Annotated in this window: 49 protein-coding genes and 1 pseudogene; 21 read left to right on the top strand and 29 right to left on the bottom strand. The window is 72.0% G+C overall.

All coding sequences use genetic code 11. The features are described 5' to 3' along the window. Nucleotides 1-192: 192 nt before the first annotated feature. On the bottom strand, nucleotides 193-1278 hold the full coding sequence (locus AB0D04_RS26615) for an aminotransferase class V-fold PLP-dependent enzyme (RefSeq protein ID WP_362707997.1): 1086 nt from the start codon (nucleotides 1276-1278) through the stop codon (nucleotides 193-195). 52 nt (nucleotides 1279-1330) lie between these two features. Further along, the gene (locus AB0D04_RS26610; protein ID WP_362707995.1) at nucleotides 1331-2044 is read right to left on the bottom strand and encodes a DsbA family oxidoreductase; all 714 of its coding nucleotides are present in this window, start codon (nucleotides 2042-2044) and stop codon (nucleotides 1331-1333) included. A 114-nt stretch (nucleotides 2045-2158) separates the two neighbouring features. On the opposite strand from AB0D04_RS26610, the gene AB0D04_RS26605 reads away from it, so the two are divergent. Next, a complete protein-coding gene (locus tag AB0D04_RS26605; RefSeq protein WP_362707993.1) occupies nucleotides 2159-2830 on the top strand; it encodes a class I SAM-dependent methyltransferase in 672 nt (223 codons plus the stop codon). Here AB0D04_RS26605 and AB0D04_RS26600 read toward each other — a convergent pair. Both AB0D04_RS26600 and AB0D04_RS26595 read right to left on the bottom strand, forming a co-directional pair. Next, nucleotides 2790-3320: a GNAT family N-acetyltransferase gene (locus tag AB0D04_RS26600; RefSeq protein ID WP_362707991.1), complete on the bottom strand. Its 531-nt coding sequence runs from the start codon at nucleotides 3318-3320 to the stop codon at nucleotides 2790-2792. The genes AB0D04_RS26605 and AB0D04_RS26600 overlap by 41 nt on opposite strands. Nucleotides 3321-3325: 5 nt before the next feature. Further along, the gene (locus AB0D04_RS26595) at nucleotides 3326-4876 is read right to left on the bottom strand and encodes an aldehyde dehydrogenase (NADP(+)) (RefSeq protein WP_362707989.1); all 1551 of its coding nucleotides are present in this window, start codon (nucleotides 4874-4876) and stop codon (nucleotides 3326-3328) included. Nucleotides 4877-4996: 120 nt separating this feature from the next. On the opposite strand from AB0D04_RS26595, the gene AB0D04_RS26590 reads away from it, so the two are divergent. The 5 genes from AB0D04_RS26590 (at nucleotide 4997) to AB0D04_RS26570 (ending at nucleotide 9458) form a co-directional block, all read left to right on the top strand. After that, a complete protein-coding gene (locus AB0D04_RS26590; protein ID WP_362707987.1) occupies nucleotides 4997-5767 on the top strand; it encodes an IclR family transcriptional regulator in 771 nt (256 codons plus the stop codon). A gap of 87 nt (nucleotides 5768-5854) precedes the next feature. After that, nucleotides 5855-6835: a hypothetical protein gene (locus tag AB0D04_RS26585; RefSeq protein ID WP_362707984.1), complete on the top strand. Its 981-nt coding sequence runs from the start codon at nucleotides 5855-5857 to the stop codon at nucleotides 6833-6835. Between the two features lie 38 nt (nucleotides 6836-6873). Further along, on the top strand, nucleotides 6874-8049 hold the full coding sequence (locus AB0D04_RS26580) for a histidine kinase (protein WP_362708004.1): 1176 nt from the start codon (nucleotides 6874-6876) through the stop codon (nucleotides 8047-8049). Beyond that, nucleotides 8046-8726, top strand: a complete 681-nt coding sequence (locus AB0D04_RS26575; RefSeq protein WP_362707982.1) for a response regulator transcription factor — start codon at nucleotides 8046-8048, stop codon at nucleotides 8724-8726. The genes AB0D04_RS26580 and AB0D04_RS26575 overlap by 4 nt, the downstream gene beginning before the upstream one ends. 171 nt (nucleotides 8727-8897) lie before the next feature. Continuing rightward, complete coding sequence (locus tag AB0D04_RS26570) at nucleotides 8898-9458, top strand: hypothetical protein (protein ID WP_362707979.1); 561 nt, start codon at nucleotides 8898-8900, stop codon at nucleotides 9456-9458. A 76-nt stretch (nucleotides 9459-9534) separates the two neighbouring features. Here the strand turns inward: AB0D04_RS26570 and AB0D04_RS26565 are convergent, their stop codons facing one another. The 3 genes and pseudogenes from AB0D04_RS26565 to AB0D04_RS26555 all read right to left on the bottom strand — a co-directional run. Beyond that, nucleotides 9535-10749, bottom strand: coding sequence for a hypothetical protein (locus AB0D04_RS26565; protein ID WP_362708002.1), 1215 nt, complete (start codon nucleotides 10747-10749; stop codon nucleotides 9535-9537). Then, complete coding sequence (locus AB0D04_RS26560; RefSeq protein WP_362707976.1) at nucleotides 10749-11693, bottom strand: 5-dehydro-4-deoxyglucarate dehydratase; 945 nt, start codon at nucleotides 11691-11693, stop codon at nucleotides 10749-10751. The genes AB0D04_RS26565 and AB0D04_RS26560 overlap by 1 nt, the downstream gene beginning before the upstream one ends. Nucleotides 11694-12008: 315 nt before the next feature. Continuing rightward, nucleotides 12009-12317 (bottom strand): annotated as a pseudogene (locus AB0D04_RS26555) (zinc ribbon domain-containing protein); the annotation flags it as partial. Nucleotides 12318-12510: 193 nt separating this feature from the next. On the opposite strand from AB0D04_RS26555, the gene AB0D04_RS26550 reads away from it, so the two are divergent. The 4 genes from AB0D04_RS26550 (at nucleotide 12511) to AB0D04_RS26535 (ending at nucleotide 16188) form a co-directional block, all read left to right on the top strand. Further along, the gene (locus AB0D04_RS26550; protein WP_362707973.1) at nucleotides 12511-13320 is read left to right on the top strand and encodes an NAD(P)-dependent oxidoreductase; all 810 of its coding nucleotides are present in this window, start codon (nucleotides 12511-12513) and stop codon (nucleotides 13318-13320) included. A 91-nt stretch (nucleotides 13321-13411) separates the two neighbouring features. After that, on the top strand, nucleotides 13412-13684 hold the full coding sequence (locus tag AB0D04_RS26545; RefSeq protein WP_362707971.1) for a GlsB/YeaQ/YmgE family stress response membrane protein: 273 nt from the start codon (nucleotides 13412-13414) through the stop codon (nucleotides 13682-13684). 85 nt (nucleotides 13685-13769) lie between these two features. Continuing rightward, nucleotides 13770-14984: a TerD family protein gene (locus tag AB0D04_RS26540; RefSeq protein WP_362707969.1), complete on the top strand. Its 1215-nt coding sequence runs from the start codon at nucleotides 13770-13772 to the stop codon at nucleotides 14982-14984. Nucleotides 14985-15267: 283 nt separating this feature from the next. Continuing rightward, nucleotides 15268-16188, top strand: a complete 921-nt coding sequence (locus AB0D04_RS26535; RefSeq protein ID WP_362707966.1) for a class I SAM-dependent methyltransferase — start codon at nucleotides 15268-15270, stop codon at nucleotides 16186-16188. Here the strand turns inward: AB0D04_RS26535 and AB0D04_RS26530 are convergent. Both AB0D04_RS26530 and AB0D04_RS26525 read right to left on the bottom strand, forming a co-directional pair. Beyond that, nucleotides 16151-17602 (bottom strand): alkaline phosphatase PhoX, encoded by a 1452-nt coding sequence (locus AB0D04_RS26530; protein WP_362707964.1) that lies wholly within the window; start codon nucleotides 17600-17602, stop codon nucleotides 16151-16153. The genes AB0D04_RS26535 and AB0D04_RS26530 overlap by 38 nt on opposite strands. A gap of 174 nt (nucleotides 17603-17776) precedes the next feature. After that, the gene (locus AB0D04_RS26525; RefSeq protein WP_362707962.1) at nucleotides 17777-19258 is read right to left on the bottom strand and encodes a hypothetical protein; all 1482 of its coding nucleotides are present in this window, start codon (nucleotides 19256-19258) and stop codon (nucleotides 17777-17779) included. Between the two features lie 231 nt (nucleotides 19259-19489). Between AB0D04_RS26525 and AB0D04_RS26520 the strand changes: the two genes are divergently transcribed. Both AB0D04_RS26520 and AB0D04_RS26515 read left to right on the top strand, forming a co-directional pair. Next, entirely contained in the window at nucleotides 19490-21328 is a 1839-nt protein-coding gene (locus tag AB0D04_RS26520; RefSeq protein WP_362707959.1) for an endonuclease/exonuclease/phosphatase family protein, read from the top strand. Nucleotides 21329-21470: 142 nt separating this feature from the next. Further along, nucleotides 21471-21611 carry a hypothetical protein gene (locus AB0D04_RS26515; protein WP_362707956.1) on the top strand — a complete coding sequence of 47 codons (141 nt, stop codon included), beginning with the start codon at nucleotides 21471-21473 and terminating at the stop codon, nucleotides 21609-21611. A gap of 80 nt (nucleotides 21612-21691) precedes the next feature. Here AB0D04_RS26515 and AB0D04_RS26510 read toward each other — a convergent pair whose 3' ends face one another. The 15 genes from AB0D04_RS26510 to AB0D04_RS26440 all read right to left on the bottom strand — a co-directional run bounded on the left by AB0D04_RS26510 (nucleotide 21692) and on the right by AB0D04_RS26440 (nucleotide 33044). Next, nucleotides 21692-22660 carry an EI24 domain-containing protein gene (locus tag AB0D04_RS26510; RefSeq protein WP_362707954.1) on the bottom strand — a complete coding sequence of 323 codons (969 nt, stop codon included), beginning with the start codon at nucleotides 22658-22660 and terminating at the stop codon, nucleotides 21692-21694. A gap of 97 nt (nucleotides 22661-22757) precedes the next feature. Beyond that, a complete protein-coding gene (locus AB0D04_RS26505; protein ID WP_362707951.1) occupies nucleotides 22758-23432 on the bottom strand; it encodes a hypothetical protein in 675 nt (224 codons plus the stop codon). Next, nucleotides 23429-23611 (bottom strand): hypothetical protein, encoded by a 183-nt coding sequence (locus AB0D04_RS26500; protein WP_362707949.1) that lies wholly within the window; start codon nucleotides 23609-23611, stop codon nucleotides 23429-23431. Before AB0D04_RS26500 ends, AB0D04_RS26505 begins: the two co-directional genes overlap by 4 nt. A gap of 237 nt (nucleotides 23612-23848) precedes the next feature. Then, entirely contained in the window at nucleotides 23849-24859 is a 1011-nt protein-coding gene (gene dapD / locus AB0D04_RS26495; protein ID WP_362707946.1) for a 2,3,4,5-tetrahydropyridine-2,6-dicarboxylate N-succinyltransferase, read from the bottom strand. A gap of 111 nt (nucleotides 24860-24970) precedes the next feature. Further along, nucleotides 24971-25510 carry a TetR family transcriptional regulator gene (locus AB0D04_RS26490; RefSeq protein ID WP_362707944.1) on the bottom strand — a complete coding sequence of 180 codons (540 nt, stop codon included), beginning with the start codon at nucleotides 25508-25510 and terminating at the stop codon, nucleotides 24971-24973. Then, complete coding sequence (locus AB0D04_RS26485) at nucleotides 25510-25830, bottom strand: multidrug efflux SMR transporter (RefSeq protein ID WP_362707942.1); 321 nt, start codon at nucleotides 25828-25830, stop codon at nucleotides 25510-25512. The genes AB0D04_RS26490 and AB0D04_RS26485 overlap by 1 nt, the downstream gene beginning before the upstream one ends. 69 nt (nucleotides 25831-25899) lie before the next feature. Then, nucleotides 25900-26265: a VOC family protein gene (locus AB0D04_RS26480; protein ID WP_362707940.1), complete on the bottom strand. Its 366-nt coding sequence runs from the start codon at nucleotides 26263-26265 to the stop codon at nucleotides 25900-25902. 73 nt (nucleotides 26266-26338) lie between these two features. Then, nucleotides 26339-26668, bottom strand: coding sequence for a metal-sulfur cluster assembly factor (locus tag AB0D04_RS26475; protein ID WP_030069228.1), 330 nt, complete (start codon nucleotides 26666-26668; stop codon nucleotides 26339-26341). Continuing rightward, nucleotides 26665-27123 (bottom strand): Fe-S cluster assembly sulfur transfer protein SufU, encoded by a 459-nt coding sequence (gene sufU / locus AB0D04_RS26470; protein WP_362707937.1) that lies wholly within the window; start codon nucleotides 27121-27123, stop codon nucleotides 26665-26667. The genes AB0D04_RS26475 and sufU overlap by 4 nt, the downstream gene beginning before the upstream one ends. Nucleotides 27124-27178: 55 nt before the next feature. Next, on the bottom strand, nucleotides 27179-28435 hold the full coding sequence (locus AB0D04_RS26465) for a cysteine desulfurase (RefSeq protein ID WP_362707934.1): 1257 nt from the start codon (nucleotides 28433-28435) through the stop codon (nucleotides 27179-27181). Further along, the gene (sufC, locus tag AB0D04_RS26460; RefSeq protein WP_362707931.1) at nucleotides 28432-29196 is read right to left on the bottom strand and encodes a Fe-S cluster assembly ATPase SufC; all 765 of its coding nucleotides are present in this window, start codon (nucleotides 29194-29196) and stop codon (nucleotides 28432-28434) included. Before sufC ends, AB0D04_RS26465 begins: the two co-directional genes overlap by 4 nt. Nucleotides 29197-29203: 7 nt before the next feature. Continuing rightward, nucleotides 29204-29521 carry a non-heme iron oxygenase ferredoxin subunit gene (locus AB0D04_RS26455; RefSeq protein WP_362707928.1) on the bottom strand — a complete coding sequence of 106 codons (318 nt, stop codon included), beginning with the start codon at nucleotides 29519-29521 and terminating at the stop codon, nucleotides 29204-29206. Continuing rightward, nucleotides 29518-30702: a Fe-S cluster assembly protein SufD gene (sufD, locus tag AB0D04_RS26450; RefSeq protein ID WP_362707926.1), complete on the bottom strand. Its 1185-nt coding sequence runs from the start codon at nucleotides 30700-30702 to the stop codon at nucleotides 29518-29520. Before sufD ends, AB0D04_RS26455 begins: the two co-directional genes overlap by 4 nt. Before the next feature lie 63 nt (nucleotides 30703-30765). After that, nucleotides 30766-32187 (bottom strand): Fe-S cluster assembly protein SufB, encoded by a 1422-nt coding sequence (sufB, locus tag AB0D04_RS26445; RefSeq protein WP_127150287.1) that lies wholly within the window; start codon nucleotides 32185-32187, stop codon nucleotides 30766-30768. Continuing rightward, entirely contained in the window at nucleotides 32184-33044 is an 861-nt protein-coding gene (locus tag AB0D04_RS26440; RefSeq protein ID WP_362707924.1) for an ArsR family transcriptional regulator, read from the bottom strand. The genes sufB and AB0D04_RS26440 overlap by 4 nt, the downstream gene beginning before the upstream one ends. Before the next feature lie 182 nt (nucleotides 33045-33226). Here AB0D04_RS26440 and AB0D04_RS26435 point away from each other — a divergent pair, with 182 nt between their 5' ends. From AB0D04_RS26435 to AB0D04_RS26420, 4 genes are all read left to right on the top strand, one after another. Beyond that, a complete protein-coding gene (locus tag AB0D04_RS26435) occupies nucleotides 33227-34153 on the top strand; it encodes an ABC transporter ATP-binding protein (protein ID WP_362707922.1) in 927 nt (308 codons plus the stop codon). After that, on the top strand, nucleotides 34150-34956 hold the full coding sequence (locus tag AB0D04_RS26430; protein WP_362707920.1) for an ABC transporter permease: 807 nt from the start codon (nucleotides 34150-34152) through the stop codon (nucleotides 34954-34956). The genes AB0D04_RS26435 and AB0D04_RS26430 overlap by 4 nt, the downstream gene beginning before the upstream one ends. A gap of 150 nt (nucleotides 34957-35106) precedes the next feature. Beyond that, entirely contained in the window at nucleotides 35107-35988 is an 882-nt protein-coding gene (locus AB0D04_RS26425) for an MBL fold metallo-hydrolase (RefSeq protein ID WP_362707918.1), read from the top strand. 73 nt (nucleotides 35989-36061) lie between these two features. After that, nucleotides 36062-37066: a COX15/CtaA family protein gene (locus AB0D04_RS26420; protein WP_362707916.1), complete on the top strand. Its 1005-nt coding sequence runs from the start codon at nucleotides 36062-36064 to the stop codon at nucleotides 37064-37066. Here the strand turns inward: AB0D04_RS26420 and AB0D04_RS26415 are convergent. From AB0D04_RS26415 to AB0D04_RS26405, 3 genes are all read right to left on the bottom strand, one after another. Beyond that, nucleotides 37039-38103 carry an amidohydrolase gene (locus AB0D04_RS26415; protein ID WP_362707914.1) on the bottom strand — a complete coding sequence of 355 codons (1065 nt, stop codon included), beginning with the start codon at nucleotides 38101-38103 and terminating at the stop codon, nucleotides 37039-37041. The genes AB0D04_RS26420 and AB0D04_RS26415 overlap by 28 nt on opposite strands. 132 nt (nucleotides 38104-38235) lie before the next feature. Beyond that, complete coding sequence (locus AB0D04_RS26410) at nucleotides 38236-38616, bottom strand: hypothetical protein (RefSeq protein ID WP_362707911.1); 381 nt, start codon at nucleotides 38614-38616, stop codon at nucleotides 38236-38238. Nucleotides 38617-38665: 49 nt separating this feature from the next. Further along, a complete protein-coding gene (locus AB0D04_RS26405) occupies nucleotides 38666-39616 on the bottom strand; it encodes a heme o synthase (protein ID WP_362707909.1) in 951 nt (316 codons plus the stop codon). Nucleotides 39617-40103: 487 nt separating this feature from the next. Between AB0D04_RS26405 and tkt the strand changes: the two genes are divergently transcribed. From tkt to pgl, 5 genes are read left to right on the top strand one after another with little or no spacing between them, the layout of a single operon-like run. Next, a complete protein-coding gene (gene tkt, locus AB0D04_RS26400; protein ID WP_362707907.1) occupies nucleotides 40104-42191 on the top strand; it encodes a transketolase in 2088 nt (695 codons plus the stop codon). Nucleotides 42192-42225: 34 nt separating this feature from the next. Further along, complete coding sequence (tal, locus tag AB0D04_RS26395) at nucleotides 42226-43344, top strand: transaldolase (protein WP_362707905.1); 1119 nt, start codon at nucleotides 42226-42228, stop codon at nucleotides 43342-43344. Between the two features lie 6 nt (nucleotides 43345-43350). Continuing rightward, on the top strand, nucleotides 43351-44883 hold the full coding sequence (gene zwf, locus AB0D04_RS26390; protein WP_362707903.1) for a glucose-6-phosphate dehydrogenase: 1533 nt from the start codon (nucleotides 43351-43353) through the stop codon (nucleotides 44881-44883). Beyond that, the gene (gene opcA, locus AB0D04_RS26385; RefSeq protein WP_362707901.1) at nucleotides 44880-45905 is read left to right on the top strand and encodes a glucose-6-phosphate dehydrogenase assembly protein OpcA; all 1026 of its coding nucleotides are present in this window, start codon (nucleotides 44880-44882) and stop codon (nucleotides 45903-45905) included. The genes zwf and opcA overlap by 4 nt, the downstream gene beginning before the upstream one ends. After that, nucleotides 45902-46684: a 6-phosphogluconolactonase gene (pgl, locus tag AB0D04_RS26380; protein ID WP_362707899.1), complete on the top strand. Its 783-nt coding sequence runs from the start codon at nucleotides 45902-45904 to the stop codon at nucleotides 46682-46684. Before opcA ends, pgl begins: the two co-directional genes overlap by 4 nt. A gap of 94 nt (nucleotides 46685-46778) precedes the next feature. On the opposite strand, the gene AB0D04_RS26375 is transcribed toward pgl, so the two are convergent. Beyond that, entirely contained in the window at nucleotides 46779-47555 is a 777-nt protein-coding gene (locus AB0D04_RS26375; RefSeq protein ID WP_362707897.1) for a hypothetical protein, read from the bottom strand. A 36-nt stretch (nucleotides 47556-47591) separates the two neighbouring features. Beyond that, the coding region (gene pgi / locus AB0D04_RS26370; RefSeq protein ID WP_362707895.1) for a glucose-6-phosphate isomerase at nucleotides 47592-48693 on the bottom strand (1102 nt) is incomplete at its 5' end.

Raw genomic sequence — 48693 nt, 5'->3', positions numbered from 1 at the left:
ACGGGGCACGGGGCACGGGGCACGGGGCACGGGGCACGGGGCACGGGGCACGGGCCACGATCATCGGGCATGACCGTCGGCTCTTGCGTCAGCACCCCGGCCGGCCCCGGCATTCCCGCCCGGAACCCTGAGTTCGGCCCTGGGTTCGGCCCTGATGCCGCCCCTGGGTCCGCCCCTGCCCCACCCCCCACCTCAGCGCCGGTCCCGCCCCTCCCCGATCAGCTCCAGCAGCCGCTCCACGTCATCCGTCGAGTTGTAGAGATGGAAGGCCGCGCGCAGCAGCCCCCCGCGCACCGCGACCCGTACGCCCGCCGCGGTCAGCCGATGCTCCGCGTCCGCGAGACCCGGTGTGGCGACGATCGCCGAGCCGGGGGCGGCGCGGGGCGCCAGGCCCCGTTCGGCCAGCCCCGCGCGGTAGTGGTCGGCGAGCGCGGTGTTGTGGGCGTGGACGGCGGGCACCCCCAGCTCCTCGAGGAGCGCCAGCGACCGCTCGGCACCGACGTACGAGAAGTGGGCATGCGGTTCGTCGAACCGGCGGGCGGTGGCAGCCGGCCGCAGTACCGGGCCGTAGTTGGACTCGTTGAGGTCCTCGCCGGCCACCCAGCCCGCGTGCAGCGCCTCGGGCCAGTCCGCGCCGCCCGGCGCGCCGTCGCCGCCGAACGTCATGAACGTCGTACCGCGCGGGCACAGCAGCCACTTGAAGGCGCCGCAGACCAGGAAGTCGTAGTCGGCGGCGCGCAGCGGCAGCCAGCCGGCCGCCTGGGTGGCATCGAGGTAGGTGCGCGCCCCGTGCGTCCGCGCCGCCTCCCGTACGGCTGCCAGGTCCGCGATCCGTCCGTCCAGCGACTGCACCGCGCTGAACGCGACCAGCGCGGTCCCCGGCCGTACCTCATCGGCCAGCGCATCCAGGGGTACGGTGCGCAGCGTGCGGCCGGGGCGGGCGGCGAGCGGGTTGACCAGGGAGCTGAAGTCGCCCTCGGGGACCAGCACTTCGGACCCCGGCGGCAGAGAGGCAGCGACGAACGCGGACTGGACGGCGACCGAGCTGCCGATCGCGACGCGCTCCTCGGGGATGTCCAGCAGCCGGGCGAAGGCGGCCCGGGAGGCGGCCGCCGGCCCGAAGTAGTCGCGGCCCATGGTGCCGTAGGACGCCGACTCGTCGAGGGCCGCGCGCAGGGCATCGGCGCTGCGGCGCGGGAGCAGACCGGCGGAGGCGGTGTTCAGATACGTCGTCTCGGGCGCGAATTCCGCCCTGCCCAGTGGCGTATGTCGCTGCATGTGCCCACTCTGGTCGACGGCCCGCGCCCCGTCCATCACCCGCCCGCGCCGTTCACGCCCCGGGTACGGCGCACCCCTCGTCGCCGCAGACCTCCGCCTCACCGGCCGCCAGGACCCGCACGGCACCGTCCGCGTGGGCCCGCTCCAGCGCCTGCCGGAAGACCTCGGCGGGCTGTCCGCCGGAGATCCCGTACTTCCGGTCGATGACGAAGAACGGCACGCCGGTGGCGCCCAGCTCCGCCGCGGCCCGTTCGTCGGCGCGCACCTCCTGGGCGTAGGCGCCGGGGTCGGCCAGCACCCGGGCCACCTCATCGGCGGGCAGCCCCGCCGCGACCGCGATCCCGGTCAGCACCGCGGGATCGGCGAGCGGACGGGCCTCGGCGAAGTTGGCGCGGTAGAAGGCGCCGAGCAGCGCGTCCTGGACGACGTGCGCCTTGGCGAGGTGCAGCAGCCGGTGCAGGTCGAAGGTGTTGCCGTGGATGCGGTCGGAGCGGTAGTCCAGCCCCTCCCCCGCCGCCGCGTCCGCGACCCGGGCCTCCATGGCCTCGGCCTGCGTGCGGCTGACGCCGTACTTCGCGGACAGCATGTCGAGCACGGGGAGGTCCGTGGCGGCCGGTGCCTTCGGGTCCAGCTCGAAGGACCGGTGCACCACCTCGACGTCGTGGTTGCCGTTCCGCTGCGCAAACGCGGCGAGCCCGGCCTCGAAGCGGGCCTTGCCGATGTAGCACCAGGGGCAGGCGATGTCGGACCAGATGTCGACGCGCATGGTGAGCTTGCTTTCCTCGTTCGGTCCCCGTCGGGGGTGGACGCCGCCGCCTTGTGGGCGGACGCCGGTACAACCTGCGCGGGCGCCGGGCCATTCCCTGGGTACGGTCCGGACATGACCACCCCACAGGACGCGGGCGGATTCTGGGAGACCACCGGGGCCGCCAAGACATTCACCCACCCGCTCGATGCGGCGCTGCTGGCCGAGTTCGTGCCCCGTACCGCACGGGTGCTGGACTACGGCTGCGGCTACGGACGGCTGACCGCCGAACTGGCCGGGCTCGGGTACCGGTCGGTGCGCGGGGTGGATTTCTCGGCGGCGCTGGTCGAGCGGGGGCGGCGGGAGCATCCCGGGCTGGATCTGCTGCGGTGGGCGGGGTTCCCGCTGCCGTTCGAGGACGGGGCGTTCGATGCGGCGCTGCTGTTCGCGGTGCTGACGTGCGTGACCGAGGACGCGGACCAGGCGGAGATCGTCGGGGAGCTGGGGCGTGTGGTGCGGCCCGGCGGGGTGCTGTATCTGAGCGATGTGCCGTTGCAGAGCGATCCGCTCAACCGGGAGCGGTACGAGCACTTCGCCGGGCGGTACGGCACCTACGGGGTCTTCGAGACGCCCGACGGCGGGGTGTTCCGGCACCATCCTCCGGAGCGGCTGCGGGGGCTGGTGCGCGACGCGGGGTTCGCGGTGGTGCGCGAGCGGGAGGACCGGGTGGGCACCCTGGACGGCCGGATCGCCGGGCGGCTGCAGCTCATCGCGCGGCGGGAGGCGGCAGGGCGAGCACCAGGCTGAGGTGGGTGGCGTCGGGGGCGGGGCGGCGGCCGGGGTCCGGCTGCCAGCCGAGGCCGGTGTAGAAGGCGCGGGCCCGGTGGTTGTGCCAGAGCACGTCGAGGACCGCGCGGGTAGAGCCCGCCGCGCGCCAGGCGTGCAGGCAGGCGGCGTGCAGGGCGCGGCCGACGCCGGTGCCCCAGTGGCCGGGGTCGACGTGCAGCTGGTGGAGTTCGACCGTGCCGGGGCGGTCGGCGCGGTGGCGGCAGGCGGCGGCACCGACGACCGTGTCCCGGCGTACGGCGCACAGTGCGGGGGTGTCGTCGCGGCCGAGGACGCGGCTCCAGTCGGCGTGCCGGCGGGCGTGTTCGGCCGGGGTGTCGAAGGGCGCGCCGGGGAAGCGGCTGTGGTGGTAGGCGGCGTGGGCGGCGGCATGCAGGCGGGCGATCGCCTCGAGGTCCGCCGGGGCCGCCGCGCGGACCTGGAGGGCCGTCCCGTCCCGGGCGTCGAGCACGGCGGCTACCCGCCCTCGGGGCGGCCGTCGAGGCGGCGCGGCAGGCCGAGCGGGTTGTCGTCGTGCAACTCGGGCGGGAGCAGCGCGGGCGGGGTGTCCTGGTAGGCGACCGGGCGCAGCCAGCGTTCGATGGCGGTGCCGCCGACGGAGGTGGACGTGGACGTGGTGGCCGGGTAGGGGCCGCCGTGGTGCTGGGCGGGCGCGACCGCGACGCCGGTCGGCCAGCCGTTGACGACGACGCGGCCGGCGAGCGGGGTGACCTCGGCGAGCAGCCGGGCGCCGCGCCCGGCCCGGTCGCTGCCGGCGCTCTCGGCGTCGCTGAGCTGGAGGGTGGCGGAGAGGTTGCCGGGGAGCCGGGCGAGGACGGCGCCGATCTCGGTCTCGTCGGCGTAGCGGGCGACGACGGTGACCGGGCCGAAGCACTCCTCCAGCAGGAGGTCGTGCGGCCCTTCGGTGGCGAGCCGGGCCGCGGGGACGGCGAGGAAGCCCGCGCCGACCGTGTGCGCGCCGCCCGCGCCGGGGGTCACCGGCGCCTGGACGTCCGGGAGCTCTGCTCGGCTGCGGACGCCGTCGATGAACGCCGCCCGCATCCGGTGGTCGAGCAGCACCCCCGCCTCGGTGTCGCTGACCGCCGCGGTCAGCGCCGTGAGCAGCCGGTCGCCGCCCTCGCCCTCCGGCGCCAGGACCAGGCCGGGCTTGACGCAGAACTGGCCGGTGCCGAGCGTCATGGCGCCGGCCAGCCCCGCGCCGATCTGCTCGGCGCGCTCCTCGGCGGCGGCCTCGGTGATCACCACGGGGTTGAGGCTGCCCAGCTCGCCGTGGAAGGGGATGGGCTGCGGGCGGGCCGCGGCCGCGTCGTACAGGGCGCGCCCGCCGCGTACCGAGCCGGTGAAGCCCGCGGCGCAGATCAGCGGATGGCGCACCAGGTCGAGGCCGGCCTGGAAGCCGTGCACCAGGCCCACCACGCCCGCCGGCAGCCCGACGTCGACGGCGGCGCGGCGCAGCAGCGCGGCGCACAGCTCGGAGGTGGCGGGGTGGTCGGGGTGCGCCTTGACGACGACGGGGCAGCCGGCCGCGAGGGCGCTGGCGGTGTCGCCGCCGGGGACGGAGAAGGCGAGCGGGAAGTTGGAGGCCGAGTAGACCGCCACGGGGCCCAGCGGGATCTTGTAGCGGCGCAGGTCGGGCCGTGGCGGGGTGAGGGCGGGGTCGGGGCGGTCGATCCGTACGTCGAGGAAGGCGCCCTCGTCCACGGTGTCCGCGAACGCCCGCAGCTGGTAGGTGGTCCGGCCCAGTTCGCCGGTGAGCCGGCCGGGGCCCAGCGCGGTCTCCGCGTCGGCGGCCTCGATGACCGCGTCGCCCGCCTCGTCGAGCAGATCGGCGGCGCGGCGCAGCAGCGCGGCGCGCACCTCGCGGCCGGCGAGCGCGCCGCGGGCCGTGTGTGCCTCGCGTACGGCCTGGTCCACCTCGGCCGCTGTGGCTTCCACCGCAACCTGTTCGCGCTGCTTCCCGGTTCGGGGGTCGACACTCCAGACTGGTGCTGCTGCCGCTGTTGCCACCGTGCATTCCTCCCGGGCGAAGTCTTGCCCCACCCTGGACAGCGTTCGATATGCTGAACATCGTCCCAGATGGTGAATATCCGGGACTCTATGGCTGTCCGAACAGAGGGGTCAAGGGCGATGTCAGCTGCCGATACCGGAGGATCGCAGGTCAAATCCGCGGTGCGGACGGTGGAGTTGCTGGAGCACTTCGCGGGCCGCCCCGGTATGCACAGCCTGGCCGCCGTCCAGGAGGCCGTCGGCTACCCCAAGTCCAGCCTCTACATGCTGCTGCGCACCCTCGTCGACCTGGGCTGGGTCGAGACCGATGCGACGGGCACCCGGTACGGCATCGGCGTCCGCGCCCTGCTGGTCGGCACGTCGTACATCGACGGAGACGAGGTGGTGGCCGCCGCCCGCCCGACCCTGGACCGGCTCTCGGACGACACCACCGAGACCATCCACCTCGCCCGCCTGGACGGCACCAACGTCGTCTATCTGGCCACCCGCCAGTCGCAGCACTATCTGCGCCCCTTCACCCGGGTCGGCCGCCGGCTGCCCGCGCACTCCACCTCGCTGGGCAAGGCGCTGCTCGCCACCTACACCGACGACCAGGTGCGGGGGATGCTGCCGCCGGCCCTCGCGGCGCTGACCGAGCACACCATCACCGACCGCGAGGCGCTGATCGAGGAGCTGCACGCGGTACGCGAACAGGGCTATGCGGTCGACCGCGAGGAGAACACCCTCGGCCTGCGCTGCTTCGGCCTCGCGATCCCCTACCGCACCCCGGCGCGGGACGCGGTCAGCTGCTCGGTGCCGGTGGCCCGGCTGACCCCCGACCACGAGCAGATGATCAAGGACATGCTGTTCGACGCCCGCGACCGGCTCACGCTGGCCACCCGCCGCCTCTGAGGTACCGGGCCCGCCTCCCCCGTACGGCGGAGGCGGATCGCCCGCGGGGCCGAGGCGGGCGGGGCGGGGCGCCGGAAGGCTGGCGGCATGACCTCGCAGCGCACCCGTTCCGTTCTGCGGGCGACCACCCTCGTCGCCTGCATCCCGTATCTCTCCCTCAAGATCGCCTGGATCGGGGGCGGCCGCATCGGCATCCCCGAGGGGAGCGCGCTGCGCCGGGACGGCAACTCCCTGATGGCGCTGAACGCGCTCACCCTGCTGATGGACGCCGCGGTGGTCGTGCTGGCGTTTACGCTGACCCGGCCGTGGGGGCGGCGGGTGCCGGCCTGGCTGCTGGCACTGCCCATGTGGTGCGCGACCGGCCTGCTCGCGCCGATCGTCGCGGTCTTCCCCGTCCAGACGCTGGCCTCGGTGGTGCGCGGCAACGGCGTCGGCGGTCTCCTCGGCAACGACGTGCCCGGCGGCAGCGCGGCCGAACTGCTCGACCCCTGGGTGTGGAGCGTCGTCTACACCGGCTTCATCGTGCAGGCACTGGCCCTGGGCGCCCTGTTCCTGCGCTACGCCAGGGAGCGCTGGGGTGATCTGTGGCGCGGCCGCGTCGGTGCGCTCCCCGACAGCCCCACCCGCCCCGCACGCCGGCTGACCGCGGCCGCGGTGGCCGTACTGGCCGTGCTGCCCGCCGCGATGCATCTGCTGTGGGCGGCCGGCGGCACCGTCGGCCTGAGCCCCGAACGGGTCGCGACGGCCGACCTCAACTCCCGTCTGAACGACGCCGGTTACGTCCTGTTCGCGCTGCTCACCGTCGCCGGGACGCTGATGCTCGGCCACCGGCGGGGCCGCCGCGTCCCGCTGCTGCTGCCGCTGGCGGCCGCCTGGATCGGCTCGGGGGCGCTGGCCTGCTGGGGCGGCTGGATGATGCTGACCACGGTCACGGTCGTCGCCGGCGATCCGAAGCTGCCCACCCCCCTGATGAGCCTGACTTACGCTGTGCAGGTGATCGTCGGGATGCTTGTGGCCGTCGCCGGTGCCCACTTCTTCGCCGAGCGCGAGGGCGCGCGGTGCGCATAAGGGCGGGCGCCTTCGGCCGGCGCTGGGCCCATCTGGTCATGGGCGGCGCGATGTTGATGCCGTATTTCCTGGTGACGTCGATCATCGTGTCCGTTGTCATGGGCCTCGACCCGTACCGCGATCCCCTGTCCCAGTTCATCGCGTTCGGTGCCGCCCTGCCGCCCGCCGGACTGGCCGCGCTGCTCTTCCCGCCGGCGCGGCCGATGGGGGCGGGCGCCGTCAAGTCGCTGTGCGGTGTGCCGGGGGAGCTGCTGGCCGACGAGCCGGGGTATACGTGGGCGGCCCGGTGGCGCACCGGACTGTGGTTCATGACGCACAGCGCGGTCGGCGCGATCGTGAGCGGGATGTCGCTGGCCGCGCCGCCGGCCGCGATCGGGCTGATGGTGCTGCCGTTCTCGGCGTCGCTGCAGCGCGCCTGGCCGGGGTGGCATCGGGCCGCCCCCGGTGCGCTCGGCCCGCTCGCCGGGCCGGCGCTCCTGGCCCTGGTGGTCGCCACCGCCTGGGGGGCCGGGAAGCTGCTGGCCCGTCTGGCGCCGGTCCTGCTCGGCCCGACGCCCGCCGACCGGCTGGCCGCGGCCGAGCGCCGGGCCGCCGTTCTGGCCTCCCGCAACCGGCTGGCGCGCGAGCTGCACGACGCGGTGGGGCATGCGCTGAGCGCGGTCACCCTCCAGGCGAGCGCGGCCCGCCGGGTGCTGGACGCGGACCCGGAGTTCGCCCGCCAGGCGCTGACCGCCATCGAGGAGACCACCCGCGATGCGGTCGCCGAACTGGACACCGTACTGGGGCTGTTGCGCGAGGACGGCGCCGTTCCCACCGCACCCGCGCCCGCCCTGGACGGCCTGGACGCCCTCCTGGCCCGCACCCGCACGGCGGGCCTGGGCATCGAGGCGACGGTCGAGGGAACCTGCACGGGCCTGCCCCCGGTGGTCTCCCGGGAGGCATACCGGATCGTGCAGGAGGGGCTGAGCAATGTGCTGCGGCACGCCGGGCCGGTGCCCGTAAAGCTGCGACTGTGCGTGGGCAAGGGGGAGTTGAGGCTGACGATGGAGAATCCGGTGGATGCGGCACTGCCCGCGGACCGTTCGGAGGGCGGCCGCGGGCTGCGCGGGATCGGCGAGCGGGCCCGGCTGCTGGGCGGCGATGCGACGGCCGGGGAACACGACGGCCTATGGCGCCTGACGGCCGCCCTCCCGATAGCGGGAGCGGCGCGGTGAGCGGGGACGACGGCACGGCCCCGCTGCGCATCTTCCTCGCCGACGACGAGCGGATGGTGCGTACGGCGCTGCGCGCGATCCTCGGCTTTGAGGACGACATGGAGGTCGTCGGGGAGGCCACGACCGGCGCGGAGGCGGTACCGCTGATCCGGGAGCTGCGGCCGGACATCGTGCTGATGGATGTCCGGATGCCCGAGATCGACGGGATCCGGGCGACCGAGCAGGTGCTGGACCGGATGCCGCAGCCGCCGCGCATCATCGTCGTCACGACCTTCGAGAACGACGCCTGTGTGTATGACGCGCTGCGGGCGGGGGCCAGCGGGTTCCTGCTCAAGCGGTCCCGGGCGGAGGAGCTGGTGCGGGCCGTGCGGATGGTGGCGCGCAGCGATTCGCTGCTGTTCCCGGCGGCGGTCCGCGCGCTGGCCGCCCGCCATGCCGGGCAGCGGGCGGCCGACGACGGGGCGCGGGCGCTGCGGGACCGGCTGTCCGAGCGCGAGCGGGCGGTGCTGCGGCTGATGACGGCGGGGCTGACGAACGCCGAGATAGCGGACCGCCTGGGCGTCGGCCCGGCCACTGTGAAGACGCATGTCGCGGGGGTGCTGGCCAAGCTCGGCGTACGGGACCGGACCCAGGCGGTGATCGCGGCGTACGAGTGCGGTTTCGTACGGCCCGGCTGACCCCGCAGGGCCAGGCCCGTTGCTCCCCCCGGTGACGCCATTCACCCGTTCGTCCCGGCCGGGCAGGCCCGCCCGCGGTCGTACCGATTAGCTCGGAGACCAGGAGCGCGGCCTTCCGCTCCCGGTGGCACAACGGCGTGCCACGGGCCGCGCTTCGTGGAGGTCCGTGCCATGCGCTCCCTGCGATCCCCCCGGCTGCTCTCCGGCACCGCATTCGCCGCCGTCGCCGTCGCCCTCGGCCTCGCCGCCTCCGCGGCGTACGCCGGCGACTTCGGCGAGGTCGAGGCCTCGCCGCACCCGGCCAGGGCGGGCTCCAGCGTGTCGCTGGCCACCAGGGACTGCGGGCACAGCCGGTCGGCGACCGTCGACGCCAGCACGCTGGGCGGGGGCATCATCACGCTGCGGCCGGGCAAGGGCGCGCTGGTGGGCGAGCTCAGGGTCCGGCCGGACACCCTGCCGGGCAATTACGGCATCGGCGGCAAGTGCGCCGACGGCAAGGACATCACCGGCACGGTCAGCGCCGGCCGGGGCGACCGGGGCGATCTCACCGGCGCCGACCGGGCCGCCGCGAGCCCCGGCCCCAAACCCAGGGGCGGGGTGAAGACCGGCGCCGGCGTCCCGGACGAGCGCCCCGGCACCGCCGAGATCCTCACCGGCGCGTGCCTGATGCTGGCCGCTGCCGCCGGGGGGAGCTGGGTGCTGCGGCGGCGGCACGGGGGTGGCAGGGGCTGACGGGGCGGTGGTGCTCAGCTCCGGAGCCGCCGAACGGGAATGCCCAGCCGGTCGTGCCAGGCTTGGCCGACGGCCTTCAGGGCGGCGCATCCCGTAGGGACGCCAGCGCCTCCCGCACGGACGCCAGATCGCGGTCGCTCGCCAGGCCCGCGTGGTAGAGCCGCAGTTCCGTGGCGCCGAGCGAGGCGGCATGGACGGCGTCGGCGGCGAGGGTGCCGGGGCGGCCGCCCAGGCCGGAGACGACGGTGAGGTTGGCGGCGACAGTGGCGGCCGCCGGGCGGTTCGCGAAGGGGGCGAGGACGTCGGCGCGGGTGCGGTCGTCGCCGGTGCACGGCAGGACCACGCCGTCCGTGTGGGCGAGGACGTCCGCCGGGTCCACCCCGGCGTTGGCGCCGCAGCGGTGTGCGGCCGGGTCGGCGTGCAGCAGCACCCGGAACGGCCCCGTCGCCGCATCCCGTACGGCCGCCACCGCCGCCCGCTGGAACGTCCGCGCCACCCGGTCGCGCCGGCTCCGCACCACCCCCGCCAGCTCCCCGCCGAGCAGCGCCTCGACCGCCGCCCACTCCCCCGCCCGGTCGCCGTCCGCACCGGCCCCGCCGTCCCCGCCGGCCCACACGGGCTCCAGGGCCCGCTGCACAGCAGCCCTCAACCCCCCTGCAGGAAGGCCGAGTTCGGCGTACCCGTCCGCGCAGACCGTACAGAAGCACAGCGACATCAGATACTGCGCGGCGCCGGAGAGCGGCACACCGCCCGTCTTGTCGTGGGCGTGCAGATGGGCCAGTCCGTACCAGCCGCAGGACTCCAGCTCGGTGCCGCGGGCGCCGGGCCGCAGGGCTGCCTCGGCGGCGAGGGCGACCAGGTGGTCGCGGACCTCGGGGCGGGCGATACAGGGTGCCCAGGGGTACGGGTCGCCATAGGCGTTGCGTACGACGGCGGACGGATGCTCCGCGCCCAGGCGGGAGTTGTGGGCCAGAACGACCCAGCTGTGCACCTCGAGCCCCGCTGCCGTCAGCGCCCGCGCGGCCTCGCCGAAGGGGTCCGCGCCGGACATCCAGTCCTGGGGGTACGGGCGCAGCGCGCGGCGCGCCCAGCGCGCGGGGTCCGTCGGGTAGAGGACGGCGGCGTGCCGGGCGGTGACGATGCGGTGGCGGGGGTGGCGCGGGGTGAGGGCGCGGGTGGAGTGATAGGCGGCGGCCAGCGTGACCTGCTGGACGCCGAGGGCGGCGAGACGCTCGGCGGCCTGCGGGTCGCCGACCACGTCCCAGGGGTAGAGGAAGGCGGCGCTGCGCATCATGCCCCCGGCGCGGCCGCGGCCAGGGCCAGCCCGCGGTCGATCAGCTCGGCGAGCCGCTCGACATGCGCCGGGGCCGGTTCGCTCAGCGGCGGCCGGACCTCACCGACGTCCGCGCCGCGCAGCCGTACACCGGCCTTGACCAGCGAAACGGCATAGCCGCGGCCCTGGTTGCGCAGTTCGACCAGCGGCCGGTAGAAGCCGTCCAGCAGCCGGTCGACGGTGCCCTGGTCGCCGTCGGCCAGCGCCCGGTGGAAGGCGAGGGCGATCTCGGGGGCGAAGGCGAAGACGGCGGAGGAGTAGAGGTGCACGCCCAGGCCCCGGTAGGCGGGGCCGGTGAGTTCGGCGGTGGGCAGGCCGTTGAAGTAGAGGAAGTCCTCGCCGGGGGCCTCGGTGCGGACGGCGCTGATGATGCGCTGGAGGAGGTCGAGGTCGCCGAGGCCGTCCTTGAGGCCGATGATGCCCGCGGTGCGGGCCAGGGCGACGACGGTGGCGGGCTCGAAGACGGCGTTGTCGCGCTGGTAGACGATGACGGGCAGAGGCGTGGCGGCGGCGAGTTCGGTGTAGTGGCGCAGCAGTCCCTCCTGTCCGGCGACGACGAGGTAGGGCGGCATGGCGAGCAGCCCGTCGGCGCCCGCCTCCTGGGCCAGGCGGGCGAACTGGACGGCGAGGGCGGTGCCATAGCCCGTTCCGGCGATCACCGGGACGCGGCCCGCGGCCTCCTGGACCGCGGCGGCGACGCACTCGGCGAATTCGCCGGGGGTCAGCGCGGGGAATTCGCCGGTGCCGCAGCAGGCGAAGACGGCGGCCGCGCCCGCCTCGATCCCGCCGCGCACATGGGCGCGGAACGCCTCCAGGCCCACGGTGCCGTCCGGTGCGTACGCGGTCACCGGGAAGAACAGCAGTCCGTCGAGACGGCCGGCGAGCGGAGGGTGTGCGGTCACGGGCTCTCCCTGCCAAGGCCGTGCACGTTCTTGGCTGTACGTACACGTCCCTGATTGACGTACATATGCATGAACATGATTACGTTAGAGGGGCCCTTCCGCACCGGTCAAGACCCCACAACCGCCGCCCCGCAAGCCGATTTCGCCATTGCGTCAAGCGCCTTGACCGGCTCGGAACCGGCTCCCTAGCGTGCCCACACACAGGAAGACCGTTCCGTCATACGTCCCGACGCCGCACGACGACACACGACACCCGGCCCCTGAAGGAGTTCCTTCCTTGGCTCCTCCCCCTCATAAACGAGGGGGATTCCTGGCTCACTTCGCCTGACACCCAGCAGGTGGCAGGGCTGACAAGATCAGCACTAGCCGGGTGGAAGACCAGCCCGGACCTGGGGGCACCTCGCAGCGGTAGCTGGGGGACATCACGCGAGCGGAGTTCTTGTCTCGTGGTGAGACGGCTCCGCACGCGGTGCAGGCATATGTCCTTTCGGAGAGGGGGAGTGCGTGCTTGGTTCTCGCTCCGCACTGTGCGCAGTCCATGGTGGTGTGCGCGGGGTGGACAAGGTGCACGATGCGCCCGTGCGGCTTGAAGTCCTCAACGGCCGGGGCGTCATGGTCGCGGACCCCGCTCGGCTTGCCGTCGGCCCGAGGAACACCCCGCTGTCATCTCCGTGATCAGCGACCGAAGCGCACATCTCCATCAGCAGCCAGGGCGCCCCGGAGAGCCGGACGGCCACTCCTGGTCAGCCACTGAAGGCAAGACCTCACAAGCCACATCCGGCCCTCCCGGGCCGCCTGACAACTTACGGAGAACCCGATGACCGCACCCCGCACCGTCCTGCTCACCGGCGCCGCCGGCGGCCTCGGCACCCTGATGCGCGAGCTGCTGCCCCCGTACGGCTACACCCTCCGCCTCTTCGACCAGCGGCCCGTCGAGGGCGCACCGGACGCCATCACCGCCGATCTGGCCGACAAGGAGGCGCTGCGCGAGGCCGTACGGGGCGTCGATGCGATCGTCCATCTCGCCGGCATCTCCCTGGAGGCCCCGTTCGAGCACATCCTGCGGGCCAACATCGAGGGCACCTACCACCTCTACGAGGCGGCGCGCGAGGCGGGCGTACGGCGTATCGTCTTCGCCTCCTCCAACCACGCCGTCGGCTTCACCCCCCGCCCGCCGGACGGTTCCGGCGCGATCCCCGTCGACACCCCGCGCCGCCCCGACACCTACTACGGCCTGTCCAAGGGCTTCGGCGAGGACCTCGCGTCCCTCTACCAGGACCTGCACGGCATCGAGACCGTCTCGATCCGCATCGGCTCCTGCTACGCCAGGCCGACATCCGTGCGGATGCTGTCGATCTGGCTGAGCCCGGCCGACTGTGCCCGTCTGCTGCACGCCTCGCTCACCGCGCCGGACGTCGGCCACACCGTCGTTTACGGTTCCTCCGCCAACACCCGGCTGTGGTGGGATCTGTCCTCCGCCCGCGCCCTCGGCTACGCGCCGGAGGACGACTCCGAGCCGTACGCCGCCGAGCTGATCGCCGCCCAGGGCGAACTCGACCCCCACAACCCCGGACACGCACACCTCGGCGGCGCCTTCTGCACCGACCCGCCCCGCTGGCCGCACTGAGCGTGGCCCGTGCCACGCCAGGGAACCCGCACCGGCCACACTGCGTCCTCATCTGTGTACCAACCCTCCCGGCGAGAACGAGGAATGCACCATGGGCATCGTCACCTGGCTCGTACTGGGCCTGATCGCGGGCGTCATCGCCAAGGTCCTGCTGCCCGGACGGGACCCGGGCGGCCTGGTCGGCACCACACTGATCGGCATCGCCGGCGCCTTCATCGGCGGCTGGCTGTCCACCAAGATCCTGCACCGCCCGATCCCGAAGGACATCGGCGAACCCTCCATGTGGATCGCCTCGATCGCCGGGGCCCTGGTCCTGCTGATCGCCTACCGGCTGCTGTTCGGCAACTCCCGCGAGCGGCGCTGAGGAGGAATCTGGCCCCGGTAGCGCAGTTCACGCCGGGTAATGGAACCGCAAAAGCCGGCCGATCGTTACCTTTGACATGACCGCTATGACTCCTGGCTCGAACCTCCCTCTCACCGCCGCGCGGGTGGCGGTGGATGTCACCGCCCCCGCGCAGTTGGATGTGTCGGGCCTGCTGCTCACCGCCAACGGCAAGGTGCGCTCCGACGACGACTTCGTCTTCTACAACCAGCCCAACGGACCCGGCGTGACCCACACCGCGGCGGCCGCCGGACAGGGCGACACCATCACGGTGGACACCGCCGCGGTGCCCGAGGGCATCGAGAAGATCGTGGTCACCGCGAGCCTGGACGCGCCCGGCGCGACCTTCGCCGGCACCGAACCGACCGGCACAGTCCGCAACGCCGACGACGGCAGCGTGATCGCCTCCTTCACCCCGCCGCAGCTGGGCACCGAGACCGCGCTGGTGGTCGTCGAGATCTACCGCCGCAACGGCGCCTGGAAGGTCCGCGCGGTCGGCCAGGGCTACGCCAATGGACTCGCCGGCATCGCCACCGACTTCGGCGTCAGCGTGGAGGAGCCGGCCACCCCGGCCGCCGCCCCGCAGGCACCGCCCGCGCCGCCCGCTCCCCCGGCGCCCCCGGCCGCCCCCGCCCCGGCGCAGGCCGCCGCGCCCCCGGCACCGCCCGCTCCGCCGGCGCCGGAACCGGCGGCCCCCGGCACCGGCAAGATCAACCTCGACAAGGGCCGGGTCAGCCTCCAGAAGAACCAGACCGTCTCCCTGGTCAAGGGCGGCCGGCCGCTGCTCAGCACCGTCACCATGGGCCTCGGCTGGGAGCCCGCCTTCCAAGGCAAGAGCGTCGACCTGGACGCCTCCGTCATCGCCTACGGCCCGGACCGCAAGAAGGTCGACAACTGCTTCTTCGGCAAGCTGATGATCCTCAACGGCACGATCCAGCACTCCGGCGACAACCTCACCGGCGACGGCTCCGGCGACGACGAGGTCATCACCGTCCACCTGGGCGGCCTTCCCCCGGAGGTCACCGGCCTGGTCTTCACCGTGAACTCGTTCTCCGGCCAGAAATTCTCCGACGTGGCCAAGGCCTACTGCCGCCTGAGCGACGCCGCCACCGGCGAGGAACTGGTCCGCTTCGACCTCACCGGCTCCGAACAGCTCACCGGCGTCCTGATGGCGAAGCTCATCCGCCAGTTCTCCGGCGAATGGGAAATGACGGCCATGGGCGAATTCGTGGACGCCCGCACGGTGCGCGGCATGGTCAAGCCGGGGGCCGCGGCCCTCTGAGCGCCCGCCGCACGACAGCGGCACACCACGGTCACCCCCACCGACCGTCTTTTCCCCACCCCCGACGGGAGGTGCCGGGCCGTAGCGGCGAAGCCGTCCAGGCCCGGCACCGCACCCGAACAGCCCCGCGTGGGGGTACCTCCCAGCGTTGGCCGGGGGAGGCAACCGCCCGCCGCAGGCACGACAGCGAGAAAGTCCGGCACGTCGGCCGGGGCAAAGCGCAGCGAACCGGCTCCAGGACCGACAATGGCCCCGTCCGTACCGCACGCACGAGGAGCGACCGATGGCGCAGCAGTCGCAACCGGAACCGCAACCGCTCCCCACCGGCGAAGCCAACGAGCTCCCCGACCGGGTCGCGACGGTCTACGGCGACCACGACCTGAGCACCGTGGCCGCCTTCGCCGGCGGCTACATCAACTTCGGCTACTGGGCCTGGCTGCCCCATCTCGCGAACGGACCGCTGAGCGAGGCCGACCGGATCCGCAGCGAGCAGGATCTCTACCGCCTGGTGCTGGGCGCTCTCGAGCGGACCGAGGGCCGCAGCGCCCTGGAGGTCGGCTGCGGCCGCGGCCTGGGCTGCGCCCTGGCGCTGCAGGAGTTCGGGCTGGGCCCGGTGACCGGCCTGGATGTGCACCCGGACCAGATCGCCCGCGCCCGGGAGGCGAACGCGACGCTGCTCGCCGGGCCCGCGCAACTGGAGTTCATCGAGGGCAGCGCGCAGCGCATCCCGCTGCCCGCCGCGAGCGTCGACTGTCTCTACTCCGTCGAGGCGGCCCAGCACTTCCGCGATCTGACCGGCTTCGCCCAGGAGGCGGCACGGGTGCTGCGCCCGGACGGCCGGCTGGCGCTGACGACGTTCTTCGCCCGCATCCAGGAGGCCGCCCGCGCGCTGCCGGAGCTGCTGCCCCCGTACGCCGACGGCCTGGACGTCCCGTATGTGATCGACGACGTGGCCGGCACGCTGGCCGCGGCCGGGCTGCGGGACGTCCGGGTGCAGGCGATCGGCGAGGGGGTCTGGGAGCCGTACGACCGCTATATGGCCCAGCGGCGGGAGCTGCGCGACGGGTGGCCCCGCCGCTACCTGACGACATATCAGACGGGCCTGCTGGACTACTACGTCATCACGGCCGCGGCCCCCGGCGCCGCCCCCGGCCCCTCCGCCGCTGCTACTTCTGCCGACGGATCCGCTTCCACGGCCCCGTGATCGCCAGCATGATCCCCGGTTCCTGGATGTTGGCGAACAGCGTCCGCCCGTCGGGCGAGAACACCGGGCCGGTGAACTCGCTGAACTCCGGCTCGTCGGCGGTGCCGATGTTCAGCTCATTGCGCGCGACGGGGTACGTACGGCCGTCCTCGGTGGCACCGAACAGATGCTGGATGCCCTCGCCGTCCTCCGCGATGATCAGCCCCCCGTACGGCGAGACGCTGATGTTGTCCGGGCCGTCGAGCGCGCCGTCCTTCCCGGGGTCCGGGTTGACGCCGAACCGCACCTTCAGCGTCAGCGTCCGGCGCCGCGGGTCGTAGAACCACACCTGGCCGTCGTGCCGGACCGGGCTCTCCTCACGGGCGTACGACGACACCACGTACACCCCGCCGTCCGCCCACCACATGCCCTCCAGCTTGCGGGCGCGGGTGATCTCCCCCGCGGCGAACTGCTTGCGCACCGAGGCCGTGCGGGCGTCGCGGTCGGGGACCTCGATCCAGTCGACGCCGTAGACCGTGCCGGGCTTGGTGGCGCGCGAGAGGTCGTCGACGTAGCGGCCTCCGGAGTCGAAGCACTTGGCGGCCGCGAGCACACCGGCGTCGTCGGCCAGCGTCCGCAGCTGCCCGCGGCCGTGCGCGAAGCCGTGCGGCGGGGTCCAGCGGTAGAGGAGGCCGTTGGGCTCCGAGGCGTCCTCGGTCAGGAAGAGGTGGCCGCGCCCGGGGTCGACGACCACGGCCTCGTGGGCGTAACGCCCCAGCGCCTTGAGGGGCTTGGGATCGCGGCCGGCCCTGACGTCGTGCGGGTCGACCTCGAAGACATGGCCGTGGTCCTTGGTCATGCCGTGCTCGCCGGCCTTGTCCTCGTTCTCCTCGCAGGTCAGCCAGGTGCCCCAAGGAGTGGTCCCGCCCGCGCAGTTGGTGGACGTACCGGCGATACCGACCCACTCGCCGACCGGCGTGCCGTCCTGGGCGACCTCGACGACGGTGCAGCCGCCGGCCGCCGCCGGGTCGTAGACGAGTCCCTCGGTGAGCGGCACCGGGTGCGGCCAGTCGGCGCGCGGGCCCTTGAGCTCGTGGTTGTTGACGAGCAGGGTGGTGCCCCGGCGGCCGGCGAAGGTGCCGGTGCCGTCGTGGTTCGAGGGGGTGGACTCGCCGCTCTCGAGCTTGGTCACACCGGTCCGGGTGATGATCCGGTACGAGAATCCGGCGGGCAGCGCGAGGATGCCGTCCGGGTCCGGGAGCAGCGGGCCGTAGCCGAAGGCTCCCTCGTCCGCGGTGCCGTCGGGAGCGGTGTCCGGAGCCTCCTCGCCGATGGCGCCGGGCGCGGTGGCCAGCACGCCTACGCTGCCGGCCAGCGCCACCGAGGCGCCGGTGAGGGCGGAACGCTTGGCGAACTTTCTCCGGGTGAGCGGCATTGTCATCTCCTGGATGGCCGGTTTCTTCCCCTGTGCCTGCGCCGCACACGGTCTCCTACGCCGTCGAACTCCAGTTGAACGCCGCCCTACGCCCAGGAAGCGGTTGCCCCTCACGCACGACAGCGGGTGGCCGGCCCGGCCACCCGCTGTAGCTGTATGTGTGCCGGGCCCGTCTCAGCCCGTCTGCCGCGACCGCGCCTTGAACGCGGCCTTACGGGCCTCCTTGGCGGCCTTCTTGTCCGGGTGGAGGCGCCCCATGGCCTCCAGGACGTCGGCGGTGGCCGGGTGGTCGACCCGCCAGGCGGTGTCGAAGAACCCGCTGTGCTGCTCGGTCAGGCTCTGGACGAGGTCGCGCAGCTCGGCCGCCGCCTCGTCGTCCGCGCTGTCCAGCTGCGCCGCGATGGTGTCCACCGTCAGCCAGAAGATCATCTCCTGGGACGGCTCGGGGATGCCCGGCAGCGCCCGCTCGGCGAGCCAGACCCGCGCCAGCCCGCCCAGCTGCCGGTCGTCGAGCACCTCACGCAGCGCGGCCTCGGCGTCCGGCGGGACCAGGGAGAGGGTCTGCTGGGCGGCGAGCCGGCGCAGCGGGGCGCGCTCGTCGTCGCCGCGGGCGGCGCCCAGCAGATCGCGGGAGGCGTCGAGGGGGCCGCGGGCGGCGAGCCACAGCTCGGACTCGGCCTGGGCGAGCGCCTCGGGGTATTCGGGCAGCGCGTCCAGGAGGACATCGGCGCCCTTGTCGGTGAGGTCACCGACGGCCGGGGCGTGCACCCCGGCGTCCAGCATCCGGGCGCGGACGGCCCATACGCCGAGCGGGGTGAGCCGGACCATGCCGTAGCGGGAGACGTCCTCGTCGGTGAGCGGCTCGGCGGACCGCACCGTCTCGCCCTGCTCGTCCAGCTCCTCGATCAGCGCCTCGTCGACCGGCCGGTACGCGACCAGCCCGATCGGCTCCAGCACCCGGAACTGGTCGTCCAGCCGCATCATCGCCTCGGAGACCTCTTCGAGGACGTCGTCGGTGGGCTCGTCCATATCGTCCGGGACGATCATGGACGCGGCCAGCGCGGGCAGCGGAATGTCCTGGCCGGGGCCCTCGTGCAGCGCGGTGAGCAGGTAGAGGTTGCCGAGGATGCCGTCCAGCAGCTCGGCCTCCTCCTCCGGGTTCCAGTCGATGGCGTCCAGGTCCAGTTCGCCGCCCTCGGCGATCTGGTCGGCGATGTCGGAGAGGTCGGGGGCGGCCGCGTCCGCGAGCACCGTCTCCATGCCCTCGAGCCAGATGTCGAGGATGTCGTGCGGGCTGCCGGAGGTGAGCAGGCCCAGCTCGTCGCCGGGGGTGGCGGTGCCGAGCGCCGCGTCCTCGGCGCCGTCGTCCCCCTCGGGGGTCTCGTCGATCTGCACCAGTCCGGTGTCCACCGCCAGCTGCCAGGCCTCGGCGGTGTACCCGGGCCCGTCCTCGTCGCCCGCCAGGCCCAGGTGCTCGGTGGCGGCGCCCAGCGCCTCGTGGAGGATCTCGCCGCCGGCGCCGACCGGCACGCCCCGCTCCGCCCAGCGGGCCAGCTTGGCGGCACGGGCCATCAGCGGGGCGCTCAGCGCGTCCCGGGCCAGCTCCGCTTCGGAGTGCAGCCGCACCGGCGGCAGGGTGGGGCGGTCTGCGGACATCTGGGGCTCAGCTCCTAGGACGGACTACGGGCTCGTGCGACGCCCAAGCGTAGACGGAATTCGCCGTATCTCGGACGGTTCACCCCCTCGTACGCTCCCGGTCACCGGGAGAACCTTGACAACTCCCTTGCCCAGACCGGAGATTGACGCGCGTAGCGCGCGCCGGTCCCGCTCCGTACGCACGTTGCCCCTACCCCCACGTTCACCCCCCATTTTCTTCCGGAGGCAAGCATGCCGTCCCGTCGTTCGCTCCGTAGACCGGCCGCCGTCAGCGCGGTCGTCGCGGCCGCCCTCGCCGGCGGACTGATCCTCGCCACCCAGTCCGCCTCCGCGGCCGGCACCCGGATCCACGACATCCAGGGCAGCACCCGAATATCCCCGCTCGCCGGGAAGCAGGTCGAGGAGGTGCCGGGCACGGTCACCGCCGTCCGCTCCTTCGGCTCGGCGCGGGGTTTTTGGGTGCAGGACCCCCACCCGGACAAGGACGACGCGACCAGCGAGGCCGTCTTCGTCTTCACCGGCAAGGAGACCCCGAAGGTCGACGTCGGCAACGCCGTCACCGTCAGCGGTACGGTCAGCGAGTACTACCCCGGCGGCAAGGACGCCGGCCTCCAGTCCGTCACCGAGATCACCGACGCCACCTGGAAGGTCACCGCCGCCAAGGCCCCGCTGCCGGCCGCCTTCACGCTCAACCCGGCCTCGGTGCCGGACCGTTACGCCCCCGACGCGGGCGGCAAAACCATCGAATCGCTGAAGCTGAGGCCCGCCTCGTACGCGCTGGACCGCTACGAGTCCCTCGAGGGCATGCGGGTCTCGGTCCGCAATTCCCCGGTGGTCGGCGCCACCAGCACCTACAACGACCTGTGGGTGACCGCCGAGCCGGGCCACCACCGAACCGCCCGCGGCGGCACGTTCTACGGCTCGTACGCAGACCCCAACGGCGGCCGGGTCAAGGTGCAGTCGCTGATCCCCTTCTCCCAGCGCCCGTTCCCGAAGGCCGATGTCGGCGACGAGCTGACCGGCACCACCGCCGGGCCGCTGGACTACGACAACTTCGGCGGCTACACCCTCCAGGCCACCGAGCTGGGGAAGGCCACCGGCCACGGACCGGCCGCGGAGACCACCCGCAAGCAGAAGCCCGACGAGCTGGCCGTGGCCACGTACAACGTCGAGAACCTCTCCCCCGCCACCCCGCAGGCCAAGTTCGACCGGCTGGCGAAGGCGCTGGTGACCAACCTGTCGGCGCCCGACGTGGTCGCGCTGGAGGAGGTCCAGGACGACAACGGCCCCACCGACGACGGTACGGTCACCGCCGGGGCGACCCTGAAGAAGCTCACCGACGCGATCAAGGCGGCGGGCGGCCCGGCGTACGAGTGGCGGCAGATCGACCCGCAGAACGACCAGGACGGCGGCCAGCCCGGCGGCAACATCCGCAATGTGTTCCTGTTCAACCCCGCGCGGGTGGCGTTCACCGACGTCAAGGGCGGCGACGCCACCACGCCCGTGAAGGTGGTCGACGATCACGGCAGGGCCGGGCTGTCCGCCTCACCGGGCCGGATCGCGCCCGCCGACCAGGCCTGGAAGGCCAGCCGCAAGCCTCTCGTCGGCCAGTTCTCCCTCAAGAGCCGCCCGGACAGCCGGGTGTTCGTGATCGCCAACCACTTCAACTCCAAGGGCGGCGACCAGGGCCTGGACAGCCGCTTCCAGCCGCCGGCCCGCAGCTCCGAAACCCAGCGCACCGCACAGGCCAAGCTGGTCAACGCCTTCGTCAAGGACCTGCTGGCCAAGGACCCCAAGGCCCAGGCGGTGGTCGCCGGGGACCTCAACGACTACCAGTTCTCGCCCGCCCTGAAGGCCCTGACCGACGGCGGGGTGCTCACCGACCGCGTCAACGCTCTGCCGAAGGCCGAGCGCTACGGCTACGTCTACCAGGGCAACTCCCAGGTCCTGGACCACATCCTCACCAGCAAGGCACTCACCAAGGCCGACTACGACATCGTCCACGTCAACGCCGAGTACGCCGACCAGGCCAGCGACCACGATCCGCAGGTGCTGCGCATCCGGCCGTAGCCCCGTGCCGCCACTCTCCGTCACGCGCCGTCACTCCACCGGCCCCGGTCCGGGCGCCAGGCATCACCCGGGGTGCGCTACTGGGCTGGTACGCACCGTTCCGGCTCAACGAGCCGAGCAGGAGCCCAGCAAGGGAGTCACCATGGCGAAGGCGCAGAACCGTAAGTCGGGGAAGGACCGTTCCACGGAGCGGCGCACCGACCGCGAGCGGGAGCCGAGGATGCCGGAGGAGTCCGCCGCCGAGCGGACCCAGGACCTCAGGGCCCCCTCGCGGGAGGCCTGACGGACGTGTGATGGGCCGGTGATGGCCGAACGGCCGCCGCACCGATGGGTGCGGCGGCCGTTTTCCTGTCGTCGGACGACTCAGTGGCTCTCGTGGGGCGGGTACGGCCCGGGTGCCGGGCCGAATCCGCCGCCGGCGGCGGGCTGTCCGGGGGCGGGCTGCTGGTAGGGCGCGGGCTGTCCGTACGGGCCGGCCTGGCCGTGCGGGGCGGCGGGCTGTCCGTAGGGGGCGGGCTGTCCGTGCGGAGCGGCCTGCCCGTACGGCCCTCCCTCCGGGTCCTGACCGCGGTCGCCGCCCTCCGGCTCGTCCTCCTCGGCCGCTACGAGGTCACGTACCAGCAGCGTCGCGCCCGCCACCGCGCCCGGCATCAGCACCACCGCGAGGAACGGGATCAGGAACAGCAGCACGATGGGGGTGCCGAAGCCGACGGCCAGCGCCTTGCGGCCGCGCAGCAGGCGCAGTCGCTCGCGGACCGGGATGTCCCGGCGCTGCATGGCCACCGAGGTCAGCTCGACGGCGAGAAAGAACCCGCTGACGCAGAAACCGACGACCGGAATGACCGTCTGCCCGATGACCGGCACAAACCCGAGCGCGAACAGCAGGATCCCGAAGACGACGGCCCGCAGCAGCACATGGACGCTGTCCCGCAGCGCGATCCAGATCTCCTGCCACATCGGCCGGTCCGGGCCCTCCGGGCAGTGCCCCTCGCCCTTCTCGACCTGCTCGGAGAGCGACTCGTAGAACGGGTCGCCGATCACCAGGGTGACGGCGGTGAAGGTCAGGACGGAGAGCATCAGCGCGCCCGCGAACAGCAGCGCGACGAACAGCCCGCGCAGCAGACCCTGCCAGGGCGAGCCCCAGTCGTCGGCGAACGGTGTCGCCCAGGCGGCGATGTCGCCGGACCAGATGGCGAGCGCCGTGAGCACCGCGCCGTAGAGCACCAGGGCGATCAGCGCGGGGATCAGCCCGAACCCCCACCACCGGCCGTGTCCGGCAACCCAGCGCTGCCCCTTGCCCAGATACCGCATCCCCGCTACAAGATCACGCATACGGCCAACCCTATCGGCGTCCGGCGGGGCGCTCGCACACCCGTACCAGATGGTGACGTAGGCGTGCCCACTCCGTCACGTCTCCCCCATGGCTCCCTCATGTGCCGCCGGTCAGCCGGCCCAGCTGCCCCTGGAGCCGGTCGAGCCGGGCCTGCATCACGCCGGCCTCGGCGGCGGGCTCCGGTACGCCACGGGCGGCCCCGCCGGGGTCCGCCGCGGCCTCGGCCGGTCCTTCCCGGTGGCCGGGCAGCACCCGCAGCCGGCCGCCGCCGATCCGTACGAAGTCCTCGAAGCTCACCTCGCCGCGCCCGGCCGCACAACCCTTGCAGGCCCCGGCCAGCGCCCGCCAGCCGGTCCGTCCCCAGCCCGCGTCCACGAAGACCTCCGGCGGCAGCCCGCAGCCGCACGGCCCGATGCGCGCCACCCGTACCCGCTGCCTCGCGTAGCGCATCCCGCGCTCGAAGCGGATGTACGCGCCGAGGACGGTGACCTCCAGGATCGCCGCCCTGCGATGCGTGCCCACCCGGGCCAGGGCCAGCGCTTCGGCAAAGGTGTGCAGACAGTAGAAGCCGCAGTCACAGCGCAGGGCCGGGCAGCGGTGCCGCCGCCCGTACATGCACCGCGCCTCGTCGAACACGCCGTACGGCTGCGCCCCGCCGATCGACACCCCGGTGAACCCGATCCGGCCGCAGTCCTCGGACAGCACCGGATTGGCGAGCTTGAAACCGCGGGGCGGCGAGGTGGGGCGCTCCCGTGGCAGCCGCAGCCTCATCGTGCGACCAACGGCCCGACGAACGGCAGGCCCGGCTCCCCCGTCCCCGGCACCGTCACCTCGTCCAGTGGCTGTACGGCCGCCCATGCCCCGGCCCCCCACTCCTCGGCCAACGGCTCCCCGGCCGGTGGCTTGTCTTCCTCCGCGATGCCGACAGCGAGCGGTTTACCCAGCCTCATGCCGCCTCCCGGCGCGTTCCGTAGAACACCGTCCACGCCATGGTGACCCACCTGCGGCCCCCTTGGCAGGAGCGCAAAGCGGCCCCCGCTCCCGCGCCCGGTGCACACGCGGCCCCGCGCCCGCGCAGGGACCGGACCTCGCCCCGGACGCCGGCTCCGCACATGCCGACGGCCCGGCGGGAACCTCCCCGCCGGGCCGTCGGCACGCCCGTGACCTCGCCGGATGCGAGGGGCTCGTCAGTTGTGGCTGTGCAGGATCTCGTTCAGTCCGCCCCAGACCGCCTTGTTCGGGCGGGCCTCGACGACGCCGGTGGTGGAGTTGCGACGGAAGAGGATGTTGTCGCCGCCGGAGAGCTCCAGGGCCTTGACGATCTGGCCGTCGGGCATGGTGACACGGGTGCCCGCGGTCACGTACAGACCGGCTTCCACCACGCACTCGTCACCGAGGGCGATGCCGACGCCCGCCTCGGCGCCGACCAGGCAGCGCTCGCCGATCGAGATGATCTGCTTGCCGCCGCCGGACAGGGTGCCCATGGTGGAGGCGCCGCCGCCGATGTCGCTGCCGTTGCCGATCACGACGCCCGCGCTGATCCGGCCCTCGATCATGGAGGTGCCCAGCGTGCCGGCGTTGAAGTTGACGAAGCCCTCGTGCATCACGGTGGTGCCGGCGGCGAGGTGCGCGCCCAGCCGCACCCGGTCGGCGTCCGCGATCCGCACGCCGCCGGGCGCGACGTAGTCGGTCATCCGCGGGAACTTGTCGACGCTGGTCACCTGGAGGTGCTGGCCGTCGGCGCGGGCGTTCAGCCGCACCTTCTCCAGCTGGTCGACGGCCACCGGGCCGAGCGAGGTCCAGGCGACGTTGGTCAGCAGCCCGAAGAGGCCTTCCAGGTTCTGCCCGTGCGGCTTGACCAGCCGGTGGCTGAGGAGGTGCAGCCGCAGATACGCGTCGTGCGCGTCCAGGGGCTTGTCGTCCAGCGAGCCGATGACCGTACGGACGGCCACGACCTCGACATCGCGGACCGGGTCGAGACCGATCGCCTTGAGCGCGGCGGCGCCCAGCAGCTCGGTGGCGCGCTCGTCCTCAAGGCGCTCGGTGCCGGCCGGGCCAGGGCCCTCGGCAGTCACGGCGACCAGCTCGGGCGCGGGGTACCAGGTGTCGAGAACGGTGCCGTCGGGGGTGACGGTGGCGAGCCCGGCGGCGACGGCGCCGGTCGTACGGGAAGGAGCGGAAGCAGCAGCATCGGTCATGCGGGAAACCTAACCGGAGGGCACCCGCGGAGGCGAACCGGTCTCAGCGATCGGGCCCGGACCGTACGGTCGCACAACCGGGTTCGTAGGGCCGCACGAGCCGCCCCCGGGTCAGGCCAGCACCCCGGCCAGCCCCTGCCGTACCGCCGCCGCCTCGAAGGGCTGCCCGGTCAGCAGATGCTGCAGCAGCAGCCCGTCGATGAACGCCACCACGGCCCGCGCGGTCCGCTCGTCGCCGATCCGCCGCCCGAGCAGCCGCACCATCTCGTCCTGGCACTCGGCCGCGATCGGCCGGACCGCAGCGCGCCGCAGCGCCGCCAGATACAGCTCGTACTCCAGCTCCACCCGCGCCCGGTCCCCGGCCAGCGTCTCGCCGACCAGCTCCGCCACCTGGTCCGCGAGCGGCACCGCAGGGTCGACCCGCTCCACCCACCGCGCGAAGTCGCCCAGGTACACCCCGTTGATCTGGCGCAACGCCGCGACCAGCAGATCGTCCAGGCTCGCGAAGTGGTACGTCGTCGAGCCGAGCGGCACATCCGCGGCAGCGGCCACCGCGCGGTGGCTGAGCCCCGCGATCCCCCGCTCACCGACCACCCGGATCGCCGCATCGACGATCCGCTGCCGCCGGTCCGGGTCATACCGCCGCGCCATCAGTGCGCCCCGTCCAGATTCAGCACCACAACCCCAGCGATCACCAACAGCACCCCCAGAATCTTCAGCGTACCGGCGCTCTCCCCCAGAAAAACCATCCCGATCGCCGCGATCACAGCCGTCCCGGCCCCGGACCAGATGGCATACGCGGTCCCCACACTCATCGACTTCAACGTCTGCGCCAGCAGCGCGAAGGCGAGCACATACCCGGCCGCGGAACCCAGCGAGGGCCACAGCTTGCTGAACCCCGCGCTGTATTTCATCGCGGTGGTCGCGAGGATCTCGGAAAGTATCGCCGCTGCCAGGGTCATGTAGGCCATGTGTACGAGTGTACGCATCGATGCGTACGGGTGTACACAACGCCGGGCACGCGACAGCGGCGCCGGCCGCTAATCCACCAGCGTCCGCTTGGGCGTCAGCACACAGAACTCGTTCCCCTCCGGGTCCGCCAGCACCACCCACGACACGTCGTCACCCTGGCCCACATCCACCCGGCGCGCACCGAGGCCCAGGAGCCGGTCGACCTCGGCGGCCTGGTCGTCGGGGGCCAGATCCAGGTGCAGTCGGTTCTTGCGGGACTTCACCTCCGGGACGGGGAGGAAGACGATGCCGGGCAGGGCGCGTTCGTCGGCGCCGATGACGACCTCGTCGAGAGCCTCGTACACGACCCGCCAGCCCAGGACGCGGGCCCAGAAAGCGGCCTGGCCCTTGAGGTCGTGGGCGTCGACGGCGATCTGATACAGCGATACGGCCATGCCCGCCAGTGTGCCTGGCGGGCATGGCCGTATCGGTACAAAGTACGCGTGTCGCGCGCGTCCTGAGGTGCTGTCAGACGTTGAAGCCCAGGGCGCGCAGCTGCTCGCGGCCGTCGTCGGTGATCTTGTCGGGGCCCCACGGGGGCATCCAGACCCAGTTGATCTTCAGCTCGTTGACGATGCCGTCGGTGGCCGACTTCGCCTGGTCCTCGATGACGTCGGTCAGCGGGCAGGCCGCGGAGGTCAGCGTCATGTCGATGGTGGCGATGTTGGCATCGTCGATGTGGATGCCGTAGATCAGGCCGAGGTTGACGACATCGATGCCCAGCTCGGGGTCGACGACGTCGTAGAGGGCCTCGCGGACCTCTTCCTCCGAGGCCGGCTTGGTGGTCGTTTCGGTCATGCGGTCTTCGCCTCCTCGGAGAGGGCCTTGGCCGTGGCGTCCTTCCAGGCCATCCAGCTGAGCAGGGCGCACTTCACGCGCGCCGGGTACTTGGAGACACCGGCGAACGCCACCGCGTCCTCCAGCACCTCCTCCATGGCGTCATCCGGCTCCACCTGGCCCTTGGACTGCATCAGTTCCAGGAACGTCTCCTGGATCTTCTGCGCGTCGCCGAGCTGCTTGCCGACGAGGAGTTCATTGAGGACGGACGCCGACGCCTGGCTGATGGAGCAGCCCTGGCCCTCGTACGACACATCTTCAATCCTCGCGCCGTCCAGGCGCACGCGCAGCGTGATCTCGTCGCCGCACGTGGGGTTGACGTGGTGCACCTCGGCGTCGCCGTCCCGAAGACCGCGCCCGTGCGGGTGTTTGTAATGGTCCAGGATGACGTCCTGGTACATGGAATCCAGCTTCACGGCTCAGTCAGTCCTCGTCCTTATCCGCTGTGCCCAATTGACCGGCTGCGTGTGTTCAGCCGAAGAAGTTACGGACGTGCTCCAGGCCCTCGGCCAGGGCATCGACCTCGGCGGGGGTGGAGTACAGATAGAACGACGCTCGCGTGGTCGCAGGAATTCCGTAGCGCAGGCAGACGGGCCGGGCGCAGTGGTGACCCACCCGGACTGCGATGCCCTGCTCGTCCAGCACCTGGCCGACGTCGTGCGGGTGGATGTCGCCGAGCGTGAAGGAGATCGTCGCGCCGCGGTCCTCGGCCGTGCTGGGGCCGATGATGCGCAGGTCGGGGACCTCCAGCAGCCGCTTGACGGCGTACTCGGTGATCGCGTGCTCATGCGCGGCGATGTTGTCCATGCCGATCGAGGTGAGGTAGTCCACGGCCGCGCCGAGGCCGACGGCCTGGGCGATCGGGGGCGTACCGGCCTCGAACTTGTGCGGCGCGGGCGCGTAGGTCGAGGAGTGCATGGACACCGTCTCGATCATTTCGCCGCCGCCGAGGAAGGGGGGAAGGTCCTCGAGCAGCTCCTGGCGGCCCCACAGGACGCCGATGCCGGTCGGGCCGCACATCTTGTGGCCGGTGAAGGCGACAAAGTCGGCCTGCAGCGCCTGGACGTCCAGCACCATGTGCGGGGCGGCCTGCGAGGCGTCGATGCAGACCAGCGCGCCGACCTCCTGGGCCCGGCGGATGATCGCCTCAACCGGGTTGATGGTGCCCATGATGTTGGAGACCAGCGTGAAGGAGACGATCTTCGTCTGCTCGGTGATGATCTCGTCGATATTGGACAGGTCGAGGCGGCCGTCGTCGGTGATGCCGAACCACTTCAGCTTCGCGCCGGTGCGCTGCGAGAGCAGCTGCCACGGGACGATGTTGGAGTGGTGCTCCATCTCCGTGATGACGATCTCGGTCTCGCGGTCCACACGGTAGGGCTCATCGGCCCAGCCGAGCATGTTGGCGACGAGGTTGAGCGACTCCGAGGCGTTCTTGGTGAAGATCACCTCGTCGCGGCTCGGTGCGTTGATGAAGGCGGCGACCTTGTCGCGGGCGCCTTCGTACAGCGCCGTGGCCTCCTCGGCGAGCACATGCACGCCGCGGTGAACGTTGGCGTTGTGGCGTTCGTAGTAGGCGTTCAGGGCGTCGAGGACCTGGCGCGGCTTCTGGGACGTCGCCGCGTTGTCCAGGTACACGATCTTCTTCCCGTCGTGGACCTGACGGTCCAGAAGGGGGAAGTCCTTGCGGATCGCCTCTGTGTCGAGGAGGCCCGGCAGCTGTGTCACGCGGTTGCGCCACCCTTCGTGTAAGCCTCGTAGCCCTCGGCCTCCAGCTTGTCGGCGAGCTCGGCGCCACCGGACTCGGCGATGCGGCCGTTCGCGAACACATGGACCTGGTCGGGCTTGATGTAGCGCAGGATGCGCGTGTAGTGGGTGATCAGCAGGGTGCCGACCTGGCCGGACTCGCGGACGCGGTTGACGCCCTCGGAGACGGTGCGCAGCGCGTCGACGTCCAGGCCGGAGTCGGTCTCGTCGAGGATCGCGATGGCCGGCTTGAGCAGCTCGAGCTGGAGGATCTCGTGCCGCTTCTTCTCACCGCCGGAGAAGCCCTCGTTGACGTTGCGCTCGGCGAACGAGGGGTCCATGTTGAGGCGCTCCATGGCCTCCTTGACCTCCTTGACCCACAGCCGCAGCTTGGGGGCCTCGCCGCGGATCGCGGTGGCGGAGGTGCGCAGGAAGTTGGAGACGGAGACGCCGGGGACCTCGACCGGGTACTGCATGGCGAGGAAGACGCCGGCGCGGGCGCGCTCGTCGACGGACATCTCCAGGACGTCCTCGCCGTCGAGGGTGACGGTGCCGCCGGTGATCGTGTACTTGGGGTGACCCGCGAGAGAGTAGGCGAGGGTCGACTTGCCGGAGCCGTTGGGGCCCATGATGGCGTGCGTCTCGCCCTGCTTCACGGTCAGGTCGACGCCCTTCAGGATCTCGCGCGGGCCGTTCTCGGCCTCGACGGAGACGTGCAGGTCGTGGATCTCAAGCGTTGCCATGGGTGACTCAGGACTCCTGGGTGACGGAGACGAGCACGTCGTCCCCTTCGATCTTTACGGGGTATACGGGGACGGGGCGCGTCGCGGGAAGGCCGTTCGGCTTGCCGGTGCGCAGGTCGAAGCTCGAGCCGTGCAGCCAGCATTCGATCGAGCAGTCCTCGATCTCGCCCTCCGAGAGGGAGACGTTCGCGTGCGAGCAGATGTCGTTGATGGCGAACACCTCGCCCTCGGTGCGGACCAGAGAGACGGGGGTGCCGTCGATCTCCACCCGCTTGGGGGTGTCCTCCTCCAGCTCGCTGAGCGCCGCTGCGCGTACGTAGCTCATACCGAGGACGCTTCCAGCTCGGCCTCGATCTTGCTCATCAGACGCTCTTCGACGTCCGGGAGACCGATCTGCTGGACCAGCTCGGCGAAGAAGCCGCGGACGACCAGCCGACGGGCCTCGTCGGCCGGGATGCCGCGGGCCATCAGGTAGAACAGCTGCTCGTCGTCGAAGCGGCCGGTCGCCGAGGCATGGCCGGCGCCGACGATCTCGCCGGTCTCGATCTCGAGGTTGGGGACCGAGTCGACCCGCGCGCCGTCGGTGAGGACGAGGTTGCGGTTGAGCTCGTAGGTGTCCGTGCCGGTGGCGGACGCCCGGATCAGGACGTCGCCGATCCAGACGGCGTGCGCGTTCTGGCCCTGCAGCGCGCCCTTGTAGGTCACGTGGGAGCGGCAGTTGGTCGCCTCGTGGTCGACGAAGAGGCGGTGCTCGTGGTGCTGGCCCTCTTCGGTGAAGTACAGGCCGTAGAGCTCGGCCTCGCCGCCGGGGCCCGCGTAGGTGATGCGCGGGTGGATGCGGACGAGGTCGCCGCCGAAGGTGACGATCACGGACTTGAAGCTGGCGTCCCGGCCGACCAGGGCGTTGTGCTGTCCGGTGTGGACGGCGTTCTCGTCCCAGTCCTGGACGGAGACGACGGTCAGCTTGGCGCCGTCGCCGAGGAGGTAGTCGACGTTGGCGGCGAGCACCGCGTCACCGGTGTGGTCGATGACGACGACCGCTTCGGCGAAGGCACCCAGCTCGATCACCTGGTGGCCGAAGGCGGTGCCGCCGTCGCCGTGCACGGTGATCCGGATCGGCTCGGGCAGCACGGTCTCCTTGGGGACCGTGACGACCGAGGCCTTCTCGAAGGAGCTGTACGCCTGCGCCGCGACCCGGTCCACGGGCTTGCCGGCCTTGCCGACCCGCGGGTCGGCGCGGTCGACCAGCTCGTGGGTGACGCCTTCCGGCGCCGTGATGTCGATCTTCAGGTCGGGGCCGCCGGCCTCGGCGGAGCCGTCGTGCAGGCCCTTGAGGCGGGCGAGCGGCGTGAAGCGCCACTCCTCCTCGCGGCCGTGCGGCACCGGGAAGTCCGTCACGTCGTAGGACGGCGGGGCGCTCATCCGGGTGGCGACGGTGGACTCCGCGGCCACCGCGATGGAGCCGGTGGTCGTGGAACCCGCCGGGATGTTCTGAGCCTCAGCCATGGCTGTCGTCGTGCTCGCTTTCTGCGTCAAGAAGGGTGCTGCGGGGTGGGGACGGGTGGCGGGTCAGCCGACCGCGCCTTCCATCTGCAGCTCGATCAGCCGGTTGAGCTCCAGCGCATACTCCATCGGCAGCTCACGGGCGATCGGCTCGACGAAGCCGCGCACGATCATCGCCATGGCCTCGAACTCCGTCAGGCCGCGGGCCATCAGGTAGAAGAGCTGGTCCTCGCTGACCTTGGAGACGGTCGCCTCGTGGCCCATGGAGACGTCGTCCTCGCGGACGTCGACGTAGGGGTAGGTGTCCGAGCGGGAGATGGTGTCCACCAGCAGCGCGTCACAGAGCACGTTGGACTTGGAGCCCGCGGCGCCCTCGCCGATCTCGACCAGACCGCGGTAGGAGGTGCGGCCGCCGCCTCGCGCCACCGACTTGGAGACGATGTTGGAGGAGGTGTTCGGCGCCATGTGGACCATCTTGGAGCCGGCGTCCTGGTGCTGGCCCTCGCCCGCGAAGGCGATGGACAGGGTCTCGCCCTTGGCGTGCTCGCCCATCAGGTAGACGGCCGGGTACTTCATGGTCACCTTGGAGCCGAGGTTGCCGTCGACCCACTCCATGGTCGCGCCCTCGTAGGCGACGGCGCGCTTGGTGACCAGGTTGTAGACGTTGTTCGACCAGTTCTGGATGGTCGTGTAGCGGCAGCGGCCGCCCTTCTTCACGATGATCTCGACGACCGCGGAGTGCAGCGAGTCCGACTTGTAGATCGGCGCCGTGCAGCCCTCGACGTAGTGGACGTAGGCGTCCTCGTCGACGATGATCAGCGTCCGCTCGAACTGGCCCATGTTCTCGGTGTTGATCCGGAAGTAGGCCTGCAGCGGGATGTCGACGTGGACACCCTTGGGGACGTAGATGAACGAGCCGCCGGACCACACCGCGGTGTTCAGCGAGGCGAACTTGTTGTCGCCGACCGGGATGACCGTGCCGAAGTACTCCTGGAAGAGCTCCGGGTGCTCCTTGAGCGCGGTGTCGGTGTCCAGGAAGATGACGCCCTGCTCCTCCAGGTCCTCGCGGATCTGGTGGTAGACGACCTCAGACTCGTACTGCGCGGCGACACCGGCGACCAGGCGCTGCTTCTCCGCCTCGGGGATGCCGAGCTTGTCGTAGGTGTTCTTGATGTCCTCGGGCAGGTCCTCCCACGAGGCGGCCTGCTGCTCCGTGGAGCGGACGAAGTACTTGATGTTGTCGAAGTCGATGCCCGACAGGTCCGAGCCCCAGTTCGGCATGGGCTTCTTGTCGAACAGCTTCAGACCCTTGAGGCGGAGCTTGAGCATCCACTCCGGCTCGTTCTTCTTCCCCGAGATGTCGCGGACGACGGCCTCGGAAAGACCGCGCTTGGCGGAGGCGCCGGCCACGTCGGAGTCGGCCCAGCCGTATTCGTACTTGCCCAGGCCCTCGAGCTCGGGGTGAGCAGTCTCCGTGGGGAGCGTCATGCGGGGTTCCTCCCGGCCGTGCTTGCAGATGCTGTGGTGGTCTTTGTGGTGTGCTCACCGGTGCGGTGAGCTGCCTTGCCGGCGCCGGCCTTCGGAATGAAGGTCGTGCACACTCCGTCACCGTGCGCGATGGTGGCAAGACGCTGTACGTGGGTCCCGAGCAAACGGGAGAAGACCTCGGTCTCCGCCTCGCACAGCTGCGGGTACTGCTCGGCGACATGGGCGACCGGGCAGTGGTGCTGGCAGAGCTGTTCACCGAGCTGGGGATTGGGCGCGCTGCGGGCCGTAGCAGCGTACCCGTCCGCGGTCAACGCCTCGGCAAGGGCCTGCGTACGGGCCTCCGGCTCGGCGGCCTCGACCGCTTCGCGGTAGCCGACGGCCTGGGCCGCGAGCCGCGCGCGGGCGAACGCCGCGACCGCCGCCTCGCCCATGGCGCCGCCGCCCGCGGACTGCGCGATCCAGCGCAGCGCGTCGGTGGCGAGCTGGTCGTAGGCCTGGTCGAAGGCGTCCCGGCCGCAGTCGGTGAGGGCGAAGGCCTTGGCGGGGCGGCCGCGGCCGCGCGCGCCGTAGACCCGCTTCTCACGGGGCTCGACGACGCCCTCGGCGGCCAGGGCGTCCAGGTGGCGGCGGACCGCCGCCTGGGTGAGCTCCAGGCGCAGCGCCAGCTCGGCCGCGGTGGACGGGCCGTGGTCGAGAATGGAGCGGGCGACGCGGTTACGGGTTCCCTGCTGCTCGTCGTGTGCCGACGGGGCGGGATGAGCGGACCGCGGGGCCGGGGCGGCCTCGGGCGCGGAGGGAGCCTGCCCGGCGGTCGGCTCGACCGCGGGTGCTTCCTGATCCTCGCTCGGGTTTTTCACAACGCCATTGTTGCGTAATTCCTCAGAGCGATTCAACCCATGTCCGGATGACGGACTGGTGGTCTCCATCACTTAGGGTCACCTATCTTCCGGGCCGGTCGGGGGATCGCCCCTGGCCGGAAACCGTCCGCAGCCCGGCCCCGCCCACCGGCCGCCCGGCCGCGCTCCGTACACTGCCCGGCATGCGTACCGAGCCTGCCGTCGAGGTCGTCGGCCTGGTCAAGCGATACGGGACCAAGACCGCCGTGGACGGGCTCGACCTGACCGTCGCGCGCGGCGCGGTGACCGCCGTGCTCGGCCCGAACGGTGCCGGCAAGACCACCACTGTGGAAACCTGCGAAGGATACCGCCGTCCGGATGAGGGCACCGTCCGCGTCCTGGGCCTGGACCCCGTCGCCGAGGCCGCCGCGCTGCGGCCGCGGATCGGCGTCATGCTCCAGTCCGGCGGCGTCTACGCGGGCGCCCGCGCCGAGGAAATGCTGCGGCACACCGCCACCCTGCACGCCCACCCCCTGGACGTCGGCCTGCTCATCGAGCGGCTCGGCCTGGGCAGCTGCGGCCGTACGCCCTACCGGCGGCTGTCCGGCGGCCAGCAGCAGCGGCTCGCACTGGCGATGGCCGTCGTCGGCCGCCCCGAACTGGTCTTCCTCGACGAGCCCACCGCGGGCCTCGACCCGCAGGCCCGGCACGCCACCTGGGACCTCGTACAGGAGCTGCGCACCGACGGGGTGAGCGTCGTGCTGACCACCCACTTCATGGACGAGGCCGAGCGGCTCGCCGACGATGTCGCGATCATCGACGGCGGCCGGGTCATCGCCCAGGGCAGCCCGGAGGAGCTGTGCCGGGGCGGCGCGGAGAACAGCCTGCGCTTCAGCGGGCGTCCCGGCCTCGACGTCGCCTCCCTCCTCAAGGCGCTGCCCTCGGACAGCGTCGCCACCGAGCTGACCCCCGGCACCTACCGCGTCCACGGCACGGTCGACCCGCAGCTCCTCGCCACCGTCGCCTCCTGGTGCGCACAGAACGGCGTGCTGCCCGACGCGATAGCCGTCGAGCGGCACACCCTGGAGGACGTATTTCTCGAGCTCACGGGCAAGGAGCTGCGCGTATGACCGCCAACGGGGCCGGTAGCGCCACCGGTACGTTCACCCCGCGTCCCGGTGCGGCCCCGCTGCCCCGGATGATCCGCGCGCAGGCCGCCCTGGAGGCCAGGATGCTGCTGCGCAACGGTGAGCAGCTGCTGCTCACCGTCGTCATCCCGACCCTCCTCCTGGTGCTCTTCTCCGCCGTCGACATCGTGGCCGTGCCCACGGAAACAGCGGGGGGCCAGGGCAGCACCGTCGACTTCCTGGCGCCCGGCGTCCTCGCCCTCGCCGTGCTGTCCACCGCCTTCACCGGCCAGGCCATCGCCACCGGTTTCGAGCGGCGCTACGGCGTGCTCAAGCGGCTCGCCGCCTCGCCGCTGCCCCGCTGGGGGCTGATGACCGCCAAGACCTGCGCGGTGCTGGTCACCGAGGTGCTCCAGGTGGCGCTGCTGACGGCGGTCGCCCTCGCCCTGGGCTGGTCCCCGCACGGCAACCCGCTCTCCGTCGCCGCGCTGCTCCTCCTGGGCACCGCGGCGTTCTCCGGCCTCGGCCTGCTGATGGCCGGCACGCTCAAGGCGGAGGCCACCCTCGCCGCCGCCAACCTGGTGTTTCTGCTGCTCCTGGTGGGCGGCGGGGTCATCGTCCCGCTGACGAAGTTCCCGGAGGCGGCGCAGACGGTGCTCGGGCTGCTGCCGATCTCGGCGCTGTCGGACGGGCTGCGCGAGGTGCTGCAGCACGGGGCCGGCGTGCCGTGGGGGGACCTCGGCGTGCTCGCCGGGTGGGCGGTGCTGGGGCTCGGTGCGGCGGCCCGGTTCTTCCGCTGGGAGTGAGCGGCCGGGGCGGCCTTTTCGCCCGGCCGCCCCGGACAATTTTGTCATGGCCATGCCCTGTTCGGGGTCCGGCTCAGAGCGGCACCCAGCAGCAAGAACAAGGTCCGGCCCCCCTTCCTCTTTCACCGGCCGCGGAGGAGCCTCTGGGCCATGACCGATGCACCCACCGACTGGTACGTGGACGACCGCTGCACCAACTGCGACGTCGCCCGACAGCTCGCGCCGGACCTGATCGGCGAGGCCGGCGGCCGCTCCGTGATCCTGCGCCGACCGCGCGACGAGGCCGAGGAGCGCATGCTGCACGCCGCCGCGTTCGCCTGCCACACCCGCTCCATCCATGCCGGTTCCCAGCGGCTTGACCCGGCGCGGGACCCGTTCCCGCTGGCCCTCGACGAGACCGTCCACCTGTGCGGGCACAACTCCCCGCACACCGCCGGGGCCAACTCCTACCTGCTGCGGCGCCCCTCCGGGACCCGGATGATGATCGACACCCCGCGCTTCAGCGACGCCCTCGCCGACCGGTACGAGGCGCTCGGCCCCGTCACCGACGTCCTCCTCACCCACCGCGACCACGCGGCACACGGCCGCCGCTACGCCGACCGCTTCGGCGCCCGGCTGTGGATCCACGAAGGCGACCTCGACGCGGCGCCCGACGCGGACCGCGTGCTGCGCGGCACCGAGGCCGTCGAGATCGCCGAGGGCGTCCACGCCGTTCCGCTGCCGGGCCACACCGAGGGCAGCGTGCTCTACGTGGCCGACGAGCGGTACTGCTTCAGCGGGGACAGCTTCTACTGGTCGCGGACGACGGACGACATCGAGGTCGCGGAGAGCGTCACCTGGTACTCCGTCGAAGAGCTGGCCGCCTCCCTGGCCCGCACCGCCGACCGGCTCCGCTTCACCTGGCTGCTGCCCGGACACGGCGACCGCAAGCACCTGCCCGCCGCTCAAATGGCCCGGCGGATACGGCAGTTGACGGCGCGCGCCCGCGAGATGCGGCCCCGGCCGATCGACTTCACCGCGGTGCGCTGGTGAGCACAGCACACCGCCCGGCACCGGAACCGGCCCTCGTGAAAACTCGCACAAGCCGCCGCCTACCATGGCACCTGTGCCGAATACGCTGAATCCTCTCGAGCTGATCGCCCGCCGCTGGCAGCCGTCCGCGCGCTTTGTGCAGCGGGCCGCGCTGGCAACCGTCGTCATGGCCGTCATCATCGTCGTGACGGGCGGCGCGGTCCGGCTCACCCAGTCCGGGCTGGGCTGCTCGACCTGGCCCAAGTGCACCCCGGACAGCCTGACGCCGACCGCGGCAATGGGCATCAACGGCCTCATCGAGTTCAGCAACCGCATGCTGGCGTATGTGCTGAGCGCGGTCGTCGGCCTGTTCATCATCGCCGCGCGCGCCCGGCACCCGCGGCGCCGCTCCCTCACCCGGCTCGGCTGGGCGCAGTTCTGGCTCGTCATGAGCAACGCCGTCATCGGCGGCATCACGGTCCTGTCCGGACTGAACCCGTACATCGTCGGCTCGCACTTCCTCGCGGCCACGGCGCTGCTCACGGTCGCCGTACTGAGCTGGCAGCGGGCGGGCGAGGGTGACGAGGAGCCGCGCGAAGTGGTCGCCCGCCCGGTGCGGCAGCTGGCCTGGCTGCTGGTCGCGGCGACCGGGGCGCTCACCGTCATCGGCACGGCGGTCACCGGTGCGGGCCCGCACGCGGGCGACGCCAAGAAGGTCCACCGCATCCCGCTGGACTGGCAGGAGATCACCCAGCTGCACGTCGACTTCGTCTACATCGTGGTCGGGCTGAGCGTCGCGCTGTGGTTCACCCTGCGGGCCGTCAAGGCTCCGGCGGCGCCGCGCCGGATGGTCCTGGAGCTGTTCGCCTGTATCGCGCTGCAGGGCGTCATCGGCTACGTCCAGTACTTCATGGGCCTGCCCGAGCTCGTCATCGGGTTGCACATGCTGGGCTCGACGCTGGTGTGGATCTGCGTCCTGCGGGTCGCCCTGGCGCTGCGTGACCGCGGTCCGCTCCCGGAGGAGGACGCCCCCGTGCCCACCCCCTCCGACGGGCACGAGGCGCCCGGTCCTCAGGTGGCCGCCGCCTCCAGCCGGTAGACCCGCCGCGCCGTCCCGGACCCGACCATCCCGGCGATCCGCCGCCCGTCGGCGGCGGCGCACAGCCCCTCGTCGGTCCACTCCTGTACGACCCGCGCCATGGCCCGTTGGAAGAGCCGTGCCCCGACGACGTACAGCTCGGGCAGCCCGCGCGCGCCCGAGGAGAACAGCAGCTTCCCGAACGGCGCCTGGCCGAGCGTCTCCTGCGGGCTCGGCCCCGCGTCCGCGTAGACATGGGCGTGCACCGCCGCGAGCTGCGCGGCCCGGCGGTGGTGCGGTGCCGCGGGCAGAAGCACGACGTCCGCGCCGAGCCCCGCGGTGGCCCGCAGAAAGCCCGCCAGCGGCCCGGGATCGGGGCAGTGCAGCTGTACGGGCAGCCCGGTGGCCATCGCGCTCCACAGCAGATGCCGTACGAGGGCGGGCTCGGTGAGCCGCTCACCGGGGCGGCGGCCGCGCAGCCAGCGGTCCGCGGCGCGCCGGACCTCGCCGGCCTGCGGGGCGTGGCCGTCGCAGTAGGTGGCGCCGGAGGCGAAGGCGGTGGCGTGCTGGGCCGCGGCGTAGAGGGCCTCGGCGGTGTAGCCGATGAAGGAGTCGGCGCTGCCGGAGGTGTCGGCGACCTGTTCGGCGAGCGCTTCGAGGCGTACGACCTCGTGGGCACGGGCCTCGGCGGCGGCGGCCAGTTCGGCGGCCGAGGTCAGATCGCTGGGCGCGCCCGCCTCCAGCAGGAAGACGCCGATGCCGGCGCCGCGCAGCAGCAGCCGGCCCGCACCGAAGGCGCCGAGCTCGCGCCTGCGGGCCAGATAGCGGGCGGGCGGGCAGTGCGGCTCGAGGCCGAGCAGCGGGGGGCACCAGCGCCGGACCGCGAGGCCGGTCCAGCTGTCGAAGTAGCTGGTGCCCGCGGGGGCCGGGCCATGGGCGCCGGCCGCGGCGGCCAGGTGGGTCTCGAAGGAGCCGAGGCCGAGTTCGCCGTGCACCGCGCCGTGGCTGTGCTGATCGATGAGCGGTGGCTGATGCGCCTGGGATGGTAGGCCGTCCATCCGCTCCTCCTGCCCAAGAGCCCGCCGGGCGCGATCGAAACGCCGCGTCCGGTGGGCCTAACGGGTCAGGAGGTGGTGAGGTAGCGGGCTCCGCTTCCGGCATGCGCCCCGGCGCACGCCGCCCGGCGGCCGTCAGGCGTTGGCCGGACCGCCGACCTGGATGCCGGCCATCCGGGACCACTCGTAGCGGCCGGTGCGGACCTTGGCGGCGAGTTCGCCGTCGAAGTCGTCCTGGAGGGCGAGGCCGGCCTGGGCGGCGGCGTCCTTGGCGGTCTCGAAGCTGTCCGCGACGAGGTTCCCCCACTCGCCGTTGGCGCCGACCAGGGCGATCCGGGTGCGGCCGCGGCCGATGTGCGCGAGCTGGCCCTCGGCGCTGCCGCCGTGTGCGTGGGCGAAGGCGCGGATCTGCTTGGCGAGCCGGGCCGCGCGCTTGTCGGCCCGCTTGTCGGCCGTGGTGCCCCCGGCCGTCTCCACCTGCTCGTCCGCCTGCTGGGTGTCTGCCATGGACAGCATGCTACCCGCCGGTAATCAACGGCGGTAGAGGCAATCGGCGACGCGGCGGTCAGCGCAGGAAGGGGTCCACCGCGACCGCCACGAACAGCAGCGACACATAGGTGATGGACCAGTGGAAGAGCCGCATCTCCTTGAGCTTGGGGCCCGTGACCCCGGCCTTCGCGCGGGCCTGCAGGGCGTGCGCCTCCTTGAGCCAGAAGGCGCCGCAGGCAAGGGCGACCACGGTGTAGAACCAGCCGGTGTAGTGCAGCGGCTGCAGCAGCAGCGAGACGGCGACCATCACCCAGCTGTAGGCGACGATCTGGCGGGCCACGGCCTTGTTGCCGGCGATGACCGGCAGCATCGGTACGCCGACCCGCTCGTAGTCGTCCTTCGCCTTCATCGACAGCGGCCAGTAGTGCGGCGGCGTCCAGAAGAAGATGACGAGGAAGAGGATCAGCGCCGCCCAGGAGACCGAATTCGTCACGGCGGACCAGCCGATGAAGACCGGCATGCATCCCGCGATGCCGCCCCAGACGATGTTCTGCGAGGTGCGCCGCTTGAGGATCATCGTGTAGACGACGACGTAGAAGAGCAGCGCCCCGAGCGACAGCATCGCCGACAGCGGGTTGACGAGGAACCAGAACCAGGCGGTGGAGCCGACGGCGAGGGCGGTCGCGAAGACCAGGCACTCACGCGGCGAGACCATGCCGGTGATCAAGGGACGCTGCGACGTGCGGTCCATCAGCGCGTCGATGTCGCGGTCGATGTACATGTTGTAGGCGGCCGCACCGCCGGCGGAGAGGTATCCGCCCACGCAGGTGGCCAGCACGAGCCACAGATCGGGGACGCCGTCGGCCGCCAGGAACATCACCGGGATCGTCGTCATCAGCAGCAGCTCGATGACGCGCGGCTTGGTGAGCGCCACGAACGCCTTGACACGGGCACCGAACGGGCGGTGACCTGGACCCCCGGGGCTCGGAGAGAGCACGCCCGCAGGACGGGATTCGACGGCCGTCACGCACACCCCTGGAAGTAACTTCAGCGGCCTTTGCCGCGGAGATAAGGCCCGCAAGCCCGACCTGCCGCGAAATGGCGGTGAAGCTTGCGCGTACCACGCCACTTTAGACGTTGGGCAGAGAGCGATCTTCGCGGGGGTGGGGTCGTGTTGGGCGCCGCCCGGTGCCACGGGACGGCAGCTTTCCCCCGGCGGTCGCCCGGCGTTCAGGAGGCGGACGCGAGGGCCGCCCGGCAGTCTGGTCGTATGACCCACCGGCCCCGGCCTGCGGCCGGCGCCACGCGATGTCCCGATTTGCCTGCACAAAGCGACGAGACCCGCTGACCCGCCCACCGTCTGAGCGCCGAAATCGCCGACTGAGCACCGGCTGAGCGCCGAAAACACCGACTGAGCGTCGAAAAGGCGCACGCACCGGCGGGGGTAGGCTCGGCACCGCTGGCGGACATACCGTTCCCGGCGTCCGACATGTGGAGAGGAGCCCTGACTCAGGGTGAGCACCAAGCCGACCACCACAGATTTCGAGTGGACCGAATTGGACCAGCGGGCCGTGGACACGGTCCGTGTCCTGGCCATGGATTCCGTGCAGAAGGTCGGTAACGGCCATCCGGGTACGGCCATGAGCCTGGCTCCCGCCGCCTACGTGCTGTTCCAGAAGCTGATGCGGCACGACCCGGCGGACGCGGACTGGACCGGCCGTGACCGGTTCGTCCTCTCCGCGGGCCACTCCAGCCTGACCCTCTACATCCAGCTCTACCTGGCCGGCTACGGCCTGGAGCTGGACGACCTGAAGGCCTTCCGCACCTGGGGCTCGAAGACCCCCGGCCACCCGGAGTACGGCCACACCACCGGCGTGGAGACCACCACCGGCCCGCTGGGCCAGGGTGTCGCCAACGCCGTCGGCATGGCCATGGCGGCACGCTACGAGCGCGGTCTGTTCGACCCCGACGCGGCGGCGGGCACCTCGCCCTTCGACCACACCATCTGGTGCATCGCCGGCGACGGCTGCCTCCAGGAGGGCATCTCCGCCGAGGCCTCCTCGCTCGCGGGCCACCAGAAGCTCGGCAACCTCGTCCTGCTGTGGGACGACAACCACATCTCCATCGAGGGCGACACCGAGACCGCGGTCTCCGAGGACACCCTCAAGCGCTACGAGGCCTACGGCTGGCACGTCCAGCGCGTCGAGCAGCTGCCCAACGGCGACCTGGACCCGGCCGGACTGGCCGCGGCCCTGGAGGCCGCCAAGGCCGAGACCGAGCGCCCGTCGTTCATCGCGGCCCGCTCGATCATCGCCTGGCCGGCCCCGAACGCCCAGAACACCGAAGCCGCGCACGGCTCGGCGCTGGGTGCCGAGGAGGTCGCCGCCACCAAGCGCGTCATGGGCTTCGACCCGGAGCAGGACTTCGAGGTCTCCGAGACGGTCCTGGCGCACACCCGCGCCGCCCTGGACCGCGGCCGGGACGCCAAGAAGGAGTGGGAGAAGTCGTTCGCCGCCTGGCGCACGGCCAACCCGGAGCGTGCCGCCGACTTCGACCGCATCGCCGCGACCGAGCTGCCCGACGGCTGGGAGGACCACCTCCCGGTGTTCGAGACCAGCCACGCGGTCGCCACCCGCGCCGCGTCCGGCAAGGTGCTGCAGGCGCTCGGCGCGGTCATCCCCGAGCTGTGGGGCGGCTCCGCGGACCTCGCGGGCTCGAACAACACCACGATCGACAAGACCTCGTCGTTCCTGCCGCAGGGCAACCCGCTGCCGGGCGCCGACCCGTACGGCCGCACGATCCACTACGGCATCCGCGAGCACTCCATGGCCGCGGAGATGAACGGCATCGCGCTGCACGGCAACACCCGCATCTACGGCGGCACCTTCCTGGTGTTCTCCGACTACATGCGCAACGCCGTCCGGCTGTCCGCGCTGATGCACCTGCCGGTGACCTACGTGTGGACGCACGACTCCGTCGGTCTGGGTGAGGACGGCCCGACCCACCAGCCGATCGAGCACCTGGCCTCGCTGCGCGCCATCCCGGGCCTCAACGTCGTGCGCCCGGCCGACGCCAACGAGACCGCCATCGCGTGGCGCGAGATCCTCAAGCGCTACACGAAGAAGTTCGGCGTGGGGGCCCCGCACGGCCTCGCGCTGACCCGTCAGGGCGTACCCACGTACCCGGCCAACGAGGACGCAGCCAAGGGCGGTTACGTTCTGTTCGAGGCCGAGGGCGGCAAGCCGCAGGTCGTCCTGATCGGTACGGGCTCCGAGGTGCAGCTCGCCGTCGGCGCGCGCGAGCAGCTGCAGGCCGCCGGCATCCCGACCCGTGTGGTGTCGATGCCGTCGGTCGAGTGGTTCGACGAGCAGGACCAGGCATACCGCGACAGCGTTCTTCCTCCGTCCGTCAAGGCCCGTGTCGCCGTCGAAGCCGGCATCGGCCTGACCTGGCACCGCTTCGTCGGTGACGCCGGGCGCATCGTGTCGCTGGAGCACTTCGGTGCCTCGGCCGATGGCAAGGTCCTCTTCCGCGAGTTCGGCTTCACCGCCGACGCGGTGGCGGCCGCCGCCCGGGAATCGCTTGACGCGGCTGCGCGCTGACGCCCGTATACGACAAGTAGGAGATGCAAAACCCATGACAGACGCACTCAAGCGCCTCTCCGACGAAGGCGTCGCGATCTGGCTGGACGACCTGTCGCGCCAGCGCATCACGTCCGGCAACCTTGCCGAGCTCATCGACCAGCAGCACGTCGTCGGTGTCACGACCAACCCGTCGATCTTCCAGAAGGCGATCTCGGACGGCCACGGCTACGACCAGCAGGTCGCGGATCTGGCGGCCCGTAAGGTCACCGTCGAGGAAGCGATCCGCATGATCACGACGGCGGACGTCCGCGACGCCGCCGACATCCTGCGGCCGGTCTTCGACGCCACCGGCGGCCAGGACGGCCGGGTCTCCATCGAGGTCGACCCGCGCCTGGCCCACCACACCACGGCGACCATCGCCGAGGCCAAGCAGCTGGCGTGGCTGGTGGACCGGCCGAACACGCTGATCAAGATTCCGGCCACCAAGGCGGGCCTGCCGGCCATCACCGAGGTCATCGGCCTGGGCATCAGCGTCAATGTCACGCTGATCTTCTCGCTGGAGCGCTACCGCGAGGTGATGGACGCCTACCTGGCGGGCCTGGAGAAGGCGAAGGCCGCCGGCCTGGACCTGTCCCTGATCCGTTCGGTCGCCTCGTTCTTCGTGTCCCGGGTGGACACCGAGATCGACAAGCGCCTGGAGGTGCTCGGCACCGACGAGGCCAAGGCCCTCAAGGGCAAGGCCGCGCTGGCCAACGCCCGCCTGGCCTACCAGGCCTTCGAGGAGGTCTTCTCCTCGGACCGCTGGAGCGCGCTCGACAAGGCAGGCGCCAACAAGCAGCGCCCGCTGTGGGCCTCGACCGGCGTCAAGGACCCGGCCTTCAAGGACACGCTGTACGTCGACGAGCTGGTCGCCCCGGGCACGGTCAACACCATGCCGGAGGCCACCCTCGAGGCCACCGCCGACCACGGCCGGATCACGGGTGACACCGTGCGCGGCAGCTACGCGGCGGCCCAGGCCGACCTCGACGCGATCGCCGCGCTGGGGATCTCGTACGACGATGTCGTACAGCTCCTGGAGGACGAGGGCGTCGACAAGTTCGAGACGGCCTGGAACGACCTCCTCAAGTCCACGGAGGCGGAACTCAAGCGCCTCGCTCCCTCGGAGGGCTGATCTCAGTTGACTGCATCCCACGGAGCCAACCCGCTTCGTGACGCACTGGACCGACGGCTCCCGCGTATCGCGGGGCCGTCGGGCCTGGTCATTTTCGGCGTCACGGGCGATTTGTCCCGTAAAAAGCTGATGCCTGCCGTGTACGACCTGGCCAACCGCGGCCTGCTGCCGCCGGGCTTCTCGCTCATCGGGTTCGCCCGCCGCGAGTGGGAGCACGAGGACTTCGCGCAGGAGGTGTACGAGGCGGTCAAGGAGCACGCCCGTACGCCGTTCCGCGAGGAGGTCTGGCAGCAGCTGGTCCAGGGCTGCCGCTTCGTCCAGGGCAACTTCGACGACGACGAGGCCTTCGAGACGCTCAAGGCGACGATAGAGGAGCTGGACAAGGCCCAGGGGACCGGCGGCAACTTCGCCTTCTACCTCTCCGTACCGCCGAAGTTCTTCCCCAAGGTCGTCCAGCAGCTCAAGAAGCACGGCCTGGCGGACCAGAAGGAGGACTCCTGGCGCCGCGCGGTCATCGAGAAGCCCTTCGGGCACAACCTCGAGAGCGCCCAGGAGCTCAACCGGATCGTCCACGAGGTCTTCCCGCCCAACGAGGTCTTCCGGATCGACCACTACCTGGGCAAGGAGACGGTCCAGAACATCCTGGCGCTGCGCTTCGCCAACACGATGTTCGAGCCGCTGTGGAACCGCTCGTATGTCGACCATGTCCAGATCACCATGGCCGAGGACATCGGCATCGGCGGCCGGGCCGGCTACTACGACGGCATCGGCGCGGCCCGCGACGTCATCCAGAACCACCTCCTCCAGCTGCTCGCGCTGACCGCCATGGAGGAGCCCGCCTCCTTCGAGGCGGACGCGCTGGTCGCGGAGAAGACCAAGGTGCTGGGTGCCGTACGGCTGCCCAAGGACCTCGGCAAGGAGACCGTCCGCGCGCAGTACGCGGCGGGGTGGCAGGGCGGTGAGCAGGCCGTCGGCTATCTCCAGGAAGACGGCATCGACCCCAAGTCGAAGACCGACACCTACGCCGCCATCAAGCTCCAGGTGGACAACCGCCGCTGGGCGGGCGTCCCCTTCTATCTGCGCACCGGCAAGCGCCTGGGCCGCCGGGTCACCGAGATCGCGGTGGTCTTCCAGCGCGCCCCGCACTCCCCCTTCGACCACACGGCGACGGAGGAGCTGGGCCAGAACGCCCTGGTCATCCGCGTCCAGCCGGACGAGGGCGTGACCGTGCGGTTCGGGTCCAAGGTGCCGGGCACCTCGATGGAGGTCCGGGATGTCTCGATGGACTTCGCGTACGGCGAGTCCTTCACGGAGTCCAGCCCCGAGGCGTACGAGCGGCTGATCCTGGACGTTCTCCTGGGTGACGCCAACCTCTTCCCGCGCCTGGAGGAGGTCGAGCAGTCCTGGCGGATTCTCGACCCGATCGAGGAGTACTGGGACAGGAACGGCAAGCCCGCGCAGTACCCGGCGGGCACCTGGGGCCCGGCCGAGGCGGACGAAATGCTCGCACGAGACGGACGGAGCTGGCGTCGGCCATGAAGATCGATCTGACGGAAACCACAGCCAGCAAGATCAACAAGGCGCTGGTGGAGGGCCGTCGCGCCGTCGGCACCCCGGCCATCGGCATGGTGCTCACCCTCGTCATCGTCACCGACGAGGAGAACGCCTACGACGCCCTCAAGGCCGCCAACGAGGCCTCCCGCGAGCACCCCTCGCGGACCCTGGTCGTCATCAAGCGGGTCAGCCGCTCGCCGCGCGACCGCGCCAAGGCCCGCCTGGACGCCGAGGTCCGGGTCGGCACGGACGCGGGCACCGGCGAGACGGTCGTGCTGCGGCTGTACGGCGAGGCCATCGACCACGCCCAGTCCGTGGTGCTGCCGCTGCTGCTGCCGGACGCGCCGGTGGTGGTCTGGTGGGCGGTCAACGCCCCGCTGGACCCGGCCAACGACCCGCTCGGCGCGCTGGCGCAGCGGCGGGTCACCGACGCCTACACCGCCGAGCAGCCCATCGCGGAGCTGACCAAGCGCGCCGATACGTACACCCCCGGCGACACCGACCTGTCCTGGACCCGTATCACGCCCTGGCGCTCGATGCTGGCGGCGGCGCTGGACCAGATGCCGTGCACGGTCACCTCGGCCGAGGTCGAGGGCGAGGAGTTCAACCCGAGCGGTGAGCTGCTCGCCATGTGGCTCGCCAGCCGGCTGAACGTCCCGGTCCGGCGGACCCTGTCGGCCGGTCCCGGTCTGACGGCGGTCCGGATGGAGTCCACCTGCGGCCCGATCGTGCTGGACCGCCCGGACGGCTCGCTGGCCACGCTCTCCATGCGCGGCCAGCCCGACCGTGCGGTGGCGCTCAAGCGGCGGGAGACCTCCGAGCTGCTCGCCGAGGAACTGCGCCGGCTCGACCCGGACGACATCTACGCCGCTGCGCTCAAGTACGGCGTGGACCGGCTCGGTGACGGGGACGCGCAGCCCGCGCCACAGGAGCCGGCGGACGGGGAGAGCGCCCCGGCCAGGCCCGCGGCGAAGAAGACACCGGGCAAGAAGGCGGCCGCCAAGTGAGCGCTCCGCAAGTTGTCGTCCACCGCGACAAGGAGCTGATGGCGAAGGCCGCGGCGGCGCGGCTGATCACCAAGATCGTGGATGCCCAGGCCGCCCGCGGCTTCGCCTCCGTGGTCCTGACCGGCGGCCGCAACGGCAACGGGCTGCTCGCGGCGCTCGCCGAGGCGCCGGCCCGGGACGCGGTGGACTGGCACCGGCTCGACCTGTGGTGGGGCGATGAGCGCTTCCTGCCGGACGGTGACCCGGAGCGCAACTACACCCAGGCCCGCGAGGCGCTGCTGGACAGCGTGCCGCTGGATCCGGCGCGGGTGCACCCGATCGAGCCGGCCGGTGGCCGCTTCGGCAACGACGCGGACGCGGCGGCCGAGGAATACGCCCTCGAGCTGGCCGCCGCGGCCGGGCCCGAGGACCATGCCGCGGTGCCGTCCTTCGACGTCCTGCTCCTGGGCGTCGGCCCGGACACCCATGTCGCCTCGCTCTTCCCCGAGCTGCCCGGCATGTACGAGCAGGAGCGGATGGTGATCGGGGTGCACGGCGCGCCCAAGCCGCCGCCCACCCGCGTCTCGCTGACGCTGCCCGCGATCCGCGCGGCCCGCGAGGTCTGGCTGCTGGCGGCCGGCGAGGACAAGGCCAACGCCGCGGCCATCGCCCTCTCCGGCGCCGGCGAGGTCCAGGCCCCGGCGGCGGGCGCCCGCGGCCGCAGCCGCACCCTGTGGCTGCTGGACGAGGCGGCGGCGTCCCAGCTGCCGCGCGATCTGTATCCGCCGGCTTCGGCCTGACGCCACGTACGACGACGCATGCCCCGCGCCCACCAGGGCGCGGGGCATGCGTCGCTCCGGCGGCAGCCGGCAAGGGAGCATCTCCTGCGGCGGGTCACCGCCTCTGCGGGAGCGGCGCCGGTTCGGGCGCCCTCAGGGTCCCCGGATGGTCTCGCAGCCGGATGCCGTGGAAACGCCGCAGCCGCTGCATCTCGTACAGGGCGATACAGGTGACCAGCACCGGCGTCCCGAGGATGAAGACCACCCCCAGGACCAGCCCGAGGCCGTGCAGATCGCCGGTCACCAGATCCGGGATCGCCATCAGCCAGGACGTGACGGACGCCAGGACCGGCGGCAGAGCGCGGTGAACGGCTGCGGTACCGAAGAAGTTGCTGTTGACCCGGACCGCCGCGGCGCAGACGAACCACAGCAGCCACAGGATCAGCGGGGCGAAGAACAGGGACTGGAACCCGGCCGGCAGGAGCAGGAATGCCAGGACCGCCGATCCCACGAAGTACAGCAGCAGCTGCAACGAGCCGATCAGCGCGGGCACCAGCGGCCGCAGCGGTCCGCGGCGCCGCCAGACCGCCAGCATCACCCCGACGGTCAGCGGGGCGATGACCAGCAGGACCAAACAGGCGACGACCAGGTGCTCCAGCACTTTCTTGCCGTCGAAGTCCCGTGCGACAAAGGTGTAGACACCGCTCGCCACGATCATCCCCGCGATGACACGGAGGCGTTTGAGCCCCTCCACCAGCGGGTCGTCCGCCGACGGGATCCAGCTGGGCTGGAACACCGCCCAGGCCGCCTGCCGCGGCCACAGCAGGCTCGCCCTGGACCGTATGTCGCCGCCGCGCCGCACCCCGGCCATGGCCGTCTCCCCCGAACGCACCCGATGATCGTCCGGGGGATCCTATGCGACGGCCGGTCAGCGCCGGCGCAGCTCCCGGTACTTGGCGACCAGACCGGCGGTCGAGGCATCCAGCCCCGGGACCTCGGCGCCTTCCGTCAGCGCCGGCTCCACCCGCTTGGCGAGGACCTTGCCCAGCTCCACGCCCCACTGGTCGAAGGAGTCGATGTTCCAGACCGCGCCCTGGACGAACACCTTGTGCTCGTAGAGCGCGATCAGCTGGCCCAGTACGGACGGGCTGAGCTCCTGGGCCAGGATGGTGGTGGTGGGGTGGTTGCCCCGGAACGTCTTGTGCGGCACCAGCTCCTCGGCCACGCCCTCGGCGCGTACCTCCTCGGGCGTCTTGCCGAATGCGAGGGCCTGGCCCTGCGCGAAGAGGTTGGCCATCAGCAGGTCGTGCTGGGCGACCAGGCCCGGCTGCAGATCGGCGACCGGCTCGGCGAAGCCGATGAAGTCGGCCGGGATCATCCTGGTGCCCTGGTGGAGCAGTTGGTAGTAGGCGTGCTGGCCGTTCGTACCGGGCGTGCCCCAGACGACGGGGCCGGTCTGCCAGCCGACCGGATTGCCCTCGCGGTCCACGGACTTGCCGTTGGACTCCATGTCCAGCTGCTGCAGGTACGCGGTGAAGCGGGAGAGGTAGTGGCTGTACGGCAGCACGGCATGCGACTGCGCATCCCAGAAATTGCCGTACCAGATGCCCAGCAGGCCCATCAGCAGCGGGGCGTTCTCCTGCGGCGGGGCGGTGCGGAAGTGCTCGTCGACGAGGTGGAAGCCGGCCAGCATCTCGCGGAAGTGCTCCGGCCCGATCGCGATCATCAGCGAGAGGCCGATCGCGGAGTCGTAGGAGTAGCGGCCGCCGACCCAGTCCCAGAACTCGAACATGTTGTCCGTGTTGATGCCGAACTCCGCCACCTTCTCGGCGTTGGTCGACAGCGCCACGAAGTGCTTGGCCACGGCGTCCTGTCCGGCCCGCAGCCCGGTCAGCAGCCAATCGCGGGCCGAAGTGGCGTTGGTGATGGTCTCGATGGTGGTGAAGGTCTTGGACGCGATGATGAACAGCGTCTCGGCCGGGTCCAGGTCCCGTACCGCCTCGTGCAGATCGGCGCCGTCCACATTGGAG

Origin of the sequence: Streptomyces sp. NPDC048483, assembly GCF_040651455.1 — a bacterium.
In the GTDB taxonomy this organism is placed as follows: Bacteria; Actinomycetota; Actinomycetes; order Streptomycetales; family Streptomycetaceae; genus Streptomyces.
This window is presented reverse-complemented; position numbering and strand designations above follow the sequence as displayed.

Excerpts from the sequence above, each read along its gene's own strand:
- AB0D04_RS26425 (WP_362707918.1), top strand. The coding sequence starts at position 35,107 with ATGACCGATGCACCCACCGACTGGTACGTGGACGACCGCTGCACCAAC.
- AB0D04_RS26435 (WP_362707922.1), top strand. The coding sequence starts at position 33,227 with ATGCGTACCGAGCCTGCCGTCGAGGTCGTCGGCCTGGTCAAGCGATAC.
- AB0D04_RS26585 (WP_362707984.1), top strand. The coding sequence starts at position 5,855 with ATGACCTCGCAGCGCACCCGTTCCGTTCTGCGGGCGACCACCCTCGTC.
- AB0D04_RS26455 (WP_362707928.1), bottom strand. The coding sequence starts at position 29,521 with ATGAGCTACGTACGCGCAGCGGCGCTCAGCGAGCTGGAGGAGGACACC.
- AB0D04_RS26535 (WP_362707966.1), top strand. The coding sequence starts at position 15,268 with ATGGCGCAGCAGTCGCAACCGGAACCGCAACCGCTCCCCACCGGCGAA.
- AB0D04_RS26570 (WP_362707979.1), top strand. The coding sequence starts at position 8,898 with ATGCGCTCCCTGCGATCCCCCCGGCTGCTCTCCGGCACCGCATTCGCC.
- sufD (WP_362707926.1), bottom strand. The coding sequence starts at position 30,702 with ATGGCTGAGGCTCAGAACATCCCGGCGGGTTCCACGACCACCGGCTCC.
- AB0D04_RS26550 (WP_362707973.1), top strand. The coding sequence starts at position 12,511 with ATGACCGCACCCCGCACCGTCCTGCTCACCGGCGCCGCCGGCGGCCTC.
- sufB (WP_127150287.1), bottom strand. The coding sequence starts at position 32,187 with ATGACGCTCCCCACGGAGACTGCTCACCCCGAGCTCGAGGGCCTGGGC.
- opcA (WP_362707901.1), top strand. The coding sequence starts at position 44,880 with ATGAAGATCGATCTGACGGAAACCACAGCCAGCAAGATCAACAAGGCG.
- AB0D04_RS26505 (WP_362707951.1), bottom strand. The coding sequence starts at position 23,432 with ATGAGGCTGCGGCTGCCACGGGAGCGCCCCACCTCGCCGCCCCGCGGT.
- AB0D04_RS26540 (WP_362707969.1), top strand. The coding sequence starts at position 13,770 with ATGACTCCTGGCTCGAACCTCCCTCTCACCGCCGCGCGGGTGGCGGTG.
- AB0D04_RS26490 (WP_362707944.1), bottom strand. The coding sequence starts at position 25,510 with ATGGCGCGGCGGTATGACCCGGACCGGCGGCAGCGGATCGTCGATGCG.
- AB0D04_RS26520 (WP_362707959.1), top strand. The coding sequence starts at position 19,490 with ATGCCGTCCCGTCGTTCGCTCCGTAGACCGGCCGCCGTCAGCGCGGTC.
- AB0D04_RS26475 (WP_030069228.1), bottom strand. The coding sequence starts at position 26,668 with ATGACCGAAACGACCACCAAGCCGGCCTCGGAGGAAGAGGTCCGCGAG.
- AB0D04_RS26605 (WP_362707993.1), top strand. The coding sequence starts at position 2,159 with ATGACCACCCCACAGGACGCGGGCGGATTCTGGGAGACCACCGGGGCC.
- tal (WP_362707905.1), top strand. The coding sequence starts at position 42,226 with ATGACAGACGCACTCAAGCGCCTCTCCGACGAAGGCGTCGCGATCTGG.
- AB0D04_RS26615 (WP_362707997.1), bottom strand. The coding sequence starts at position 1,278 with ATGCAGCGACATACGCCACTGGGCAGGGCGGAATTCGCGCCCGAGACG.
- AB0D04_RS26565 (WP_362708002.1), bottom strand. The coding sequence starts at position 10,749 with ATGCGCAGCGCCGCCTTCCTCTACCCCTGGGACGTGGTCGGCGACCCG.
- AB0D04_RS26610 (WP_362707995.1), bottom strand. The coding sequence starts at position 2,044 with ATGCGCGTCGACATCTGGTCCGACATCGCCTGCCCCTGGTGCTACATC.
- dapD (WP_362707946.1), bottom strand. The coding sequence starts at position 24,859 with ATGACCGATGCTGCTGCTTCCGCTCCTTCCCGTACGACCGGCGCCGTC.
- AB0D04_RS26590 (WP_362707987.1), top strand. The coding sequence starts at position 4,997 with ATGTCAGCTGCCGATACCGGAGGATCGCAGGTCAAATCCGCGGTGCGG.
- AB0D04_RS26415 (WP_362707914.1), bottom strand. The coding sequence starts at position 38,103 with ATGGACGGCCTACCATCCCAGGCGCATCAGCCACCGCTCATCGATCAG.
- AB0D04_RS26480 (WP_362707940.1), bottom strand. The coding sequence starts at position 26,265 with ATGGCCGTATCGCTGTATCAGATCGCCGTCGACGCCCACGACCTCAAG.
- AB0D04_RS26485 (WP_362707942.1), bottom strand. The coding sequence starts at position 25,830 with ATGGCCTACATGACCCTGGCAGCGGCGATACTTTCCGAGATCCTCGCG.
- AB0D04_RS26510 (WP_362707954.1), bottom strand. The coding sequence starts at position 22,660 with ATGCGTGATCTTGTAGCGGGGATGCGGTATCTGGGCAAGGGGCAGCGC.
- sufC (WP_362707931.1), bottom strand. The coding sequence starts at position 29,196 with ATGGCAACGCTTGAGATCCACGACCTGCACGTCTCCGTCGAGGCCGAG.
- AB0D04_RS26545 (WP_362707971.1), top strand. The coding sequence starts at position 13,412 with ATGGGCATCGTCACCTGGCTCGTACTGGGCCTGATCGCGGGCGTCATC.
- AB0D04_RS26430 (WP_362707920.1), top strand. The coding sequence starts at position 34,150 with ATGACCGCCAACGGGGCCGGTAGCGCCACCGGTACGTTCACCCCGCGT.
- AB0D04_RS26525 (WP_362707962.1), bottom strand. The coding sequence starts at position 19,258 with ATGTCCGCAGACCGCCCCACCCTGCCGCCGGTGCGGCTGCACTCCGAA.
- AB0D04_RS26530 (WP_362707964.1), bottom strand. The coding sequence starts at position 17,602 with ATGCCGCTCACCCGGAGAAAGTTCGCCAAGCGTTCCGCCCTCACCGGC.
- AB0D04_RS26500 (WP_362707949.1), bottom strand. The coding sequence starts at position 23,611 with ATGAGGCTGGGTAAACCGCTCGCTGTCGGCATCGCGGAGGAAGACAAG.
- AB0D04_RS26515 (WP_362707956.1), top strand. The coding sequence starts at position 21,471 with ATGGCGAAGGCGCAGAACCGTAAGTCGGGGAAGGACCGTTCCACGGAG.
- AB0D04_RS26580 (WP_362708004.1), top strand. The coding sequence starts at position 6,874 with ATGGGCGGCGCGATGTTGATGCCGTATTTCCTGGTGACGTCGATCATC.
- AB0D04_RS26410 (WP_362707911.1), bottom strand. The coding sequence starts at position 38,616 with ATGCTGTCCATGGCAGACACCCAGCAGGCGGACGAGCAGGTGGAGACG.